Genomic DNA, 57,671 nt, shown 5'->3' on the forward strand with positions numbered 1-57,671 from the left:
GAACACGCAGATAACGCACAACACGCACTCACTCCTTCAGCTTATATCGAGCATCATTTAAGTTTTAACGCACAACCGCTCACTGAAAGTGCAGGTTTTTGGACGTTGCATGTAGACACGTTTGTGATGTCTGTAGCGCTTGGTTTGATTGTGATGGGTTTGATTTGGATGGTAGCGCGTAAAGCGACTGCTGGTGTGCCAACAAAAACACAAGCATTTGTAGAGTTGGTATTTAGCTTTATCGATGATCAAGTTAAAAATATTTTTCACGGTAATCGTCATAGCTTTATCGCACCAACAGCATTGACAGTGTTTTTATGGGTGTTCGCGATGAACTCCATGGACTTTCTACCAGTTGATTGGGTTGCTGGCATTGTTTCATTCTTTGGTGGTGAGCATGCAAAATGGCGTGCAGTGCCTACATCGGATATCAATACAACATTCGCATTAGCTTTGTCTGTTTGGATTTTAATGATTTTCTTCGCAATCAAAGTTAAAGGCTTTGGTGGATGGATTCATGAGCTGTTCTGTGCACCATTCGGTACTAAAATCTGGGTGTGGCCTGCCAATTTTATGTTCAATTTGATTGAATATGTGTCAAAACCACTTTCACATTCTTTACGTTTGTTCGGCAATATGTACGCTGGTGAGGTTATCTTCTTGCTATTGGGTATGTGGGCTGCTACAGGCTTAACAGGTACTATCGCAGGTGCAATTTTAGGTGCTGGTTGGTCTATCTTCCACATTCTGATTGTTGCGTTACAAGCGTTTATTTTCATGATGTTAACGGTTGTTTATCTAGCCATGGCTCATGAAGGCCACTAATTAGGTTTTGTTTGGTATTTTAAGTAGTTCTTATTTTTTGTAGTTGGTTGTAAGTTTAATTTTAGAGAGGGTAATAACATGGATGCATTAGCATTGATTCAAGCCTACACAGGCGTTGGTATTGGTTTAATTATTGGTTTGGGCGCTGCTGGTGCTTGTATCGGTATTGGTATTATGTGTGCAAGTTTCTTGGAAGGCGCAGCGCGTCAACCAGAAATGATCCCAGCTTTACAAGGTAAAGTGTTCTTACTATTAGGTTTGATTGACGCTTCATTCATTATCGGTGTTGGTCTTGCAATGATGTTTGCATTTGCTAACCCATTATTAAGCGTAGTTGCTCAGTAATTAGCAAAATTAAGCTAACTAGTCATTGAACTTCAGTTTAATGACTAGTGCTTTTATGATTAACAAAATGGATCAAAAATGAACATTAACTTTACACTTATCGCACAAGCTATCGCATTTGCTGTGTTGATTTGGTTCACAGTGAAATTCGTTTGGCCGCCGCTTTTAAAAGCGATTGAAACGCGCCAAAAAGAAATTGCTGATGGTTTGGCAGCAGCGCAAGAAGGCCGCAGTGCTTTAGAGGTTGCAGCTAAAAAATCAGAAGTGACATTGGCTGAAGCAAAACAAAAAGCAAGCGAGATTATTGCGCAAGCTGAAAAACGTGGCACACAAATCGTTGAAGAAGCTAAAGGCAATGCTAAGGTTGAAGGTGACCGTATTCTAGCTGGTGCTAAATCTGAGATTGATCAAGAAGTAAACCGTGCTAAAGAAGGTTTACGTGCGCAAGTGTCAGCATTGGCAATTGCCGGCGCTGAAAAGATTTTGCGTAAAGAAATCGACGCAAAAGCACATAGCGAAATGTTGTCTAAACTAGCTGCAGAACTTTAAGGCTAAGGGATAAAGGAAATCACATGGCTGAAATATCAACCATCGCAAGACCTTATGCAGTAGCGGCTTATAAATTAGGTCGTGAGCAAAAGGCACTTGGCAAATGGTCTGAGATGTTGGGTTTTGCCGCTGCCGTTGCAAATGACGCGCAAATTAAAGCCTATATTCAAGACCCTAAAGTTGTGAGCAGTGATTTGCAAACAACTTTCTTGAAGGTGTGTGGCGATCAACTTAATGAAAACGGACAAAATCTTGTCAAAGTTTTGGTTGAGTATGGTCGTTTATCTATTTTGCCAGAAATTTCAAGCGCATTTGAAGCGTTAAAAGCACAAGATGAAGGTACGTTAGATGCTGAGATTATTGCAGCAGCTAAACCGAGTGCGGCAGAGGTTAAAGACCTAGTAAAACGCTTAGAAGCAAAATTTGGTAAGAAGATTGAGGCTAGTGTTTCTGTTGACCCAGAACTCATTGGTGGCATCAAAATTATTGTTGGCGATACCGTGATCGACGCATCCGTCAAAGGTCAGTTACAAAATTTAGCCTATACGCTTACGGCATAAGACGCAGGCAATAGCCTAACTTTAGGCAAAGAAACTATTAGGAGTTTACATGCAGTTATCTACATCAGAAATCAGTGAACTGATTAAAAGCAGATTAGAAAATTTTTCTACCAGTGCTGAAGCGCGTACTCAAGGTACTGTAATTTCAGTAACTGACGGTATTGTTCGTATTCACGGCCTATCAAATGTAATGGCTGGCGAGATGATCGAGTTCCCTGGCAATACATTTGGTTTGGCACTTAACTTAGAGCGTGACTCTGTTGGTGCTGTAGTATTGGGTGATTACGAACACATTACTGAAGGCGACACATGTAAATGTACTGGTCGCATTTTAGAAGTGCCAGTTGGTCCAGAGTTAGTTGGCCGCGTAGTGAACGCATTAGGTCAGCCTATCGATGGTAAAGGTCCAGTTAACGCAAAATTGACTGACAAGATTGAAAAAGTTGCGCCAGGCGTGATTGCACGTAAATCTGTGTCACAACCAGTACAAACTGGCTTGAAATCAGTTGACTCAATGGTACCAGTAGGCCGTGGCCAACGTGAGTTGATCATTGGCGACCGTCAAACAGGTAAAACAGCAGTTGCAGTGGATGCGATCATCAACCAAAAAGGTCAAAACATGACCTGTATCTATGTTGCGATTGGCCAAAAGGCTTCAACTATCGCTAACGTGGTACGTAAGCTTGAAGAAAACGGCGCGATGGCTTACACCATTGTGGTTGCAGCTTCAGCATCTGATTCAGCAGCATTACAATTCTTGGCTCCATACGCTGGTTGTACCATGGGTGAATACTTCCGTGACCGCGGTGAAGATGCGTTAATCGTTTATGATGACTTGACTAAACAAGCGATTGCTTACCGTCAAATTTCATTGCTATTACGTCGTCCACCAGGCCGTGAGGCTTACCCAGGTGACGTATTCTATATCCACTCACGTTTGTTAGAGCGTGCTGCTCGTGTAAACGAAGAGTATGTAGAAAAATTCACTAACGGCGCTGTTAAAGGCAAAACTGGTTCATTGACTGCATTGCCAGTGATTGAAACTGCTGCTGGTGACGTTTCTGCATTCGTTCCAACCAATGTGATTTCTATTACTGACGGTCAGATTTTCTTGGAAACTGACTTGTTCAACGCTGGTATTCGTCCTGCGATCAATGCTGGTATTTCAGTGTCTCGCGTAGGTGGTGCTGCACAAACTAAAATCATCAAGAAATTAGGCGGCGGTGTACGTTTAGCACTAGCGCAATACCGTGAATTGGCTGCGTTCGCGCAGTTCGCATCTGATTTGGATGAGGCAACACGTAAACAATTAGATCGCGGTCGTATGTTTACTGAGTTGATGAAACAAGCGCAATATGCACCTTTAAGCGTATCAAACATGGCAATTACCTTGTTTGCTGCGAACAAAGGTTACTTTGATGATGTAGCAACGAATAAAGTATTAGCATTTGAAGGCAAATTGCACGGCTTTATCGCTTCTAAATACAAAGCACTAGCTGACGCGATTGAATCAAGCAAAGACTTAAGCAGCGATAACGAGAAAGCACTTGATGCAGCAATTCAAGACTTCAAAGCGACAACTGCTTACTAATATCTAACTATTAGGACACTAAAATGGCTGGTAGTAAAGAAATTAGAACCAAGATCAAGAGTGTAGAAAATACACGCAAGATCACCAAGGCGATGGAAATGGTTGCCGCTTCTAAAATGCGCAAAGCGCAAGATAGAATGCGTGCATCACGTCCATACGCTGAGAAAATTCGTAATGTTGCGGCTCACCTTTCGCTAGCACATTCTGAATATAAGCACCCTTTCCTAGTAAAGCGTGACACTGTTAAGAATGTTGGCATTATTGTTGTGAGCTCAGACAAAGGTTTGTGCGGTGGCCTAAATACCAACGTATTGCGTTTAACTGTTAACCAAATGAAAACTTGGGAATCAGAAGGCAAGAAATTGTCCGTGAGTGCGATTGGTAATAAAGGTTATAGCTTTATGAACCGCGTTGGTGCCAATGTTAAGTCGCACATTATCGGTTTAGGTGATGTGCCACATTTAGAGGCGCTTATCGGTACGATTAAGGTAATGCTTGACGCTTATACAGCTGGCGAAATTGATCAGTTGCATATCTGCTACACACGTTTCATCAACACGATGAAACAAGAACCAGTGATTGAGCAATTATTACCTTTAACAGCTGAGCGTTTAGGTACACACCCAACGGAAGAGAAATCTGAAGCGTTGAGTGCTAGCGCTGTTGTTAAGAGTGCGCTTCAAATTGGTGCGGCTAAAGGTCACTGGGATTACATTTACGAGCCTGAAGCTAAACCTGTGATTGACCAGTTGATGGTTCGTTACATTGAGTCACTTGTGTATAACGCAGTGTCTGAAAACATGGCTTCTGAGCAATCATCACGTATGGTAGCGATGAAATCAGCGTCTGATAATGCTAAAAACGTAATCGGTGAATTGAAACTGGTTTATAACAAAGCGCGTCAAGCGGCGATTACCAAAGAGATCTCTGAAATCGTTGGTGGTGCGGCGGCGGTAGCTTAGTGATTTGGCAATACTAGCCTAGCAAGGTTAGTAAGGTTCAAAAGCGATAAGACACGGCTAGTAAAGAATTTTATTAAAGTTATATCTGACTAACATACGTTTAGTAAGGAAAAAAGATGAGTACAGCAAATATTGGTAAAGTAGTGCAATGTATTGGCGCGGTGGTTGACGTTGAGTTCCCACGTGATCAAATGCCAAAAGTATTTGAAGCGTTAATTATTGATGACGCATCAAGCCAAGCGGAAGCTGGTTTGACATTGGAAGTGCAACAACAATTAGGTGACGGCATTGTGCGTACTATTGCCATGGGCTCATCTGATGGCCTTGCACGTGGTACTGCGTTTAAATCAACTGGTGCACAGATTCAAGTGCCAGTAGGTACAGGTACTTTAGGTCGTATTATGGACGTGTTGGGTCGCCCAATCGATGAGGCTGGTCCTATCGAGTGTGATGAGCGCCGTTCTATTCACCAAAAAGCACCTACTTTTGAAGAGTTATCTCCATCAGTTGACTTGCTAGAAACAGGTATCAAGGTGATTGACTTGGTTTGTCCATTCGCTAAGGGTGGTAAAGTGGGTCTGTTCGGTGGTGCTGGTGTAGGTAAAACAGTTAACATGTTGGAACTCATCAACAACATCGCTAAACAACACTCAGGTTTATCAGTGTTTGCAGGTGTGGGTGAGCGTACTCGTGAAGGTAACGACTTCTACCATGAAATGGCTGAAGCTGGCGTTATTAAACTAGACGACATGAAAGAATCAAAAGTGGCGATGGTGTTCGGTCAAATGAATGAACCACCAGGCAACCGTTTACGTGTAGCTTTGTCAGGTTTGACTATGGCTGAGAAGTTCCGTGATGAAGGTCGTGACGTGTTGTTCTTCGTCGATAACATTTACCGTTACACATTGGCTGGCACTGAAGTATCTGCATTGTTAGGCCGTATGCCTTCAGCGGTAGGTTACCAACCTACTCTAGCTGACGAAATGGGCCGTTTACAAGAGCGTATTACTTCAACTAAAACAGGTTCTATTACTTCTATCCAAGCGGTTTACGTACCAGCGGATGACTTGACTGACCCATCACCAGCGACAACGTTCCAACATTTGGACTCAACAGTTGTATTGTCACGTGATATTGCTTCTTTAGGTATCTACCCAGCGGTAGACCCATTAGATTCAACATCACGTCAATTAGACCCATTAGTGGTTGGTGAAGAGCACTACAACGTAGCACGTTCAGTACAACAAACATTACAACGTTACAAAGAGTTGCGTGACATTATCGCGATTTTGGGTATGGATGAATTGTCACCAGAAGATAAATTGGCTGTTGGCCGTGCACGTAAAATCCAACGTTTCTTATCACAACCTTTCCACGTTGCTGAAGTGTTTACTGGCGCGCCAGGTAAATACGTACCACTAAAAGAAACAATCAAAGGCTTTAAAGCGATTGTTGCTGGTGAATACGATCACTTACCAGAGCAAGCTTTCTACATGGTTGGCGGTATTGAAGAAGCAGTTGAGAAAGCGAAGACTCTTAACTAAGTTTTACTTGGTTAATTAGTTAAACGCTTTAAGGAAAAATAATGGTAAATACTGTTCATATTGATGTAGTGAGTGCAGAGGCAAGTATATTCTCAGGAGAAGCTGAGTTTGTAGTTGCACCTGCAAGTGCTGGTGAAGTGGGTATCTATCCTAACCATGCACCAATGATTTCTACCATCAAGCCTGGCGCTTTGCGTATCAAGCAAGCGAATGAAGCTGAAGAAACGTTAATCTTTATCTCAGGTGGCCTGTTAGAAGTGCAACCTGGTGTGGTGACTGTATTGGCTGACACAGCAGTACGCGGACATGACCTAGATGAAGCAAAAGCGATTGCTGCAAAAGAGGCTGCTGAAGAGGCGCTTAGAAACAGAACTTCAGATATTGACTATGCAACAGCACAGGCAGAATTGTCTGAAGCAGTAGCACAGATCCAAACAATTGAGCGTTTACGCAAGAAAACGCATTAATTGCAGTGAAGATGGTGTAAAAAGCAAAAAGGCAACTTAGGTTGCCTTTTTTGTTATACTTTGCAGATAGAAACAGACATTAATAATACATGAACAAATTAAATATCGTGATATTGGCAGCGGGTAAAGGTACCCGTATGCATTCTGATTTACCAAAAGTCTTACATGTGGTTGGTGCAAAGCCAATATTGGCGCATGTAATTAACTGTGCGAAGGCCTTGCAGCCTAATAAGATTATCGTGGTCTATGGCTTTGGTGGTGAGCGTGTAAAAGAAGCCTTTAGCACCGAAGAGATTACCTGGGTAAACCAAGTGGAGCAACATGGCACTGGTCATGCAGTACAGCAAGCTTTACCGCATTTAGATGTTGATGCAGATACCCTTATTTTGTTGGGTGATGTGCCGCTAGTTGATGTTGGAGCTTGTCGGAAGTTGATCGCATTGGCAGAGAACAAACTGGCAATTCTTTCGTTTAATAAAGCAGACCCAACTGGCTATGGTCGTATCGTGCGCGCTGCAAGTGGCCAAGTACATGCCATTGTCGAGCACAAAGATGCAACAGTGGCGCAGCGCGCAATTGTTGAGGTAAATACAGGCATTATGGCAATGCCTAATGCGCATCTTAAAAGCTGGTTATGTAGAATCAACAATAATAATGCACAAGGCGAATACTACTTAACGGATATCGTGGCGCTAGCGGTGCAAGATAACGTAAGTGTGGTAGCTGAAGTTACGGATGATGAATGGTCTGTGACTGGTATTAATGCTAAAACTGATTTGGCACAAATTGAACGCGTGCATCAAACTAGAATTGCACAAGATTTATTACAGCACGGTGTTACTTTAAAGGATGCTACACGTATTGATGTGCGTGGTGATTTACATTGTGGGCGTGATGTAGAGATAGACGTGAATTGCGTGTTTGAGGGCAATGTAACGTTGGGCGACCGTGTGAAAATAGCGGCCAATTGTGTGATTAAAAATGCAGTGATTGCTGCAGGTACGCAGATTGCAGCGTTTACGCATATTGATGACACCAGCATTGGTGAAAATAGTAAGATAGGCCCATTTGCACGCTTGCGCCCAGGCACTACCTTGGCTGCGGATACGCATGTCGGTAACTTTGTAGAGTTGAAAAATGCACAGGTGGATATTGGTAGTAAGATCAATCATCTGAGTTATGTCGGTGATAGTACCGTAGGTAAAGCGGTTAACATTGGTGCAGGTACCATTACCTGTAATTATGATGGTGCTAATAAATTTAGGACGGTGATTGAAGATGGTGCGTTCATTGGCTCAGATTCACAATTGGTAGCGCCTATCACCATCGGTAAAAACGCAACAATTGCGGCAGGCTCAACCATCACTAAAGACGCACCGGCGGATGCCCTCACCTTCTGCCGTGCCAAAGACCAAAAATCTATTGCGGGTTGGAAGCGACCTGTGAAAATTAAAAAATAGCAGATTAATTAATTTGTAGGAGTCTAATTTATTGGACGAATTTAATAAATATTTGCGCAATAAATTGCGCTCCTACAAAAATATGAGAAAGAAATAATATGTGTGGCATTGTAGGCGCAGTTGCAAATAGAAATGTTGTTTCAACCTTAATCGAGGGCTTAAGCCGCTTAGAGTACCGAGGTTATGACTCAGCTGGTGTTGCTGTATTAAACGGTGCAGGCATTGAGCGCGTGCGTGCAGTGGGTCGTGTTTCTGCGATGACAGAAAAAGCGAACGAGTCACAACTCAGTGGCCTCGTTGGTATTGGCCATACCCGCTGGGCTACCCATGGAGGCGTAACTGAAAGCAATGCTCATCCACATGTGTCACCTAGCCAATCTAGTGGCGAAATTGCCGTGGTACATAACGGCATTATTGAGAATCATGATGAACAGCGCGCGCACTTAAAAACCTTGGGTTATGTGTTTGAATCACAAACCGATACTGAGGTCATAGCGCACTTAATTCATCATTATCATCAAAGCCTAGCATTGCTTGCAGCCACCCAAAAAGCTGTGAGCGAGCTTACAGGAGCATTTGCGATTAGCGTGATTTCTAAAAAAGAGCCTGAACATATGGTGACAGCGCGTTTAGGTTGCCCGCTATTGATAGGTTTAGGTGAAGGTGAAAACTTCATTGCCTCCGATGTTTCTGCTGTGCTATCAGTAACACGCAAAGTAATTTATTTAGAGGATGGTGATGTTGCGGATATTCGTCGTGAAGGCGTGACCATTTTTGGGCGTGACGGCGCGCAAGTCACACGTAAAATTCACATGAGTGATGTGTCACTCGCTAGCCTAGAGTTAGGCCCATATTCGCACTTCATGCAAAAAGAGATTCATGAGCAACCACGCGCGTTAACCGATACGATAGAGGCGTTAATTGATGACAATCACTTCTCACCTGCCCTATTTGGCGAAGGTGCAGCAGGCGTGTTTGAGCAAGTGGACAGCATTTTAATATTGGCTGCAGGCACCAGTTATTATGCTGCGCTTACTGCTAAATACTGGCTAGAAAGTATTGCCAAGTTACCAACCAATGTAGAAATTGCCAGTGAATACCGTTATCGTGATTCTGTGCCTAATCCACGTCAATTAATCGTGACGATTTCGCAGTCTGGAGAAACACTAGACACGATGGAGGCGTTAAAGCACGCTAAAGCATTAGGTCAGCATCTCACCCTTGCGATTTGCAACGTGCAAGAGAGCGCAATCCCACGCGCATCAGAGTTGGTGTTCTACACGCGCGCAGGGGCAGAAATTGGCGTGGCTTCCACTAAGGCATTTACCACTCAATTAGTGGCCTTATTTACACTGGCCGCAACACTGGCAAAACAGCGTGGCTTATTAGATAAAGAGACTGAGCAATCGCATTTAAACGCATTGCGCCAATTAGCAGGTAGCGTACAACATGCCCTGAACCTAGAGCCGCAAATTCGCGAGTGGGCAAAATCATTTGCTAATAAGCAACATGCTTTATTCTTAGGGCGCGGCATACATTACCCTATCGCCTTAGAGGGCGCATTGAAGCTTAAAGAGATTTCATACATCCATGCCGAAGCTTACCCTGCGGGCGAGCTTAAACACGGCCCCTTGGCGCTGGTAGATAGCGATATGCCTGTAGTAGTGATTGCACCCAATGATGCTTTGTTAGAAAAAGTGAAATCAAACATGCAGGAAGTAAGAGCACGTGGCGGTGAGTTGTTTGTGTTTGCTGATGCAGACAGCCACTTTACAGAATCTGAAGGTGTACATGTAATACGTACGCCACGTCATGTGGGCGTGCTCTCCCCTATTTTGCATACGATACCAGTGCAGATGTTGGCGTATCATGCGGCTCTATTAAAGGGTACGGATGTGGATAAGCCTAGAAATTTGGCAAAATCAGTGACAGTAGAGTAAGTTTCGCTTGGCATACTAAAAATTGGAATGTGATGAGTTACCACACTAAAACCATCATGCAAAATTCTGAAGGTCGTTTATATGACTTGATTGCTCAGCGGTTATTGCCTGATGCAAATAAAATCGAAATAGATCAGCGTATTTGGGATTTGTTTGGAGAAGAGTGGTGCGTGATGATGACTGATTTGGCAGGCTTTTCTCGCCAAGTTGCGGAGTATGGCATCATTCATTTTCTGCAGACGATTTATGAATCAGAGCGTTTGCTATTGCCAGTAATTGAGCAACATGAAGGTTTTTTGCTTAAAACTGATGGTGACTCTTTGTTGGTGATTTTTCGTAAGCCACAAAAAGCGTTGCAATGTGCACTAGTGATGCAGCAAGTTTTAATTCCCTATAACGAAGCTAAACTTGAGCAAGAAAGAGTTCACTTGTGCATAGGTTTGGGCTTCGGTAAGATTTTACGCGTAGGTAATACCGAAGTGTTTGGTGCAGAGGTGAACGCTGCCTGTAAGCTGGGTGAAGATCTAGCTAAGCAAGGTGAAACGCTGGTGACGGGTGCATTTCAGCAAGCTTGCGCGGAGTTTGTAGGGGCGACTTATCAAAAGTTAGAGCATGCACCAGCTGGTACAAACTCTGCCTACAAAGTCATTTTTTCTAAGTAAATATCTTTAACTAAGAAACTAACAAGTTAGTAAGTGCTTGGTTCTTTCAAAATCACAGGTGTAATGTCTAAAGTGCCGCCGTCATGCCCTACCATGATTTGTCCATCTTGAATGGTGCAGCTGATATTAAAGCCACGCTCAGCAATATTCGCTAGCTCTTTCGTGTCAGGTAAGTTAATCACAGTGAGGTTGTTGATTTTAAGTAAGGCTTTACTGTTGGCCGTCCACCACATATCTGCTACTCGTCCGCCATAAAGCATAACAACCACTTGCTTGGCGCGACCTGCTGCTTTGCGAATATCTTTTTCTGTTGGTAGACCAACATCCATCCATAACTCGATGGCGCCGGTCAGATCCTTTTGCCACAAATCTGGTTCTTCATCATCACTCAAGCCTTTGCCGAATATCAGTGACTCATTAGCATACATCGCAAACCCAATCAGCCTTACCATGACGCGCTCGTCAGTTTCTGACGGGTGTTTTGCAATCGTCAAACTGTGTTGCTGGTAATAATGACGGTCCATATCAGAAACTTGAAGATCGATTTTATAAATTGTGGATTTGATTGCCATTTAAGCGGTGCCTTTTATTGTTGGCACATTATACCTACATTCCCCTTACCTTATTCATTGGCAATCATTGATTAGAGTTGGTGATAGCGAGCAAGCAGGCGGGCTTTCTGTTAAGCTTTCATTTTTAAATTTGCAAGATAACATCATGGCCCAATATGTAATGTCGATGCTCCGCGTGAGCAAGATTGTTCCCCCTAAAAAACAAATTATTAAAGATATCTCTTTGTCTTTTTTCCCCGGTGCGAAGATTGGTTTGCTGGGTTTAAACGGCTCGGGTAAATCAACGGTGCTGCGCATTATGGCGGGCGCTGATAAAGAGTTTGAGGGTGAGGTGCAGTGGCAGCCTAATATTTCAATCGGGTATTTACCGCAAGAGCCGCAGTTAGACGCAAATAAAACCGTGCGTGAAGAAGTTGAAAGTGGCATGGGCGAGGTGATGGAAGCAAAGCAAAAGTTAGAGGAAGTGTACGCAGCGTATGCAGAGCCTGATGCAGACTTTGATAAGCTGGCTGAAGACCAAGCGCGCTATGAGAATATCATTGCTGCGAGCGGTTCTGATGTTGAGCATCAATTGGAAATCGCGGCAGATGCCCTACGCCTACCAGCTTGGGATGCCAAAATTGGCCCGTTATCTGGCGGCGAGAAGCGTCGTGTGGCGTTGTGTAAGTTGTTGCTATCTAAGCCAGATATGTTGCTGCTAGACGAGCCAACCAACCATTTGGATGCAGAGTCTGTAGAGTGGTTAGAGCAGTTCTTAGTGCGCTTCCCAGGTACGGTGGTGGCGGTAACCCATGATCGATATTTCCTCGATAATGCGGCGGAGTGGATTTTAGAGCTAGACCGTGGTCATGGTATTCCATGGAAGGGCAATTACTCAAGCTGGTTAGATCAGAAGCAAGCACGATTGGCGTTAGAGGAGTCACAAGAGTCATCACGCCGTAAAGCGCTGAACACTGAGCTGGAATGGGTGCGTCAGAACCCAAAAGCACGTCAGGCGAAGAGCAAAGCGCGTATTGCACGTTATGAAGAGTTAGCGAGTGCTGAGTACCAAAAACGCAATGAAACACAGGAGATTTTTATCCCTGCTGGCGAACGTTTAGGCGACCAAGTGATTGAGTTTAATGGCGTGAGCAAAGCATTTAAAGACCGTTTACTGATTGATAACTTGAGCTTTAGTATTCCAGCAGGTGCGATTGTTGGGATTATCGGGCCGAACGGTGCAGGTAAATCTACCCTGTTTAAGATGATTACAGGCATGGAGCAACCAGATAGTGGTGAAGTGAACATCGGCCAAACCGTTAAATTGGCTTATGTAGACCAAAGCCGTGATGTGCTGAGCAATGATAAAACCGTGTTTGATGAAATCTCTGGTGGTTCAGACATCTTAACCGTAGGTCGTTATGAAACACCTTCTCGCGCCTACATTGGCCGCTTTAACTTTAAAGGCGGTGATCAGCAAAAAATCGTTGGTCAACTATCTGGCGGTGAGCGCGGGCGTTTACATTTAGCGAAAACACTGATTTCTGGCGGTAACGTATTGCTGCTAGATGAACCGTCAAACGACTTAGATGTAGAAACATTACGTGCGCTGGAAGATGCATTGCTAGAGTTTGCAGGCAGTGTGTTAGTAATCTCGCATGATCGCTGGTTCTTAGACCGTATCGCAACCCATATCTTGGCGGCAGAAGGTGAGTCGCAATGGACGTTCTTTAACGGTAACTATCAGGAGTATGAGGCTGATAAGCGTAAACGCTTGGGTGAGGAAGGTGCTAAACCTAAACGTATCAGATATAAACCGATTGCACGTTAGGCCTTAGCCAAAATGAACGACAGACTTTTGATTGCCTTATTTTTCTATCTTGTTTTGTGGGGTATTAGCGCAATATTTTTCTGGCGTGCATATCGCATCATCAAGAAAAAAGAGCTGCGGCTTATCAAAGATATAACAGGTGTTCGGCTCAAAAACAGTGGAAAAATTGCCAAGCGTTATGCTCTTATGGAGGTTATTTCGGGCGGTTCGCTGGTTGTGCTGGCAATAGCTATACCGATATTTTCAATCCCAATGAAAATTTGGCCTGCGTTTATAATTGTCATTGGCACATCACGGCAGCTAACTCTGCTTAAACTTCAGAAGGAGAGCGATGCCTAGCCAAGTAGGGTGAGCAGCCCAGTAGCGTGGGCAGAGTCTGCCCACGCAGTCTTAAACATCTTGTGCGCAACAAGTTGCCCACCCTACAACTGAGTAATAAGCATGGGGTCAGGTCTTTCATTATCGTAATCAATACGGTATGCCGCATATTGCGAAATTTCATTCGGCAAACTACTTTGCGTAGTCTTCCATGGTTGAGTTATTGAACATCAATCCGAGCTTTATGGGGTGCGTTCTTTGCAAGAAAGTCCCAGAGCACAGGTGGAATTAACCGCATTAGCCTCGCCACCCAGCCCATTTGCCAAGGGATGACTACAAAACGTTTTTTACGCTCAATTGCATTTACAAATTTATGTGCAGCTATATCTGCATCCATTAAAAATGGCATTTTATACGTGTTGATATCGGTCATTGGGGTGCGAATGTACCCAGGTGCAATGGTGGTCACAGCGATATTGTGATGCAACATCTCGACCCGCAAGCTTTCAAGGTAGGCGATGGCTGCTGCTTTTGATGCGCTATAAGCACCTGCTCCTGGTAAGCCGCGTATGCCTGCAACGCTGGCGATGCCAACCAGTTGGGCTGTGTGGCCATGTTGGGCGGCTAGGCTCATGGTATGGATAAATGGTTGAAACGTATTGACTAGCCCCGTGACGTTAATATCCATGACTGCCTGAAATGCGTTTGTGTCTTCTGCATTTTCTGTGAGTGTGCCGCTACTAACCCCTGCACTGCCAATGACGACATTAGGTGCACCATACTGTTGTGTGAAGTCATTTGCGGCCGCCACGAGTGCGGCACTATCGCGTACGTCCAACGGGTAAATGGCGCACTTGATGTTGTAGCTAGCTTCTAAGGTATGCTGTAGCGCATGTAAGTGCTCACTGCGTCTAGCTGCTAAACCAATAATAGTATTTTCATTTTGATAGCGTTTTGCATACTCATATGCAAGTGCTTCGCCTATGCCACTTGATGCGCCTGTGATAAAAACTTTCATGACCATCTTTCAATGATTGGTTTATAGCTGAATAACAATATCAATATTAAATATAAAAAACCCGTTTTACCACTAGGTAGAAACGGGTTTTTGAAGTCCAGCATGTGTTGACAGCATCACCAGTTAAAGAGCTTTTGGTAAAGTGCCTTAAACCAGTGAGTAGACGCTGTTACTTTTTTGCTGGGGTAGCTGCCTTGGCTTTATCAGCACGAACATTAGCAATGATATAGTCAGCCGTTTTTAGTGCTAAATCATTGTTACCAGCCATGGTGCTTGATGTAATGAATTGGCCGTTGATAATTAAGCTAGGTACACCTGTTGCGCCAGATGAGCGGAAGATATTTGCCGCACGGTTTAGGCTGGTGTTGGTCGCAAATGAACCAAACGCTTCTTCAACTTTTTTCTTATCTAGGCCACTTTGTTGTGTCACCCAATCAATCGCTGCTTTTTCATCTGTTGGTTTAAGTGTTTTTTTAGTGTGGATAGCTTCAAACAATGGTGAGTGTAGTTTCTCTAAAACACCGAGTGTTTCCATCGCGTAATAAGCTTTTGCCATCGGCGCCCACGCTTGGTGTGGCAAGCCTGGTACACGTTTAAATACGACGTCAGCGGGTAGTTTTTTTACCCATGCATTCAAAGGTACTTCCATGCTGTGGCAGTGTCCGCAGCCATACCAAAATAGCTCGACTACCTCAATTTTATTAGGGGTGTCAGTATTAATGGCTTGTGCAGTGCGATCAAAGTCTTTGCCCATTTGTGGGGCAGCCATCACGCTAAATGAGGCCAGTAACATTAAAGCGGTTAATAATTTTTTCATTGATGTTGTCCTTGTTAACGATTCTTTAAATTGGTGATTAAACATTCAGCTATTCTATTTAACATTTATTCAGAAACAGGGTCTCTAAATATATTACTTGAAACGTGTCATCTTGAATTTGGCTGACAATTATTTTTAGTGACTATTTTTGTTGCTCATTCTTGAGTCAATTGGCATTGAGTTTGGTTTGCATCAGACTAACCCAACCCATAGACCAGCCAAAAGCCTACTGGGTTTCATTATTAACTGTAATTAAATCTGATTTAAAACCATTGCTAGCTAAATCTGCTTTAGTTTTGTTAATAAGCTCCAGATTTTTCAGTGGACCAACACGAACACGATGCCAAACGCCCTTGTTAGGGATGGTTGCAGTTTGTACCAGAGCCTCAAAGCCTTGTAAGGCTAGTGTGGCTTTCATGTTGTCAGCCTCTTCTTCGGTTTGGAATGCGCCAACTTGAAGAAAATAAGTATTTTGTACGGATGGTTCCGCACTTTGTTCTTTAATTTTAACTTCCTCTGTGCTTACCTGGCGTTCACTTCCTGGCAAAATTGTGTAAAAATCAAAACGTGTTTTATCTTCAGTGGTTTCTGAAGTTTCAGTTTTTGCTTCTTGCGCTTTATCGTTGTCTTTAGCCGCTTGCTCTTTAGCGCTTTCCGCAATTTTCTCTGAGAGCGGTTTTTCAGGAGAGGCTAAATCCGCAAATGGGCTTTCTTCGCCTTTAATCATCATGACCACAGTTAAAGATGCGGCCACGCCTAATAAGAAGCCGACTAATAGGCCCGTGATAAAAGGGTTGCCTTGGCTTTGTTTTGCGGTGCGTTCTGGTCTTGGTTTGTAATCTCTACTCATCTTGTTTCCTTACATTCTCTCTTTGGCGGCAACACCAAGTAAATCAAGCCCATTTTTAAGGACTTGCTGGGTAGCGCTAATTAGGCTTAAGCGAGCGAGTTTCAGTGACTCGTCTTCAATCAAGAATTTATATTCGTTGTAGTAGCTGTGTAAGTCACTAGCTAATTCTTTTAAGTAATTAGCTACTACGTGTGGTGCTAGCTCAGTTGCTGCATTGGCGACGACTTCTGGGTACTCACTTAAGCGTTGCATCAGTGCAGTTTCATGCGCGGTGACTAGTGGGTTTAAATTGGCGTTAGCCAAGCTGCTGATATCGCCACCCCACTGGCTTAGTACGCTGCAAATACGCGCATGTGCATATTGAATGTAATACACTGGGTTGTCGTTGCTTTGGCTACGCGCTAAATCAATATCAAATACCAATTGTGAATCGGCGCGGCGTGCAGCTAAGAAGTAGCGCGTTGCATCGCAACCTACCTCTTCAATTAAATCACGCAAGGTAACATAGCTACCTGCACGTTTTGAAAGTTTAACTTCCTCACCACCGCGCATCACGGTCACCATTTGATGCAATACATAATCTGGCCAGCCTTTTGGGATGCCGATATCTAACGCCTGCAAGCCTGCGCGTACGCGGGTGATGGTGCTGTGATGGTCTGCGCCCTGCTCGTTAATCACGCGTACAAAGCCACGGTTCCACTTGTCGGTGTGGTAAGCAACATCGGGAACAAAGTAAGTGTAGCCACCATCAGTTTTACGCATGACACGGTCTTTGTCATCGCCAAAGTCTGTGGTTTTAAGCCAAAGCGCGTCGTTTTCTTCATAAGTATGGCCGCTTTTAATTAAGGCTTGAACCGTTTGCTCAACCTTGCCTGTCGTATAAAGCGCACTTTCTAGTGAGAATACGTCAAACTTAATTTGAAACGCTTTTAAGTCTAGATCTTGCTCATGGCGCAAATACGCCACGCTAAAAGTGCGAATTGAGTTCAAGTCATTGATATCGCCACTCGCAGTCACTTCAATGTCGTCTGCAACCACGGTATGCTTGGCTAGGAAAGCAGCTGCAATATCATTGATATATTCGCCGCGGTAGCCATTTTCAGGAAAGCTTTCATGCTCTGTTGAGATGCCTTTGCATCTTGCCAACACTGAGATGGTGAGGTTATCAATTTGCGCACCAGCATCGTTATAATAGAACTCACGGGTCACATTCCAGCCGTTTGCATCGAGTAAGCGTGCCAAGCAGTCACCTACCGCTGCGCCACGTCCGTGACCTACATGCAATGGGCCCGTTGGGTTGGCAGATACAAACTCTACTTGTACTTTTTGCTGATTGCCGTTGTTGTTGCGGCCATATTGTTCAGCAGCATTGAAGATATCTTTAATGACGACTTGTTTGGATTGCGGGCTTAAAAAGAAGTTAATAAAACCCGCACCTGCAATTTCAGTTTTAGCGATATATTCACTGACTGGCAACGCCTCAATAATTTGAGTGGCGATTGCACGCGGGTTTTGTTTTAGCGGCTTGGCTAAAACGAGCGCTAGATTTGTGGCAAAATCGCCATGGTCGGCTGATTTTGGGCGCTCTAATATAATTGTTAAATCAGTTATTTCTGGCGCAATACTTTTTGCGGCAGTCGTCAGTAATTGGGTAAGATGTGTTTTCACAATAATTGCATAAAAGCTAAAAACGGTATTTTAACTCATAATAGTGATTAGCACGTTAGTCATCATGTGCTAGTGAATACTTCAAGCTTAATGATTTAAGGAAACGCGGAATAAGTGCCTACGCGAGCAAATTGCTGCGTTGCGCGGTACTCGCAACCTCGTTGTATACCGCAACTATCTCGGCTTCTGCGCTCCGTGCGCCTTTGGTGTTAAGCCGAGCTGCTTCAGCAGCCGTCTTAAAGGACACGCCCCTTGCGGGTGCACTTTATCTCGCTCGGAGACTTATTCCGCGTTTCCTTAAGATAGTTGCCGTATATACGAAAAAAGCGATTATAAATATTGTGTTAAATATGCCAACAGTTGTTAAAAGCAGCATAATAGATGGCATATTACGCTTACTTTTTTAACTTAAAGTACTTTTAAACCTAATAAATTTTCACGCCAATATTCTACTCCATTGTCTAAACCCATCTTAAAAATTGCACTTGATGTACCACTAGCACGCTTATTTGATTATTTAAGCGGGGATCAACACGTAGCAATTGGCCAGCGCGTACTGGTACCGTTTGGGCGCCGTAATCAAATAGGCATTGTGATAGCCAACGCGGACACCAGTGAATTTGCGATAGAGAAACTTAAGCCAATTACGCAGGCATTTGTTGAAGAAACACCGCTTGATGCTGAAATGTTAAGTTTGATTAAGTTTAGCGCGGATTATTATCACTACCCGTTTGGCCAAGCTTTGCTGTCAGCCTTACCTGCACGTTTGCGCCAAGTAGCACCAGCGGTTTCGCGCAAACAATATTTATACCAAATCACTGATTTAGGTAGGCAGGTGGATATTGAATCCATGTCAAAAAGGCAGCGCGTTTTACGACAAGTGCTGGTAGCGTTGCAGGAAAATAATGCACAAACGGAAGCAGAGCTAGATGCGCTGTCATCTAGTGCGCGTAAGGCGGCAAAAGAACTGGTCGCTTTAGGCTATGCTACAAGTGAGCAGGTGTTGGCGGTCAAGCGCGTGCCTGCCATATTAGAAACACCGCAACCTGCGCTGAATGATGAGCAAGCACAGGCGGTGGGAAGTATCACGCAAGACATTAAAGCGTTTAAGGCGTGGTTGTTGCATGGCATCACTGGAAGTGGAAAAACTGAAGTGTATATCCGCTTGATGCAACATATCTTGCAAGCGTCGCAAAATAGCCAAAAGGTACAACATAACCCAGAAGCGAAAAATAATTCGGCTGACTCTGCTACAACAAAATCTGAACCATCCAGTGCCCAGATTCTGGTACTAGTGCCTGAAATTAACCTTACCCCCCAGCTTGAGGCAAGATTCAGGGCGAGACTTCCTCAATATAGCTTAGTAAGCTTGCATAGTAGTTTGAGTGAGGGTGAGCGCTTACATAATTGGCAGCTTGCGCAGGCGGGTGTCGCGCAGATTATTATTGGTACGCGACTTTCAATTTTTACACCTCTGCCACATTTAAAGCTGATTATTATTGATGAGGAGCATGACAGCTCCTACAAGCAACAAGATAGTATGCGTTACCATGCGCGCGATGTAGCCTTGGTGCGCGCAAAACGGCTCAATATTCCTGTTTTGATGGGTTCCGCAACGCCAGCATTAGAAAGCTGGTACAACGCAATGGGCAATAGTGTGCAAGTTTCAAGCACGCTATCTAATAATAGTCAGTCTAATAAATATGGCTTGCTTACATTAAAACAGCGTGCGGTCACTGCAGCACAACTCCCTAAGATTGATTGTATTGATACCACTAAGGTCAACTTGCAGCATGGTTTAACACCGCAGCTGGTGTCAGCCTTGCGTTTACGGCTGGAACGTAAAGAACAGTCGCTATTGTTTATTAATCGTCGTGGCTATTCGCCAGTCTTGTTGTGTTCTGCATGCCACTGGATTGCGCCTTGCACGCGCTGTAGTAGCCGTTTGGTGGTGCATTTAGGGCAAAGAAAATTGCGTTGCCATCATTGTGGACATGAGCAGCGAATACCGAACCAATGCCCAAGTTGTGGCAATGCGGATTTACACCCGACAGGTCATGGTACACAGCGCCTAGAACAGACGTTGTCTACCTTGTTCCCAACCGCGCGTATCGCAAGGGTAGATCGTGACAGCATTAGTCGTAAGCATGCCTTGGTTGAAATTCTAGATCGTGTACATAATCAGGAAATAGATATTTTAGTGGGCACGCAGATGCTGGCTAAAGGACATGATTTTCCTAACTTAACGTTAGTGGGCGTGATTGATACTGATAGCGCCCTACACAGCCCTGACTTTAGGGCAAGTGAGCGCTTGTTCGCACAACTGATGCAAGTTGCGGGGCGTGCGGGCCGTGCTGATAAAGCAGGCCAAGTAATTATTCAGACAGCATTTCCAGATCATGCCTTGTTTAATGCATTACGCACGCAAGATTATGCAAGTTATGCCAATGACTTGTTGTTAGAGCGTGAACAAGTACAGTTTCCACCCTATGTGTTTACTGCGTTGCTACGTGCAGAAGCGCATGATTTTGCATTGGTGCAGAAGTTTTTACAGTTTGCGTTTGAGCAGGCGCGTCAGCTTAGTCAGCATGTTATGACTTATGACCCAGTTCGGCCACAGATGGAACGTTTAAAAGGGATGGAAAGAGCTTATATTTTAATGCATTCAACCCATCGTCCAGCATTACAAAAACTGCTTACGCAGCTAGTTGACCTGTTAAGGTATCAACCCATGGCAACTAAGGTGAGATGGGCCGTTGATGTGAACCCTTTAGAGTTCTGATGCATTATCAGCATCTGTCATGCATGATAAGAAGGCTGTGGAAGATGCGCCAATGATGATGGATAACCATTGCTTCATGCCCATGGAGCGAGCGATGTTTAGATCGCAAGCAATACCTTGGCATTAGACTGTATAACATAAGCGCATCTTCCACAGCCTTCTTATACTTTATCACTAACGTTTTTCAAGACTGACTGTGGCTGAACCTAAAAGCTGTTTTGAGGCAGGCTCTTTAAACTTTGTATTGCGGCAAATGCACTAGTGCTACCGCTGCCTGTTGCTGCATTTAAGCCAATATGCATCGTAATTGCGTTATGAATCTGGTTAAGGTCACCACCGATACGTGCAGCTTGGAACATGCCTTGATTTCTAATTTCTTGTAATATTTGTCCTTGCCCTGGGACCACCACATTGACGCCTATATTGTTGTGGGACAACGAGACCGTTGCAATCGTCCCGTCGTTACCTGTGGCTGATACCAGCCCGGCCTGACCGCTTACTGCATTGGCGATAGAGCCGCCTTGGTTCGTTGATGTAAGCTCCACTTGCATATCGATACCATTATGAATATTGTTAGAAGCTCCGGCGACCTGTATGGTTTGTGAAACACCGCTAATGTTTGCTAATCCCGCTCCTCCACTCACATTATTGGCCCCATTTGATTGTTGAGTCGCAATAGTGTTTTGAGATTGTTCTATGCTGACAGTTGGTACATAGTGTACAGACGGTGTGTTCGATCTAAAGTCTATATTCAGGTTGGCACCAGCAGTAATAACATTGCCTGTTGATGTTTCCCATTGGCTAATCATTTCTACCCCAAAATATAGCACTTGATTATTACTAGCGAACTTACCACGCATATGGCCTAAGTCACTGTCAGAAACCTCTTGCATACCATTAAATACTTCTAAATCTGGTGGCAAAGCTGCACTGGCTACTGGGCTAAAGGCAATGAGGCCAGCTAACATGAATGCTACTTTTTTAGAAGGAGCAGACAGTAAACGAGCATGCTGCACATTTTTCAAATTTAATTGACGTAAATATTGAGCGTGTTGAAGCGAATTGATTGTAGAGATGTTCATTTTTAAAGCCTCCTAAACTCCTCAGCTACATTTATTCTTAATTGCTTTTAATGTTGTACTTAAATGTATTGCAATTGAGCGATTACGAACGCACTACCTTCTTCATTAATTCTTTTTCGTTAGTGCTTATTAACTAAATGTTTACAGCCCCAACATATCTGAGCGCACAAATCCAAAGTCAAACAGTTCTGCATCAGTTAAAGGGTGAAATGAGTCGGTTAGTGTTCTTGCCGTTAACTGTTCTTTTGGTTTGAGTAAGATTGATTCACGATCAAAGTCCTGCCCAATGACAGCAAATACAATCCCATTCCAATTGGCATCAAATTCACTTCTTTTCATGATGCGGTTACCCAAAGCAGGGTCAGCAATATAAGCCCTTTCAGATGTGGATTTTTTAAGTACGACAAAGTGTTTGTAACCTTTGTAATTAAGCAAAACAATGGTCGGAATCGTCACTTTTTCTAAAGTCTCAGGGGTTACACTATAACCACGTCCACGAAAGCCAATACTTTGCGTGTAGTTTTTAATATCTAATAGAGAAAATCCTTTTTGACGCACTAACTCAGGATCACTTACTTTTAATAAGCCTTCGATAACATCTTCTTCAGTTAAATCTCTCTTGTATGCAAAATTTAAAATAGTCGCTAGTGCAGCAGCACCACAGCTAAAATCAGTGTGTTGCGGCACCATGTCAGTAAACTTTAGCTCTCGCATACTCAGCATATTTTTTTGAATAATGCCCAATCCAGGGACAATCCCACCGAATCTTATATCGGTAGCCATTGCTGGTTGTATCAGTGCAGATGAAACGTTGACACTTATATGCGTGATGATAAGCATCGCGAACACACGCAGCGATTTATGAGTAAGTCGATATTGGCAGATATGTAGCATTACAACTCTCTTTTCCTAACATATCGTGATGCAAGTATTTAGTGGTGAAGTATCCACTAGAAAAATCTAGTGGATACTTACTAAGACGGCCTTTTGAGCTGTCAGTGCATGATAGTTGTGCTATCTAAGCACGTTATTCACCACCATTACCGCCACCAGCAGCACCAGCTTGTGTAGCAGAGATTGCTAAGCCGTTATATTGCTGATTGTTGGTGCCTGATGCGATGTTCACACCAATGTTGCCAGAGGCATTCATCAATGCGTTATCACCTAGTGTTGAAGTGTTAGTTGTTGCTAGGTTAGTTGCCACTACTACTGGAATGTAGCCTGTCACAGTGCCAGATAGAGATTGAACACCAGCTTCAAAGAAACCTAGATGGCCGCCCTCCGTACCTGAGTATGTGCCATCATTGTTGAATGCAAGTGCTCCACCATCATCATTAAGGTCACTACCACCTTGAGTTTGTGTATCTAGGTCAAAGTGACCATCAGCTGACCCGCCTGGATGAGCAGTGTGTTGCTGACCAGGAGGAACATTTTGAGCATTACCAGTCCAAATGTCAGGATAAACATCGCCAATTTGATCAGATGTGCCAGTGGTTGTGCCTGACGCAGTTCCAGAATAGCCGCCAAGACCCAATCCAAAGTAACCACCACTTGCGTTAAGTGCTAAGCTAACTGCTACATTTTGCACTTCCTCTTTATGGATAGGGTCGTTTGAGGTCGTGTTATGACCATTGATTTGGGTCACTTGAACCGTAGCTGTCGCCATGCGTGCTACAGCGACAGATGCAGCAAGGTCATTTTTTTGCTGATTATTGTTACCAGCAGAAATATTAACGCCGATATTACCGCTTGCATTAGCAAGCGCATTACCGCCAAGTGTCGCTGCATTGGTTTGACCTAGGTTAGTAACATTGTTGCCAACCACAGCTTGTGTTGCAAACACTTCTGCATCAGATGAGCCAAACACAAAGCTGGCATCAGCGGCAGAAAATGCTGCTGCATTCGCTTGTTGATTGTTATCACCTGCGGTAACGTTGAGGCCAATGTTGCCGCTAGCATTGTTAAGTGCGTTGCCGTTAACCGTTGCGGTGTTGGTGGATTCATTGTTGGTGACATTGTTATCGCCGTTAATTTGTTTGTCATTAACGAGCGCTGTAGAGCTAGCGTCAATATAAATACTGCCGTTCACATCAACCTTACCCTCTATTTCCACATCTTGTTCCAAGCTAATTTCTTTTTTAATTTCGACATCATCATGGCCTCGACCATAATCGTTATCGTTAGCAAATACTGCTGGCGAAGTGAGCAAAGCGGCCACTGCCAACGCGATGGATTTTTTTTCAAAAGACGATTTCATGTTATTCTCCTAATTACGGTTGGTTAAAAACTAGAAATTACGGCTTTGCGCCCAATTGCACTTGGAGCGCAAAGTTGTTGGCCGTACTATTGCCCGACCCTGCCGATTGGTTCACCTGAACTAACCCGTGTGCACCATGAAACGCAGTATCATCTATCGATACTGACTGGTGACGCTTGCTATTTCCTGCGTCAATCGGTACTGCATTTGAAGTTGCGGCAGAGAGTACGCTTTCCGCTACCACCTCTTCAAATCCCATTGCGAATGCTGCGCCATTCGCTTGTGCGTTCCCTACACCACTTGACTGATTGACCGAAATCAAACCTGAGCTATGCGCAAAGGCTTGGCCTCCAATCGTCGCAATTGCGATGTCAGGTAAATTAGCCTGTTGTGAACCTGTTACTTGCATGCCATTCACGATGCCAATTGCAGGACCATTTTGAGTGCCTAGCGCAATGGCTGCCGTATTGGCTTGGGTGTTCGAGTCACCTGCTGTCATGTTGACAGCAAATCGCCCACGTACATGGCTTAGCGCATTGCTATCAATGATGCTCTGTGTCATGTAGCTTGGAATATCAGGCAGGTTATCTTGCGCAATTGCTATCTGGCTATGCAGACCAGATAGCGGAATTAATAATACTGTGACTAATGCTTTTGAGTTCATGATGGTTTCCTCAAGCTCTTTTTCTATTGGCCGCTACTGCGCATAATGGCGCCAGTCATATCATTTAATGCATTGCTAGTGCCACTTACCCCAGCGTTAATTTGGCTTGGCAACCCGCCAACTGCACCACCCACTGCACCGCCAATAGTGCTTGATAGCGTTGACGTCGCTGATTGTGCCGGATGGCTATTATCGCCAAGGCCGTAGCTATTAAGTACAGCCCCAGATAGTTTGTTTGAGTCAGTCATTACGTTTAATGATGATGGGCTGTTGGTGGAGATTGAGGAAAACTCATCATCACCTAACTCGATTGGCTTAACGCCTACGCTCTGACCCACAGCCGTTTTAATCTTGTCATCTGGTGAGGTGTCAACAGTGACTGCGTGGCCAGGTTGTCCATCACGAATGGCTGGACGAACTGGAACTTCACGTTGCAGCACAACAATTCCATCTGCTGCTAATGCTATCGAGAGTGTCGGCACAATCAAGCCTAAAACAATAAGACCTGACACAACAGGCTTACACAAAGGTGAGGCAATGGTTATTTGCTGTAATTTTTGTAAGTGCTTGTTGTGCATGACATGGATCCCTTTACTTTTGAATGACTGTCAACGTAATCACAGGGCTACTACTCATTTCATGGTTTGTGTTGCCTTTGTTACCTTGACTGCCCTCATCCCAAAGAATAATTGCAAATTTTGAGTCACTCTCTAACCTAGTTGTTTCAGCACCTTTGCCATTAATTGATAATAATGCGTCATCGTCTATCGTTGTGTTGTCATCATCTAGCCAATTGAGTGTCTCTGAGTAAGATGCAATATCTACAGGCTCGGCAATTGCTAAACTTGAACTGCAGAGCACGGCAATGACAAATATCCGACCCAAAAACTCAACCAAACGCTGATTGCTATTTAGTGGGCGATACTCGTCTTTACTTAGATCTTTTGATAGCCAGTACATATTTGCAAACTCCTAAACTTGCCGATGTGTTAACAATGCGCATCGAATCGTTGGAATTAGATATAGCAATCGGCATGCCAACATTGTAACTATATGTTTATATTGAACTTTATATGAAATTTAGAAGTCACAGTCGGATTGTGTTTGTATCGAACTTGTGACAGGTCTCGTGTGGTATTTTTTTATCTTATTGAATTTAATGGATAAATTAATTTTCAAAAAGTGTATCAAAATTGCAACAGTGCTCTATTAGAAAAGCAGTGTGTTATTCTGAATGCTGAAAGTGGAAGGCTTAATCAAGCACATTGAATAAAAAGAAGATGAGTAAAAGTGGCAAGTCAATTGCAGATAAATGAAAGATGGTCACCATCAGTACTAGGGACTATCTCTCAGATTTTAGGCATCAAGTCGTACTTTTCCATTAATCGATATAAAGTCGCACGGGATACACCAAGCATGCGGGATGCAAGTGTAAGGTTGTTATTATTTTTATGTAAGGCATTGCGGATGGCTTCCATTTCTGCCGTACTTCTGGCAGATTCAAGTGTTGTTATTTGGCGTTCACCATTACGACGGTCAAGGTCTAAATCTTCTGGGGTGATTAGACGCCTTTCACACATCACCATCGCGCGCCTCACCCTGCTGATAAGCTCTCGTACATTACCTGGCCACGCGTAGTGGTTCATTAGCTGCAATGCAGATGGCGAAAATCCTTTGACGTTGCGCCTTTTTTCGTTAAAGAACTTATCAAAAAAGTATTTGGCAAGCACTTCGATATCACCTTCCCTATCACGTAGCGCCGGCGTTTTAATTTTCAGTACATTGAGTCGATAATAAAGGTCCTCACGGAACTTTCCGTTTTTCACAGCGGCTTCTAAATCAATATGCGTAGCAGCGAGTACCCGCACATCAACATGAGTTTTCTCTGTACTGCCTAAGCGCTCAATGGTTTTTTCTTGCAAAAAACGCAAAAGATTTACTTGCAACTCTAGTGGTAAATCACCAATTTCATCTAGAAAGATAGTGCCACCTGCCGCCGCCTCAATGCGCCCGATTTTGCGTTGGCTGGCACCAGTAAACGCACCTTTTTCATGGCCAAATAGCTCTGATTGAATCAATCCGCTAGGTAATGAGCCACAATTAACAGCAACAAAAGGTTTGTGATGCCGGGTGGAGCGCTCATGTAGCGCCAGCGCGGCAAGTTCTTTACCTGTGCCACTTTCACCAGTAATCAACACGGGCGCGTCTACGCTGGCAACTTTACGTATATTTTTAAATAAATCCAACATCTGTGGGCTGGCACCAACCATTTCATCTTCACTGGGTTGCAATTGACCAGTGGCTGGGTTGTCGCGCTTCATGGATGCCATGCCTTCAGCATGCCCAAGTGTCACCAGTAGCTTGTCAGCCTCAGGGGGGAGCGTATGAAAATCATAAAAAGATTCGCTAATAATTTGTTTGATATGGTGATTATTCATTGCCTTTTTGGGGATGAGCGCAACCCACTCTACCTGATCTACATTTCTGAAAAAATTTTCAATAGGCACTGGCAAGCGCCCATTTGAATCATCAAACTGGGCAATAGCTACGCGCGGGGAATACTTGAGTAGTGCATTTTGAGCGCTCGGCACGTCTTCTACTAACTGTACATTCCAGCCAGCGCTATTGATTTCACCCACCAGTATTGGCATAGGTGGTGTACATGAGGCATTAAAATAAAGAAGGTTCCGGTATTCAATATTATGATTATGCATGCTTGGATTCCCGTTTTGCTTCTTAAAGGCAGCGCCACGGTTTAATCAATATCAGACATATTTAATGGTGATAATGAAGCATAGGCTACCTCTAGCGAAATTTCACAACAGAACCGAATGATATATGGATTATCTTGCTTTGAAACTAAGGGCAACACCTTAGTCTGTTAGGGTTATTCTATAAGCTGTTGTTTTGACTGGCTTTAGTTGCTCAGTAACTGCTGACACTAAAGCTAGCAGTTACTGAGTGCCATATCGTCAGGCTACCTTAGAAGTTGTATGGAAACTTCATGCCTACTGTCACATCAGGTGCATCAGGTGTTACGCCCACACCAACATTCGCTACCATTGAAAGGTGGTCTGTCATTGCGTAAGTCACACCAAAATTAAGCGAACCTGCACTTGAGTCGCTACCAACGACACTAGTCCAACTCTGCCCATCAGCTTTAATTCTAGATTTTTGTGTAAAGCGGTGTGCATAAGACATGCTCATACTCATGCGTTCGTTCAGTGCAAAAGCTAAACCGCCACCTAATTGATAGGCGTCTCCTAAGTCAATTTCGCCGGAAGTTCTGGTGTTTGGTTGGCCGCTAATATCGTCAAATTTTCGGGTGAAGTTATGAGCATAACTAACATTGGCAAACAGAATGGCAGGATCTATGGTTTTAACGAAAGTTAGGCCAGAAGATAGTGTCCATACGCCATTGCCGGTAGGAAGATCGTCAGGAACAACCAAGTTGGAGTTGCCGGGGTCTGTTCTAAGCTTAATGCCGTAAGGGTCTTTGCCAGTTGGCGCTTTTACACGCACGTTCCATACTACATCAGGCGTTGTAGGTGTTTCTGGGAATATACGATAATAAGCACCAGCACTTACATCACCTAAGCCAGCATTGCTAATATCTCGCTCACTTAGTGTTGACGCACTGCCACCCGCCGCACCCCCAGACTCATAAGTTGAGGCGCGATAGAGAAAAGGTAAATTGAGGTCAAATTGAAGGCGATCTGTCACCCCATAGCGACCAGTGAGGTCAAATTGAGTGATGTCTGATTGAATGCGGTCAAGATTGATGTTGCCAAGAAAAATAGCATCTAGTGCCAAGAAACCTTCTAGTGTCAGTTGACGGCGATCGGTATGACTGTAGCTAACGCCAGCCTCTAGTGTGAACGTTTTATTGAATAAAGCATTTTGTTCACGATAAACTGCTTCAGCACTACGTGAGGCAGGTGCTTCTTTTATGACTGGTTCATTGGCATCTGAGGCGGATGCTCGTTCATTACTTGTGCCTGAACTAGTGTCAGTGTCGGCGACCACCATTTTTTTATTAACAGCATGCATCGGTCTTGCTTGGCCTTGTCCACTGGATTCAAGTTGCTGTAGCCTTTGTGCCAAAGCTTGTAATGCAGCGCTTTGTGCTTCATAACGATTATTGAGTTCACCTAGCTCTTTGCGTAATTGTTCTACATCTTTCGTGTCAACAATAGCTTCTCCTGACCAAGCATGTGTTGATAAACAGGCACTTATTGCTAATGTAATAGCGCTTAATTTATATACCCTCATGTTCATTATCAATCTCCTGAAAATAAATCATCATCGTTTTTTAGATTGGCGCATCAGAAACAACGATTGCTAAAAAACATAATCAATTGCACTTTTGTTAGCACCATATAAACCACATACACAACAATGTTATATATGCATTATGCGCCAAAATTAAGCTTCATAGTCAATAGTTTATTTTATGGGAACATTAAAATGTTGCTGTTCGTGTTGAACCTAATATTGTATTCAATAGAAAGAGTTAGCTATTTTAAAAAAATACTTATGCACTAAATTGCCATAACTTGCTTACTAGGTTTAGTGCATACAGGTTTGGTGGTAAAATAAGCAGGCTGCTAATTACAGCTAGTATCTCATTTAAGTATTTATTTATGCGGGTGTAGTTCAATGGTAGAACGCTAGCTTCCCAAGCTCGATACGCGGGTTCGATTCCCGTCACCCGCTCCAACTTTAGCGATTAGCGATAATATTATGGCAAACCAAGCACCCCCGTCAGTTTTAACATTCGCAGGTACAGACCCAAGTAGTGGTGCTGGGCTACAGGCAGATATACTTACCTTCGCGAGTATCGGCTGTCATCCACTGTCAGTGGTGACTGCAATTACTGCGCAAGATACCGTCGGTGTTGATGGTGTCTTAGCCATGGACCCTGATTGGGTTAATGATCAGGCGCGCGCAATTTTAGAGGATGTACAAGTTTCAGCATTTAAGTTGGGCTTATTAGGTTCGGTCGAAAATATCGCGGTGATTGCGGAAATTATGGCAGATTATCCAGATATTCCTTTGTTAATTGACCCTATTTTAACTTCTGGCCGCGGTGATGATTTAAGCAATGATGAAATGATGGAGGCAATGGTCGAGCTGCTGTTTCCACAAGCTACATTAATTACGCCTAATAGTTTAGAAGCGCGTAGGTTTGCATTTGCTGATGAAACTGAAGAGGTCGGATTAACCTCTTTAGATGAGAGCGCTGCACGATTATTGGCAATGGGTAGTGAGTATGTGTTGATTACGGGTACGCATGAACGTACCACTGAAGTGACCAATACACTCTATGGCGAAGACAAGCTGATTAAGGCCTATAAATGGGAGCGTTTGGCTGGCAGTTACCATGGTTCAGGTTGTACGCTTACCAGTGCAATTGCCGCCTGTATGGCACATGGCCTCAGCATTGAAGATGCGGTGCTAGAAGCACAAGAATACACATGGCAAACTCTTAAGAATGGTTTCAGGCCAGGCATGGGTCAGTACATCCCTGACCGTATGTTTTGGGCGCGAGATGAAGAAGACCCAGTCATCAATAGTGGCGATGGCAGTGTTAAAACGCACTAGACTCCAATAAGTATGTCGGCAATTAAAGGGCTTTATGCAATTACGCCAGATGAGCAGGATACGGATATTCTGCTTGCTAAGGTGGAGGCTGCCTTGCAAGGTGGTATTGGTATTTTGCAGTATCGCAACAAGCTAGCAGACCATAAGCTTAAAACGCAACAAGCCCGTGCTTTGTTGCCTTTGTGTCGCCACTATCAAGTACCATTTATTATTAATGATTCCATCAAGCTTTGTATGACGTTGGATGCTGATGGTGTGCATTTAGGTGCTGATGATGGTAATTTGGCCGAAGCTAGGGCTAGATTAGGAAATGGTAAAATTTTAGGTGCATCTTGTTATAACCGTTTTGATTTGGCACTTTCTGCTCAACAGTTAGGTGCAGATTATGTGGCGTTTGGTGCGTGCTTTGCTTCGAGTACTAAGCCCAATGCGCCAGTAGCAGGGCTGCATTTATTCACCCATGCGAAAGCGGAGCTTCATGTTCCTGCCGTGGCCATCGGTGGTATTACCTTAGAAAATGCACCGTTAGCAATAGCTGCAGGTGCAAGTTCAGTGGCAGTCATCAATGCAATTTTTAATGCGGATGACGTAAAATTAATTTCTCAACAATTTACAAAGCTATTTCAATCATGACATCAGCCAATCAAACCCTTTTTGAAAAATCACAACAACTAATTCCTGGGGGTGTCAACTCGCCAGTACGCGCCTTCCGTAGTGTGGGTGGTACGCCAATTTTCTTTAAAAAAGGCTTGGGTTCTAAGTTATGGGATGTCGATGGTAAAGAGTACATTGATTACATTAACTCTTGGGGCCCTATGATTGTGGGGCACGCGCATCCTGATGTCATAGGAGCTGTGCAAGCGGTTGCTGCAAATAGCCTGTCTTTTGGCGCGCCTACGGGCTTAGAGTTAGAGATGGCTGCGTTGATTAATAAGCTGGTGCCGAGCATGGAGCAAGTGCGCTTGGTGAGCAGTGGTACAGAGGCAACCATGAGTGCGATTCGTGTGGCGCGTGGTTTTACGGGTCGCAATAAGCTTGTGAAGTTTGAGGGTTGTTACCACGGACATTCAGATGCCTTATTGGTAAAAGCAGGCTCTGGTTTACTCACATTTGGCGAGCCTAGCTCAGCTGGTGTGCCTGCAGAGGTTGCTGCTCACACTTTAACGCTTGAATATAACAACACACAGCAGTTAAAAGAGTTGTTCGCAAAAGCGGGTGATGAAATCGCTTGTGTCATTATTGAGCCTGTTGTCGGTAATATGAATCTAGTCGTGCCGCATATGGAGTTCTTGCAAACCTTGCGTGAGCTTTGCACGCAACATGGCGCAGTACTGATTTTTGATGAAGTCATGACTGGTTTCCGTGTGCATTTAGGTGGTGCACAGGCCTTATATGGTATCAAGCCAGATATGACGACCTTGGGTAAGGTGATTGGTGGCGGTTTGCCAGTAGGTGCATTTGGTGGACGTAAAGATATTATGCAATGCTTGGCGCCTTTGGGTGCGGTGTATCAGGCGGGTACATTGTCAGGTAATCCAGTTGCAGTGACGGCTGGCTTAGAAACGCTAAAGTTGATTCAAGCGCCAGATTTTCATGCAAAACTCACGGCAAAAACTAAAAAGCTGATTGATGGTTTGGTTGCTGCGGCAAAAGAGACGGGTGTTGTATTTAGTGCACAAAGTGTTGGCGGCATGTTTGGTTTGTACTTCAGTGAGCAGTGTCCTAGTAGCTTTGCAGAGGTGATGCAGACCAATAAAGAAAATTTCAATCAATTCTTCCATAGCATGTTGGATGCCGGTATTTATTTGGGGCCATCCGCCTTTGAAGCGGGCTTCGTGTCAGCAGCGCATACGGATGATGATATTGCCTTTACATTAGAGGCGGCTAAAAAAGCATTTTTGGCAATTGCTAATCGGTAGTAATTGTTATTGATAAGCGCAAAGTTTGCTTTGTGTTATCGGGTTACTTTCATGGCTTTTTCATAAAAAATATTTATCTTTCGGCTCTATCTTATTGAACTCATAGGTATTTAGCGGTAAACTTGAAGGTTCCGCTAAATGTTTTGTGATTAGATAATATGGCAACAGATTTAAGTAAGCAAATTGGTTCTGAAAACGCACTGGCTGCACACGATGATGTGGCTTCAGTTAATCCTGATCTGTATTCAGGACGACCAGCAAAACAAGGTTTATACAGACCTTCTAACGAGCGCGACGCTTGTGGTGTTGGTTTTGTCGCACACATTAAAGGCAAAAAAAGTCACGAGATCGTGCAAAAAGGCTTGGAGCTATTAACCAACCTAACGCACCGTGGCGCGACTGGCTATGACCCTAAATTGGGTGATGGTGCGGGTTTGCTCATGCAAATGCCGGATGCCTTTATGCGCAAAGAGGCTGCGAAGCTCGGTATTGAGTTGCCTGCGGCTGGCCAATATGCGGTAGGTAATGTGTTTTTACCGCAAACTGCAAAAAATCGCGAAGCCTGTGAAGCGTTGTTTACAACAATCGTTGCTGAAGAAAATCAAACGTTGCTAGGCTGGCGTGATGTGCCAGTAGATAACAGCAATATTGCCCAAGCCGCACGTGATGTAGAACCAACCATGCGTCAAGTGTTTATCTCAAGCACAGTTGCAGACCAAAACGTATTTGAGCGTAAATTATTTGTGATTCGTAAACGCATTGAACATGCGGTGCGTGCACTTGAGTTGCAAGATAATGCAGCGTTCTACATGCCTTCATTGTCATCACGCACTATCGTTTACAAAGGCATGTTGCTAGCTAACGAAGTGGGTATTTACTATACAGACCTTAACGATGAAAGCATCGTTTCCGCACTGGCTTTAGTGCATCAACGTTTCTCGACCAATACTTTCCCTGCTTGGGATCTAGCGCACCCATTCCGCATGATTGCGCACAACGGTGAAATCAATACCGTACAAGGTAACGTGAACTGGATGGCAGCACGTCATGAGGCGATGCGCTCAACCGTGATTGGTGAAGATTTAGAAAAATTATGGCCATTAATCGCTGAAGGTCAATCAGACTCCGCTTGTTTTGATAACTGTCTAGAATTGTTGGTGGCGGGCGGCTATAGTTTGCCGCATGCCATGATGATGCTGATTCCAGAAGCTTGGTCTGGCAATCCGTTAATGGATGAAGAGCGCCGTGCATTCTACGAATATCATGCAGCGTTGATGGAGCCATGGGATGGCCCAGCCGCCGTTGCCTTTACGGATGGCCGTATGGTGGGTGCAACATTAGACCGTAATGGTTTACGCCCAGCCCGTTACTTAGTGACTGATGATGACATCGTGATGATGGCATCTGAAATGGGTGTGTTGACATTCCCGCAAGAGAAAATCGTTAAGAAATGGCGCTTACAACCAGGCAAAATGTTGTTAATCGACATGGAGCAAGGCCGCATCATTGATGATGCTGAGGTGAAGAACCAGCTTGCCACAGCAAAACCATATAAACAGTGGATTGAAAAATCACGTTACTTCTTGAGCGACATGCCAAAAGTGGATGGCCATCTAGAGTTAGCTGCTGATCTGCTGGATACGCAGCAAGCATTTGGTTACACGCAAGAAGATATCAAATTTATCTTGCAGCCAATGATACAAAATGGTGAAGAAGGTTCAGGCTCTATGGGTAACGACGCTGCATTGCCAGTGTTGTCAGCAAAACCTAAAGTTTTATACAACTACTTCAAACAGTTGTTTGCACAAGTGACTAACCCGCCAATCGACCCAATTCGCGAAGAGTTAGTGATGTCGCTAATTACATTTATCGGCCCTAAACCTAACTTGTTAGGTGTGGATGAAACAACTCCTCCAATGCGTTTAGAGGCGAGCCAACCTGTATTGATGTTGGACGAACTGGAGCAATTGAAGGCGATTGCTACATTGACGCAGAACCAATATAAATCATTGGTGCTAGATATTACTTATCCTGCTGTGCAGGGTAAGGATGGTATGGCAGCAGCAGTCGCTAGCATTACCAAAGCGGCATCAGATGCCGTTCAAAATGGTTTCAACATTCTGATTTTGTCTGATCGCAATGTAAGCGCAGATCGCGTAGCAATTCCCGCCCTATTAGCTTGTTCTGCAACGCACGAGCACTTGGTAAAAGCCGGCTTGAGAACCAGCACTGGTTTGGTGGTTGATACTGGTTCTGCACGTGAAGTACATCACTTTGCGTTATTAGCAGGTTACGGTGCAGAGGCTGTTTGTCCATGGCTTACCTTTGAGACCATTAAAGACATGGCGTTAGATAGCTACACTGCCAATAAGAACTTTGTAAAAGCAATCAGTAAAGGTTTGTATAAAGTCATGTCTAAAATGGGCATCTCTACTTACCAATCTTACTGTGGCGCACAGATCTTTGAAGCGATTGGTTTAAATACTGCGTTTGTTGAGCAGTACTTTACTGGCACAGTGACCAATATTGAAGGTATTGGTTTAGATCAAGTGTCTGAAGAAGCGGTGCGTTTGCATACAGCAGCTTTTGGTACAGATCCAGTGCTAGCAAACAACCTAGACGCTGGTGGTGAGTACGCTTTCCGTGTGCGTGGTGAAGAGCATACTTGGACGCCTGAATCAGTGTCTAAACTGCAAAATGCAACACGTACTGGCAAATATGATACATACAAAGAGTACGCTAAGTTAATTAATGACCAGTCACGTCGTCATATGACGTTGCGCGGTTTGTTTGAGATTAAACCAGCAGGTGCTGCGATTCCTTTAGACACAGTAGAATCTGCTAAAGAAATCGTTAAACGGTTTGCTACTGGTGCGATGTCATTGGGTTCTATCTCAACTGAAGCGCATGCAACCTTGGCAATTGCGATGAACCGTATTGGCGGTAAATCGAATACTGGTGAAGGTGGTGAAGACGCAAAACGCTTTATTCCTGTGGCCAATGCTTCAACAATGGCAGACGTACTTGGTAGCAAGTTGATTGAGAGTAACATCAATCTAAAAGCGGGCGATTCAATGCGCTCTAGCATTAAACAAGTGGCATCTGGCCGCTTTGGTGTGACGGCTGAATACTTGGCGAATGCTGACCAAATCCAAATTAAAATGGCGCAAGGTGCAAAACCTGGTGAAGGCGGTCAGTTACCTGGTCATAAAGTGTCAGAGTACATTGCTAAGTTGCGTTTTTCAGTACCAGGCGTGGGCTTAATTTCACCTCCTCCGCACCATGACATTTATTCAATTGAAGACTTGGCGCAGCTGATTCATGATTTGAAAAATGCCAACCCTAAAGCTTCAATTTCAGTGAAATTGGTTTCTGAAACTGGTGTAGGTACGGTGGCAGCAGGCGTGGCAAAAGCTAAGTCAGACCATATAGTGATTGCTGGTCATGATGGTGGTACTGGTGCATCGCCAATTTCATCCATTAAACATGCGGGCGCGCCTTGGGAGCTAGGTCTATCTGAGACACAACAAACCTTGGTATTGAACCAATTGCGTGGCCGTGTGGTGGTGCAAGTTGACGGCCAAATGAAGACTGGTCGTGACGTAGTGATTGGTGCCTTATTAGGTGCAGATGAGTTTGGTTTCGCGACAGCGCCACTCGTGGTTGAGGGCTGTATCATGATGCGTAAGTGTCATTTGAACACTTGCCCAGTAGGAGTTGCAACGCAAGATCCAGAATTGCGCAAACGCTTCACAGGTCAGCCAGAGCATGTGGTGAACTACTTCTTCTTTGTGGCTGAAGAAGTGCGTGAATTAATGGCTTCTATGGGTATTGCTAAGTTTGATGACTTGATCGGCCGCCCAGATTTATTAGACATGCAAGCTGGTATTGATCACTGGAAAATTAGTGGCCTAGATTTCAGCAAAGTATTCCATCAGCCAGATATGCCAGCTAGCGTTTCACGTAAAAACAATGACGTGCAAGACCACGGCTTGATTAATGCCTTGGATAATCAACTGGTCGCACTTGCAAAACCGGCGCTAGAAAACGGTGAAAAAGTAGTGTTGGATATTCCGATCACGAATACTAACCGTACGGTAGGTACTATGCTGTCAAATCAGGTAGCTACGCGTTATGGTAATGCTGGTTTGCCGCACGACACGATTCGCGTGAACTTCACTGGAACCTCTGGTCAAAGCTTTGCGGCATTCCTTGCCAAAGGGATTACCTTTGACCTGACAGGTGAAGGTAATGACTATGTAGGTAAAGGTCTGTGCGGCGGTCGAATCGTGATTAAGCCACCTAAAGCATTCCGTGGTATTTCACACGAGAACATTATTGTGGGTAACACGGTGATGTTCGGTGCAACAACGGGTGAAAGTTATTTCAGCGGCGTGGCAGGTGAGCGTTTCTGTGTGCGTAACTCAGGCGCCACTGCAGTGGTTGAAGGCGTTGGTAACCACGGTTGTGAATACATGACAGGCGGTACCGTAGTGGTGTTAGGTGTGACTGGTCAAAACTTTGCGGCTGGTATGAGTGGCGGCGTAGCTTATGTGTACGATGAAGATGGCTTATTTGCAAAACGTTGCAACATGGGCATGGTGTCTTTAGAGAAAGTTGAACATGTCGACAACGTAGCAGCCGATGCTGTGCACCATTTGAATCAGCCTGATGAAGTGACATTGCTTGCTTTAATCAACAAGCACGTTGAATACACTGACAGTGAGCGCGCTAAAGCGCTACTTGCTGATTGGGATAATGCGCGCGCCAAGTTTGTTAAAGTAATGCCAAATGAATATAAACGCGCCTTAATCGAGCTTGCTGAAGATAAAGCGTTGGTAGCGGCTTAGAGTCGCTTTTAATATGAAACAAGTAAAGAGACTCTTTTGGGAAAAGGCTTTATAGTATGGGTAAAGTAACGGGATTTATGGAATTTGAACGTCTGTCCGAGGCAAATTTGCCAGTTCAGGATCGCGTTAAGAATTACAAAGAGTTTGTGCTGCATTTAACAGATGACCAAGCCAAGCAGCAAGGTGCTCGTTGTATGGATTGTGGTATTCCGTTTTGTACAACGGGCTGTCCAATCAACAACATCATTCCAGATTGGAATGATTTGGTCTATCACCAAGACTGGCGCAGTGCGATTGATGTATTGCATTCAACCAATAACTTTCCAGAATTCACTGGTCGTATCTGCCCTGCTCCATGTGAGGCAGCCTGTACGCTTAATATCAATGCGGATGCAGTTGGTATTAAATCAATCGAGCACGCAATCATTGATAAAGCTTGGGAAAACGACTGGGTTCAACCGCAAGTAAATCCAAATAAAACAGGCAAAAAAGTGGCTGTAGTTGGTTCTGGCCCTGCTGGTTTAGCCGCTGCACAACAATTGGCGCGTGCTGGTCACAGTGTTGTCGTATTGGAAAAAAACAGCCGTATCGGTGGTTTGTTACGTTACGGTATTCCTGACTTCAAAATGGAAAAATCGCACATTGACCGTCGTATGGCGCAAATGGAAGTGGAAGGCGTTGAGTTCCGCGTTAATCAGCACGTTGGTGAGAACGTAAATGCTGACGATTTGGTGGCTGAGTTTGATGCTGTGGTGTTAGCAGCAGGTGCAGAGCAACCTCGTGATTTACCAGTGACTGGCCGTGAGTTGGATGGCGTACATTTTGCGATGGACTTTTTGACACCGCAAAACAAAGTAGTGGCTGGTGATAGCGTTCCTGACCAAATTAAAGCTACAGGCAAGCACGTGATTGTGATTGGTGGTGGTGATACAGGTTCTGACTGTGTGGGTACATCAAACCGTCATGGCGCATTAAGTATTACACAGTTTGAGTTGATGCCACAACCACCTGAAAAAGAGAATAAAGAACTAGTTTGGCCTAACTGGCCACTAAAACTTCGTACTTCAAGCTCACATGAAGAAGGCGCAAACCGTGATTGGTCAATTACGACTAAAGAATTGATTGGCGAAAACGGTAAAGTGGTGGCACTGAAAGGTGCACGTGTTGAGTGGGTTGACGGAAAGATGTCTGAAATCGCTGGTTCTGAATTTACGATTCCAGCTGACTTAGTGTTCTTGGCGATGGGCTTTGTGTCACCAATTCAGAAGTTGCTTGAAGCGTTTGGTGTAGAAAAAGACAATCGTGGTAATGCCAAAGCTGCGACTGAAGGCGACGCAAGCTACAAAACTAACAAAGATAAAGTGTTTGCTGCTGGTGATGTGCGTCGCGGTCAGTCTTTAGTGGTTTGGGCAATTCGTGAAGGTCGTCAGGCTGCACGTGCAGTAGATGAATTTTTAATGGGCTCATCAGTATTGCCACGTTAAGTTAAATTTAAAGTATGACAATGTAAAAATAAAGGATGCAAAGTAAAACAACTTTGTGTCCTTTTTTATTTAGGTAATCAAATGAATCAATTAAAAAACGACACATTCTTAAAAGCGCTGATGCGCCAACCAACGGACTACACCCCAGTGTGGATGATGCGCCAGGCTGGCCGCTATTTACCTGAATATCGTGAGAGCCGTAAGACTGCTGGGAGTTTTTTGCAGCTTTGTAAAAATGCACAATTTGCGACAGATGTGACGCTACAACCTTTGGATCGCTATCCACTGTTAGATGCCGCGATTCTGTTCTCAGACATTCTCACGGTGCCAGATGCCATGGGCTTAGGTTTGTACTTTGAAGAAGGCGAAGGCCCAAAGTTTGAGCGTACCTTACAGCAAGAAGCCGATATTCAGAAACTAGTCGTGCCAGATATGGCGAAGCTGCAATATGTGTTTGATGCAGTGAGTAGCATCCGCAAAGCATTGGATGGCCGTGTACCTTTGATTGGCTTCTCAGGCAGCCCTTGGACGCTCGCTACTTATATGGTGGAAGGCAAAGGCGGTACAGACTTTTTAACCACTAAGAAAATGGCGTATGCACGCCCTGATTTATTGCATCATATTTTAGAGACAACCGCGCAGACTGTGATTCAATATCTGAATGCACAGATTATGGCAGGTGCGCAGGCTGTAATGATATTTGACTCATGGGGCGGCGCACTTTCGCACAATGCCTATACTGAGTTTTCACTCAATTACATGCAAAAAATTGTGAATGGCTTAATTAAAACCAATGATGGTCGTAAAGTGCCAAGTATTGTATTCACTAAAGGCGGCGGTTTATGGTTAGAAGCACAGGCTGAGATCGGCGCAGATGCATTAGGCTTGGATTGGACAGTGGATATTGGTAGTGCACGTCAACGTGTGGGTGATAAAGTGGCGCTGCAAGGCAATTTAGATCCGGCTATTTTACTATCAACACCAGAAGCGATTGAGAAAGAAGTGATTAGCGTACTTGCAAGCTACGGCAAAGGCCATGGCCACGTCTTTAATTTGGGTCATGGCATCACACAATGGACGCCACCAGAAAATGCGGCAGCAATGCTCGCTGCTATTAGAGCGCATAGCCAGCAATACCATGTGTAATTTGCTATTTTATCCACAATTAGCTGGATAACGACATTAAAAAAGCCTGATCACATTGATCAGGCTTTTTTGTACGTATACGCTAATGAATAGCGAATAGGTATGGATTATTGATGTAACGTACGGCTAAACAAATTCAATGCCAGTTGGTAACCAATCATTGCAGTTTGCGCGTCATAACGTTCACCTTCATCACGCATAAATGCATGCTGGGCATTAAACTCGTGCCATGTGAATGTGATATTGGTATCACCTAGCTTTTTATACACATCAGCACGTCCAGCTGCAGGAATGTGCGGATCTTGCTTGCCCCAGATCATCAATAGCTCGCCTGTAATGTCGCTAAGGCGCTCCATGCTGTGTTGTCCTGGTTTGTTAGGAATCACTTGTGTGTGCAAGTCTGTTGCGTAGAAGCATGCTGTACCTTTGATTTCAGGTTGTAATGCTGCGCGGAAAGCTAAATGTCCACCAATGCAGAAGCCCATTGCACCGATGTTGCCGTTATACCACGCTTGTTGTTTCACAAAAGCGATCATGGCGGCGTTGTCAGTGTCATAGCCTTCAACATCTTTTGCTGATTTATCGGCATTACCTTTATCGCGGCCGGCATCGTCATAACCTAATACAGTACCAATTGGGTTTAACTCATGGAACACTTCAGGCACGAGTACAGCATAGCCGTGGCTGGCAATAATTTTAGCAGCACGTTCAATAGGGCCGGTTTGCTGAAAAATCTCTGAGTAGAATAAAACAGTAGGATATTTTCCATCGCCTGTTGGGCGGTGAATATATGTGCGCATAACACCAGTAGGTGTGTTAATGTCAGCAATGTGGCTTTGAATGTTCATGATAGCTCTCTGAATAGACTTCCAAATAAAAAACTCGAGATATTGTACAACGACACACATGTTTTTTGTGGGATATGTGTGCTTTCTAAGCATGTAAATCAAGCATTTGGCACTATAAATCTTATTAGTTAAATATTAGAGATAACTAAATTAAGGTTTGCTAAGAGTAGTACAATTTTCGTAAAATATTGTTTTGAATCTATTTGTGTAAACAATCACATATTGTTTATCCAATATCAGGTGAATTGGTATCTGCTGAGTTAGTCAGATGGTCATGATTTCCTGATCTAATCACATGGTATTTAGTCATATGGTGCAATTTCTATGCAACTTATAATAAATGGTAAATCGCGCAGTTTTGAGCTTGCGCAGATGAGTGCTGCGCAGTTAGTCGAGCAGTTAGAACTAGTCGGAAAACGCTTGGCGATAGAACTTAATGGCGAAATCGTACCGCGTAGCCAATTCGCAGACACTCCATTGTCAAATGGTGACAAATTAGAGATCGTTGGCGCAGTCGGCGGCGGTTAGCCCGCACATCGAATATATTCACGATTAATGAATGATGAAGGATAAAAAAGTTGTCAGATTTATTGAAAATAGCAAATAAGACCTATCAATCACGCTTGTTGGTGGGTACTGGTAAATATAAAGACTTTGCTGAGACACGCGCGGCGATTGATGCCAGTGGTGCAGAAATTATCACCGTGGCAATTCGCAGAACTAATATTGGCCAAACCGCAGGCGAACCTTCACTGCTCGACTTTTTACCGCCAGAAGAGTTTACTTATTTGCCAAATACCGCCGGCTGTTATTCTGCGGATGAGGCTGTGCGCACATTACGCTTAGCACGCGAATTATTAGATGGTCATCAATTAGTGAAGTTAGAGGTGTTAGGTGACCCTAATACTTTATACCCTAATATGACTGAAACACTTGCCGCCGCTAAAACCTTGGTCAAAGATGGTTTTGACGTGATGGTGTATTGCTCTGATGATCCGATTATCGCAAAACAGTTAGAAGAAATTGGCTGTTGCGCAGTGATGCCACTAGCCTCATTAATTGGTTCTGGGATGGGCATATTAAATCCGTGGAATCTTCAAATCATCATAGAAAATGCAAAAATCCCAGTATTGGTAGACGCAGGCGTCGGCACTGCTTCTGATGCTGCGATTGCGATGGAACTTGGGTGCCAAGGCGTATTGATGAACACGGCGATTGCTGCTGCAAAAAACCCTGTATTAATGGCAGGTGCAATGAAGAAAGCAGTAGAGGCAGGTCGTGAAGCCTATCTGGCTGGACGTATGCCTAAAAAGCTATATTCTGCGAGCCCTAGCTCACCAACAACGGGCTTGATTTCGAAGTAAGCGTTGAAGTAAAACGAAGATTCATCATTCGCCATATTTTGCACGTTGGTGTTATTGCATGTCATTTAATGCATTTAAAAGCTGATTTGTACCATATGAAGCTACTCAGTCATGTGTTCTGATTTCAACATATACGATAGATGATAAGTCTTAAATTTTTGAACTTACACTTAAGCATAGAAGCAGTTAGGCATAGAACACGATCATGAGTAGCGTCAAACATTATGAATGTACCGTAAAAGTTGAGGTCACTTTTATCGCGGAGCAGTCCGATATCGAGCATAATCAATATGCTTTTGCTTATCATGTGACAATCACTAATACAGGAAATGTGTCGGCCCAATTGATTAGCCGTCATTGGGTAGTGACTGAAGCTAACGGCGAGACAAAAGAGATTAGAGGGTTGGGTGTGGTTGGTGCACAACCTTTGCTTAAGCCCACTGAGCGTTATGAGTATACGAGCGGCACATTGATTAATACGCCTATGGGTGAGATGCATGGCACGTATCAAATGGTGGCAGAAGACGGCACACAGTTTGATGCGGTGATTGCTCCTTTTTCACTCGCAATGCCCAGAATATTGCATTAAGTTAAGCGTTTTATCCCTTTATCAACCTGTATTCAAGACCCCATACACAAGACTAGTTGTCACAATGAGAAAAATTGCACATCATACTTTGCTCGTATTGCTCACACTGTTGATGATGGCATGCGCAAATAAGAGTATTAAGCCGGTAGCCGTTCCTGCGCCACCGCAGGCAAAATGCGACTGTCCAGCTGTAGGGGCACCAGTGCAAGTGCCAGCCAGTAGCAAGCCAGTTGAGGTAACGGCTGATCAACAAAAGCAGCTGGCCAAATTGCCTGATTACGGCTTATTGCAAATGGTAGACTGGAACGACATTGATGGACTGCAAGTTGATAATTTGAGCTTGGCTTGGCCAGCATGGATGCAAAGTTGTTCGACATTGATTAATAAGCCAGTGTGGAAAAGTGCTTGCACTGCCGCACAAAAATTAAATAATGAGACTGCAAGCAAGCCGCAAACACAGGCGGTACTTAATTACTTTCAAGAGTACTTCTCAGTGTATAAAACGAGTAATGTTGATGGTTCTGAACAAGGGCTGATTACAGGTTACTACCAACCTTTACTAAAAGGCAGCCGCACCAAGTCAGCTAAGTATCCTAATCCACTTTATGCTACACCTGATGACTTAATTACCGTGGAGTTGGACAGTTTATTCCCAGAGCTGAAATATAAGCGTGTGCGTGGTCGCTTAGTGGGTAATAAATTGGTGCCCTATTACAACCGAGCAGAAATTGAAACTGAAGCTTCGCCAGTGAAAGGTCGTGAGTTTGTATATATTGATGACATTATTGACGTCTTTTTCTTACAGATTCAAGGCTCAGGCTTGGTGCAGTTAGATACTGGTGAGCAAATGCACGTAGGTTATGCTGATCAGAATGGACATACCTATAATTCAATCGGCCGTTTGCTGATAGAGCGTGGCGAATTGACACTGGCACAAGCCTCCATGCAAGGGATTAAGAACTGGGCACGTAATAACTTAGATAAGCTACGCGAGTTGCTTAACCAAAATCCAAGCTATGTGTTCTTTAGGGAGCTTCCTGCTGGCTTACCTGGGCCATTAGGCGCATTAGGCGTGCCAATTTTGGCCGAGCGCAGTGTCGCGGTTGATCCTAAGTTTGTGCCATTAGGCGCCCCTGTGTTTTTATCAACGACAGAGCCAAATACAAGTAAACCTTTAAAACGTTTAATGATGGCTCAGGATACAGGCGGTGCAATTAAGGGTGGTGTTCGTGCAGACTTCTTTTGGGGGGCTGGCGCCAGTGCAGGAGCAAAAGCTGGTGCGATGAAGCAAACTGGCAAGATTTGGGTGTTTTTACCAAAAGAGTTTGTGATTAAGCCTTAAAAATAAATACTTAATCTAGGATCATCGCCATTGTTTGATGGCAAATAAAAAGGGTGCCTATAGCACCCTTTTTATTTATACGTAAGATATTACTTGTTCATTACGTACATTGTAACTTCAAAACCGAAACGCATTTCAGTAGCAGCTGGTGTTGTCCACATAGTAATTCTCCTTTTATATAAATTCGTACCGCATTTGCTCAATTACATTTGCATTACGTGGATAGGATATTACGGCGCCTTAGGTTTTGTAGCATGACTTAGTTCATGAATGCAGGCTAATGAAAATCATTAGAACTGTACTTGTTTGATGCCCGCGGTTTACTTTTTAAATTTCTGTATTAACTTTTTAATGCCTTTACGACCAAACTTTCTTTTAAATGCCACTTTAAAGTCATATAAGTAAAATGAAAATTTAATACCTGGACTTAGCTTTCTGCCAATGTTGGCTAAGTATAGGCCCATGAAGCGTTCGCGGCCTGCCCAGTGAAGTTTATTACACATTCTAGCTAAGTCTGACACACGTTGATTCATCGGTGTTGGATGCGTATAAAAACGTGCCCGAGCCGTATCAATCAGAGAGAATGATAATTGATTGTTATCTTGTAATTGCACTAAGACATTGCCGCCTGATAGGTCTCTGAAAAAAGCGCCAGTCTGATGCATGCGATGTAAGTATTGCGCAAGCTGTTGGTATACGTCAGCGGCGCGGATGGTGCTGTTTTTTCCAGAAAAATGAAACTCTTTATTCCCTTTTGCAAAGTGCACAAACATTTCGCCTACGGAGCAGTCTGCTTTGACGTAGTCGCAAATATAGAAATTCTGTTTAAGTGTCTTATCACCTTGTTGCTCGAAAAAAGCAACGGGATGCGCGGTGTTAATACCGCGTCTTAACAGCTCAACTGCTCCATTCCAGCTGCGTTTGGCTTTGCTAGGCTTGAATCTATCTAACAGTGCCTTATGCGGATACATTTTAACTGGTTGCTTGACGGTGACTTGCGTTTGCACGTTGCGTGGGTCTGGTAGCGCCCATATTGCATTACGAGCATGGCGCAAGGCGCTGGCTTTTTGTGGGCTAATCAGTTTGCTGGGGTGTAACTGCTCACCAATCAGCAAAGCCTCTTCGGCATTATGTGCCAATATCATGCCAAACCAATTATCTTGGCAGAATGGGTAATATTGCAGTGCTTGAATATGCGCGTGTATGGCTAAGTCTTTAGCCAGTGTGGCGGTGTCTTTAATAATCACTGTCTGATTTTTTGGCCAGCGGATATAAATGGGTGACTCGCATACGATATGAATTTTAGCGTTCAATAAATGACCGTCACGGTGGATTATTTCGGCGGTATTGATATCTGAGGTGTCGTAAATGTCGTGCAGTAAGGCTACTTTTCCGTTAATCGTCCATAGTGCATGGATGTCATATGTATTAGTCTGAAAGTGATGAATTTCTAGCCCATTTGCACTTGATATTGCCTTGATATATTCAGCGCCTTGAATCATTGTTGCTACGGTTTTGATGGCATTAAAGCTGGCATGACGCCAGAAGTTGCTCTGCTTGCCATCTACGCTGGCATAGTGCGTAACACGCTCTAATGCCGGGTATTCTGCATCTGTTAGCCCGTCATCGATTAAGCCTTCACGCTGACAGATAAATGCACCCCAAAAGGCTTGATCTAAGGCACCAGAAGCTGCGTTGAGCAGCATGTAGCGCGCCGCATAGTCGGCTTGTTTTTGTTCGCCATCAGGCAGTAAGCGTTGAATACGATAGATTGCCCAAAATGCCACTGGAGAAATAAAACGTTGGATGCCAAAGTCCTGACCAACTTTTCTCAGTAAGCGTGCTTTTTTAATCAGATTAAACTTTAACGCGGTTGCCCAACGGTATTTCAATATGCGGTGATCGAAGCGCTCTGGTTCTGACACGCGCTCAGAAAATAGATTGTTGCTATGGGTATCTGGTAACTGTTGCTTGGCTTTAAGCAGGCTTAAGATGCCGATGTTATATATCGGCTCAAAGTCCGTTACATTCGGGCCAGCCAGTTCGATACCATGTTGTTTGATGGTGGTGTAAGCAATATTCCAAGCGGCGAGAAAGCCATCAACGGTGTAACCTGCCCAACGTTTTCTATTGATGGTATTACCAATTTCCACACGTGCGACATGGCGTCCAAAACGATTGAGCACGTTATTTAAGAAGCTTTGCCAAGCTTCCTGTTCTGTCTTACTTTCCATATTTCTTGCACGGCTAAATGGCTGTATCAGGTGCAAAGTGACATGAAACCCATCATTAATTAAGCGTTGCAGGAAACGTGCGTTAAAGCTTTCTAAATCGCCGTAGGTAAAGTCCAAGCGTACTTGGTTAATCCCTAACGCGTGTAACTCTGCAATGACATAATCATCCATCACTGGGTCAGCTGCAGATGCAACACAAACACCGATAAAGTTAGCTGGAACCGTATGACGCTCTGCTGGTAGGTGAGCATTTTTTAGTCTAAATTTACCACTTAGGATGTAGGCAAGCCCTTTTCTAATGATAGGCCATGTGAGCATGCTACGTTGTTTAATTGGGTTGTTCATTCAGGTTTACGGTAAATGGAAACGCTGTTCGTTGTATAAAAGATCAGGCAGCAATACGTTTGCTAAGGCGCGCTCTTCAAGCAGTTTTGCATTGGCTGGCGGTGGCACTTCGGCTAGTTTTTTGGTTTTAGCGTCATATAAGCCGTGTGCTGGCGATTTACCAGAGCGTAATACCACCACTTGCTTGCCTAGTTCACTCTCTTCCATCCAGCCATAATTCTCATTGTATTGCATCATGGCACGGCCTGGGCTATCAGGGGCAATACTGGATAAATCGCGCCCCGTCATGGGGTGCTGGCCGTGAATGCCCATCAATGAAAGCATTGTTACTGGTAAATCTAGTTGGCTGGCAAGCCCAGTATAGCGCTGTGGTTTGATATCTGCGCCTAGAATCAGAGCGGGAATATGAAAGCGTTCTATCGGCACTAAATCAGCACCACGTACGCGAATATCATGGTCGGCAACGATTAGGAAAACAGTATCTTGCCAATAGGCACTTTTTTGTGCTTTTTTGAAAAACTCGCCGATGGCGTAGTCTGCATATTTCACTGCATTATTATCCGTGCTTTTGGGTTGCTCGTACAACTCAATGCGGCCATCAGGAAACTCGAACGGTGAATGGTTCGATGACGAGAATGCTAGCGTGAAAAATGGTTTACCCGCTTGGTGGTGTGCTAATAGTTGCTCATGGGTCTTGTTGAGTAAGTCCTCATCTGACACGCCCCAGCTACTTGTAAATACAGGATTTTTATAATCTTTTTGGTCAACAATATAATTAAACCCGTTACCCATGAAAAAGCTACGCATATTGTCAAAATGAGACTCTCCGCCATAGATAAACTCAGTGTGATAGCCTTGTTTTTCTAATAATGCAGCGATGCTGAAAAAGTTCTTTTGTGATTTTGATAGCTTAACCGTACTGTCGGCAGGTGTTGGCTGGAAGCCAGTGACCACAGCCTCAATACCACGCACAGAACGAGTGCCAGTTGCGTATAACTGCTCAAACCAGATGCCTTGTTCTTTTAGTTTCTCTAAGTTGGGTGTGACAGGAACACCGCCTAAAGACTCTACAAAGGTAGCGCCTAAACTTTCTTGCAAAATAATCACCAGATTGAGCGGCTTTTTACCTTGATTGCTTGGATTAAGCGTGGTGAGTGTGGGAAGGTCTGTTTCTTTGGCACCAGTGATTTTAAAAATGTCTTCACGTGGCATTTTGCCGTAAATGTCGCTAGACTTGGTTTCTTTGATAAGATTGTAAGTGGCATATACCACCGAGTAGCCAGAATTGAGCACTAGACTATTCACCATGCTGTCAGCCGTAATGGCAAACAGTGCAGGATTGGCAGGGCGATGGCCTAAGGTGGATCGGATACCAAACGCAGTTAATATAAAGATGAGTGGCCATACTAACCATAACTTTTTGTTAGACCAGTTGGGTTGCATGCCTAACCAAGGGCGCATAAACCCATGAACCAGCCAGCCAGCCAATGCCACCGCTGCTAATGCGGAGAAGATTTCAACCTTGAAGCCGCGCCATAACATACTGAATACTTCGTTTGGGTATTTGAGGTATTCGACAAAGATTCGATTAGGGCGTACGTCATATTCTCCAATAAAACCTGGTGTTGCTGCTTCTAGAAATACTAAAAGTATGAGTGCAACAAACACCCAAACATAAGTCAATTTCTGCCAAAACTTAAATAGGCGCTGCGTAGCTAGAATGGGTGCGAGTAACAATGGCACCAATGCAATCAGACATAGTTGAATGACGTCTACACGTACGCCTTGCAGCAAAATCTCAGTAAGTTTACCTGTACTAGCAACACGCTCGAATTTCCATAGCACTAAGCCTAAACGTGTGGCAGAAAGTATGACCAAGCCAAGTATTAACATCGCGATGAAAGGCGCAAACGGACCTAGTTTGGAGGAAAGCTTCCAGATAGAGAGATGCAGTTTTCTGATTAAAGACATGTACGTGTTAGTGATGAAAAATAGTTTTGCTATTATAAGGTTAAAGATATTTTTATGCCTGTTGTTTAGGTGTGTTTATGGCTTAGGTTTTAACCAAGCAATAAAGGACCGCAAATAAATAGGCTGCCGAATACATAAATAAATCATGATGATGACATTAAGCAGAGCTGTGACTAAAAATAGCTGCGGAATGTTCAATCCCATATTGAAAACTTGCACGGAAAATAGTGCTGAAATGACCATAAACAATGCGTTGAGAATATTATTGGCGGCAATCACGCGAGATTGATGACTTTTTTCAGAGCGTGTTTGGATAAATGCATACAATGGCACGATATATAAACCGCCAAACACACCAATCAAGGCAATATCGGCAAGCAAGCGCCAGTAAGTGAAAATTAAATGTCCTTCAGCATCGTAGTGCATACCGATGAATGTAGCGTAATCGAGCAAAGCTTTATTGTTTAAGCTTTCATAGATGCTGGTACTAGCAAAATATAAGTCGGCACCGAACAGTGTTAAGCCAGTAGCACCGAAAAGCACTAAGCCAAGCTCTACTTTTCCTTTGGATAGTTTCTCGCACATGAGCGAGCCGATGCCTATGCCCAATGAGAAAATAGAGAGTAATAAAATGAATAGGCTTTCATCACCATGTAATATGTTTTTTGCAAAGCTAGGGAATTGTGCGAGCAGTGTGGCGCCATAAAACCAAAACCAGGAGATGGCAATGATCGTTAGCCAAATAGCCTGATGTTGCCAGATAAACTTGATATTTCTGTAGGTTTCGGTGATTGGGTTCCAGTTAATCTTGAGTTTAGGTGCAACTGCAGGGGAGTTTGGTACGCCACAACTAGTCCAGTAGCCTAGCACTGCAATCACTAGCACTGTGCTGCTAGTGAGTAGTGCGTGCTCACTTTGCATCGCAAGCCACGCACCAAGCACTTGTCCGAGTAAAATCGCAACAAAACTTCCCATTTCCACCATGCCATTGCCGCCGACGATTTCACTCTCTTTCAGGTGTTGTGGCAAATAAGCATATTTAACAGGCCCAAACAGTGTGGAGTGCATGCCCATCATGAATAGCGCTGCTGCTAACAGCCAGATGTTGTGTAGAAAAAAACCAGCACTGGCAAACAGCATAATGCCAATTTCAAACACTTTTACTAAGCGGATGATTTGGGATTTCTCGTATTTATCTGCCAGCTGCCCTGCAGTGGCCGAGAACAAGAAAAATGGCAGAATAAATAGACCCGGTAGTAGGGTGGCAAGCGTACTGCCGTCTATTGATGTTAGCCTCGCGGTGTGAAATGCCACCAAGGTGATGAGTGCGGTTTTAAAGACATTATCATTAAATGCGCCTAGGAACTGAGTAAAGAAAAATGGACGAAAACGCTTTTCTTGCATTAATTGAAACTGGTTGCTCATGGGCTTGGCCTTTTGTTATTGGATTTATTTTGAATCTTTATTGGTTATAGAGAATATGTTGCCTAGCTATGCATTTGTCGTGGCATTATCAAAAAATGCTCTGGTTTCAAAAACTTTGCGACCAAAACTAGCGCCATTAAATTGGATGAGTCGCTTTACTGAAAAATCAAACATCAATGGGTTGTAATCGCGTAAGGTTTGTAAGAATAATAAGTATGACTCTTCCAATAACCCTGAGCGAAATAATTGTTTGGTGGAAACTAATGGCAGTATGCCTGGTAATGGATAGTCTGAGCCGTTGATTAAGCGGGCATGCCAATCTTGGCGTTGCAGTAGCGGTCTAATCACCCAAGCATGGTTAATTAAAGTAATGGCTGATATCTCACCGAATGCTAGCTTTGTATAGGCAGGCGTATCCATGATTCTTGTAAACAGCTCAAAACTTTTGATAGTTTTCCCGTGGTTATCCAAGTCCTCGTCATGGCCATCACTGGCGCAGTGTGCAAGGACCACACGCACCCCAGCATCCAGTGCGCGACGCATGTGCAGTGGGTTGCCAAAAGATTGGTTACCGCCCTGTACTGCACTTTCACGACCAGTATGGCTGATAATCGGCATGTTAAGTTCTGCTAGCTTTTGGTAAAACTTGTCACACTTAGGTGAGCTTGGATCTATACCCATACCAGAAGGCAACCATTTAATTGCACGCGCGCCGTTAGCTTTTGCGCTTTCTAATGCATCAATCGCATCTGGCCGATAAGGATGGATGGATCCCACCCATTCAAAGTGTTGCGGATATTGTTTGGCAATGCTCGCAGCATAGCTGTCAGGAATGTGAAAGATAGAATGTGTTTTTTCTGGCTGGCCTTGTGCGTTATGCGTCCAGTCAAATGCAAATAACATGGTTTTGTAGCCAACAGGCATGTCAGCGGACAAATCTACCATGCGGGCGATGAAGGTTTCATCTTCGCGGCCGCTAGTAATGCAGCCGCCATTCATGTAGAAATCTTTTTGAATTTTCAAGATGGGGTGTGACCAGTTATCCATATCCGGGTTGTACCACACACCGCCGCCGTTATCTCCTGCGCCGATAATATGGGCATGGGTATCCCATACCTGCGCGGCATCTATATCCCCCCATATTGTCTGCATAAGTGGATGCTGCTTTAATTCATCCGGTAAATGGCTGAAACATGGGTTGGTAAAGCCTGACTCCGGCCAATATCTCGCCCCACCAATCGTAAGGCCGCTGGCACCAATGGCTGATAGCCCAAGTAAAAATAGACGGCGGTCCATGGTTAATTCTTATGAAATTTTCGGGAAATTTTTCGCACGCCTAGTAGCGTTAATATCAACATGACTAACCATGCCATTAAGCCATAGTAGGCGGGGCGAACTGGCTCAGCGGGTGTGTTTTTGTCTTTTAAAGTGTCCGGAAAATGACGTGCGCCTACCGGGATAATTTTCCATTGCGACATATCCGCTGGGGTACGTGCAATATACTCATCCAAAGATGCAACGGGCGCTTGCCCCATTGCTCTAGAAGAAGGAAATTGCGGAATATGCACATAAATAATCGCTTCCAGGTCTTCTGCCAGCTGTTTCTCAAATGCAGTATTCGCCTGATTCTTAGCAATTCGACTCAATAGATCATTACCTATCGTTTCAAAGGCTACAAAAGGATATAAGTTGGTTTGCTCTGCGCTCAGGTAATCGTATGCTTTGAGGCCACTTTCCAGGCTCATATCGCTCAACGATTTATAGGGAAGTGCTACAAAGGCTTTTGGTAAATTGGTTGCACCAAGCTTGGGTATACTCCAATCGAGTGATCGAAGCGTTTCTAAATTGATGCCTGCACAATTAACCCCAGCGTGACGGTATAAGAAATCTTGCCTGTAAAAATGCTGCATCACGCGATTGATTGCACTTTGGTAGGTGGCTGCACTGCGGTCATTTTTCAGTACCGCCACTAGCATATAGGATGGACGGTACCAAGACTGACCGCTGTTTAAGTCACCCTGATAGCTATCCATCGGTAAACTAGCGGCAATAATGCCTTTTTCGCTCACGGAGCCTAGGTTGTAGAAGTTATTGACCAGCCAATCATGCCACTCACCCTGTGCACCGAAACGGCCGGTTGCCACTGCGAAGTGACCACCATGGGCTTCATCATCGTCACCCTGGGCCCCATTAAGTACAAAGCTCAATACAGGCTTATTTTGCAAGCTTGTTAGATTAGGATTTTTATACAAAATACGCGCAGAAAAAGGTGCTGATGCGCCACCATTTTGGTCACGTATTAAACTGGCAATCGTTTCCTGATCAGCAAGTGGTTTGTAGGGGATTTGATTTAAATCTAGGTTGTAATCTAATGGCCAAATACTGCGTGCAGTAAAATGCGTTTTATCTGCCGTGCCTCGCATGACTAGATTGCGACCAGCGAAATTCTGTTCACTAGCTTCGTTATAGTAAGACTGATTACTTTCGATTTTTGGTGTAATTGCTAGCTGGGTTTTGCTATTGTCACTTTCTAGCCGTTTTCCATCTTGACTGAGTTTTCCCACTGCAACATGTGGTGAGCCTAACCATACCAATGGTGGCATTGCGTTAGTTGCCGATGGTTGGCTTGTAACCCATTGTTTGACGTCCTCTTGAGCGCTTAAGCTGGGATCAAAACTATGGGCATTGCTAAGTGGTATGGCAATGGTTTCCTGTTCGAAATACCACGATGCTTGCGGCGTGATAGCGCAATTCTTACAAGCACCTTGGTTAAGTCGGAATTGATCGGCACGATAGAGACCTAGCAAATTATTTTCGTTTAATGCATGAACAAACTGAGGATCTGCCACACTTGTTAAACTATAAATAGACGTGATAATCGATACGCCAATAGCGAATATTTTAGTTCTTGAATTATTATTTTTCATTTTCTGCCATCTGTTTCAAAGTCACATAGTCAGTTTTACCAGTGCCTAATAATGGCAGTGCATTCACACATATGATTTTGCGCGCAATCGCAAGCTCAGGGCTACCTAGGGTTTTGGCGCTAGCGCTGAGTTGCTCACGGTTAAGTGTGCTGTCAGTGGTGTAGAGGATGATATTCTCCCCGCGCTGTGCGTCTGGGCTAGTTGTGGCTGCATGTTGATGTTGCGGTGAGGCGTTGTTGGCGATGGACTCTACTGTTTCCAAAGAAACCATTTCGCCCGCGACTTTGGCAAAACGTTTGACGCGGCCTTTGATAAACACAAAGCCGTCTTCATCAATTTCAACAATGTCGCCAGTGTTATACCACTGGTCTTGTGGTGCTTGTATCACGCCTGGGTTGTCAAACAGGTAATAGCCACGCATGACGTTGGGCCCACGCACTGAAAGCAAGTCACCGTGCTCAATGCCGGGGATGCTTTCTAGTTTAGATTCGAGGCTAGGCATCAGTGCGCCTACTGAGCCCAGTTTATTGGCCATCGGCGTATTAACGGCAAGCACAGGGGCGCACTCGGTGGCACCATAGCCTTCTAGGATACGGATGCCAAATTTATCTACCCAAGTTTTACGAACTTCTTCGTTAAGCTTTTCTGCGCCGGCCACGACATAACGTAGTTTGTAAAAGTCATAAGGGTTGGCGAATTTTGCATAGTTGGCTAAGAAGGTACTGGTGCCAAATAGCACTGTGCAACCGCGGTCGTATATGACTTCAGGAATCACACGGTAATGTAAAGGTGATGGGTACACAAATAATTTACTCCCAGCGACTAAAGGCATGATGGCACCACAAGTAAAGCCGAAGGCGTGAAATAGCGGCAGCACCATCATGAATTTGTCCTGCATGGAAAAATCAATCACGGATTTAATCTGTGCGATATTCGCCAAGATGCTGGTGTGCGTATGCACCACGCCTTTGGGCTTGCCTTCAGAGCCTGAGGTAAACAGCACCACGGCAGGGTCATTCGATTTGCATTTGTCTACAGCTAACTTTGGTAGCCATAGTGCAAACCCCATCAGCCATAACTTATCCAGCCAGTTAAATTGTTTGGAGAGGTCTTCTAGATAAATGATTTTAATGTTTTTTAAACCAGCGATGACTTCTTCCAACTTGGCGGTTTTAATAAACTCACGAGAGCTGATAATGGTTTTCACGGCTGCTGCGGTGCAGGCATTCTGTATGCCAGCACTACCTGCGGTGTAATTTAGCATGGCGGGCACTCTGGTAAAGGCGCTCAGACCGAATATCAGGCAAATGGTATTGGTGACATTTGGCATGAGCACGCCGATGTTTTCATGCTTGCTGCTGACTTTGCTGGCAAGTCGGCCTAATGCCAAACTCTTTTTCAATAAGTCGCCATAACTTTCTTCTACCTGACGCATGTCTTCCACCAGCATAGTGCCTCGCCCATGGGTGGCAACGGCATCTAACAATGCACTAAACAAGGTGCTGATAGGTGCGGAGCTAAACAGCATATTCTGCATTTCACGGCGCATGGCATCACCTGCTAGGCGGCGGCGTGCTTAGGCAGTAGGTGCTTGTGGCATGCCAATGTGGCGTATAGGCAAGATACTGATGGTGACCTTGGGAAATAGTCTTCTTGGGTGGCTGCCGCGCAGGCGGCTAAAGTAAGAGCGGGCGGCACCGTCTATGCGTACCGGTAAAATCATGGCATCTGTTTTAGCTGCAACAAAACCCGGGCCGTCATATACCTTCATCAGTGAGCCAGTGAGCGTAATGCGCCCTTCGGGGAAAATCACCACAGGTTTGCCAGCCTCTAGCAGCTTGATCACCTTTTTCATGGCAAGTGGTGAGGTAGGGTCTACCGCCAGATATGGAGTCAGGCGTAATATTTGTCTAAAAAACCAATGGTTCAGTACGGTGGTATGCACAACAAATGTGGCGCGAATCGGCAAAAATAGGCCTAGCAGCAAACCATCTAAAAAGGATTCGTGGTTAGCAATAATTAACAACTTACCTTGCTTGGGTAGGTTGGCTATCCCCATGACATCCACCCTGAAAATTACCCGGCAAATCAATTGTAATAGTGTTCCGATCATTTTTTCTCCAGTAGTTAATCAGGTTTCGTTTTGGATGTAATTGAGTACTTGTTGCAAAGCATTAGCAATCAGCGGGCTATTAATCCAGAAAAAGACTTCTTTTCCTATTTTCTCTGACGACAACACGCCAGCGCGGTGTAATACTTTTAGATGATGCGTCACTGCGGTGCGACTGAGTGTGGTGGTGGAAACAATTTGCAGAATGTTTAATTTTTCACCTTTTTCAAAGGCAAGCAGAATCAGCTGCCGATGTTCATCACCTAGTGCGATGAAAATATCTGCAGTATTTTTAAAACTACTTGGAATTTCTGTGACTCGTTTCATAACTATATGATTAGTTATTTAGTTATGTAAGTCAAGAAAATTTTGTTTGATATTTTATGGAAAGCACAAATGAATAGCAGAGTCTGTGAAGTACAGACTCACTAATGTATAACAGATTAGGTTGATAAGCAGTTTATATTAAGTATGTGTCACTGTATTCTTTGGCGCATGTCGAGCAGCAGTCTTTATAGCGCAACACAGTTTTTGTTTGCCTAACTGTATCTAGTGAGCAGACAGAATATGTATTATTTACAACATATTAGTGAGATGTGATTGAGTCATTGTGAAAGTAATTTTTTTCATATAGTATGTGTCAAGATGATTAAGTCAAAGTTTGCTTACATCAATTTCATGCAAAATCAGGTAATTTAAATTTCAGCATTATAAAAACAACCTAATGAACTATAGCTTAAATTCAGTTGCATCTCGAATCAGACTGTTATCGTTAACAGCGCTGATTGCTGTGCTTGGATTTGTCTTTTTTACTCAATTCTCAGATAGCTCAGTTTATAACGATGACACACCTCGTTTACGTATTGCAGAAATGCAAGAGTTTACGGGCGATACGGAGCCACCTTCGCAAGATGAGCCGCCACACGACGGTTTACTCACGAGTGTGGCGTTTATTTTTGCCAATACAGTTGTGCTTTGCATTGTTATTTTCAGCAAGGTATTTCCTCGCCTTACCTTTCTTTACCACGTACGTCCCCGCTCTCCCCCGTTGCGTTAGTCGGTTTAACATGATGTAGCTTTAGTAGGCTGGCTACGCAATAACGCATATTTATTTTCTGGATATTATTTTCGATGAGCACTGCGCCATGCAGTAGTGACTCGACCATGTCATCTATAGTATTCAATGAGTTAAGCGCAAAACCTCCAAGCGTCATCTGTTTTACTGACCGATTTTTCTAGCAAAATCGCTCGTATCATCCTGCTCGTTGCATCCATTAGCAGATTTAATCTCGATGTTATTTCAGCGATTTAGCCTGCTACTGAAGCTCTGCATCAGCATAGTCGAGCTTCATATTCTTAAATTTTATAAATTAGAAATTATATGATCAATAAATTATTTGTTGTTTTGGGCCTAGTCGCGCTTTTGGGTAGCGGCTGCCATCACTCAGAAGAATCGAAAGAAGAAGCGCTAAAACTTGAGGTGACACACCCGTTTCGTAAACATACTTCGATTACCAGAGAGCATGTCAGTCAGATTCATGCATTTAGGCATATTGAATTAAGAGCCTTTGAACGTGGGTACTTACAAGACATTTTTGTGGATGAAGGGCAGATGGTGACCAAGGGTCAGCGCATGTTCAAAATCATGCCGAATTTGTATCAAGTCGATTTGCAGAAATCTAAAGCTGAAGCAGAGATGGTGCGTATTGAATACCAAAACACTAAAGCCTTGAGTGATAAAAATATTGTTTCACCCAATGAGTTGTCACTGGCAAAAGCAAAGCTCGACAAGGCTGAGGCTGAGGTCAAACTTGCACAAACCCACCTAAATTTTACCGATATCAACGCGCCTTTCAGCGGCATTATGGACCATTTTAATGTGAGAAACGGTAGCTTAGTAGATGAGGGTGATTTGTTAACAACGCTTTCTGACATCAGCAAGATGTGGGTGTATTTCAATGTGCCTGAGTCTGAATACTTAGACTACAAGACCAGTAAGAATGATCAATCTCCAGTCAAGGTGAAGTTAAAAATGGCGAATGGGGAAGTATTTGACCAAGCGGGTGTGATTGAAACCATAGAAGCGGATTTTGATAATAAAACTGGCAATATTGAATTCAGAGCGGTTTTCCCAAACCCGAATCAACTGCTTAGGCATGGTGAGACTGGGAATATTTTAATCGATATCCCTTATAAAAATGCCTTAATCATTCCGCAGAAAGCTACTTTCGAAATACTCGACAAGACTTATGTGTACGTTGTGAACAAAGACAATAAGTTGGAGCAAAGGCTGATTACGATTGCTGCTGAGTTGCCACATGTGTTTATTGTGAAGAGCGGCTTAAAAGAAGATGACAAAGTCCTGTTGGAGGGTTTACGCAAAGTACATAACGGTCAAAAAATTGAAATTGATTTTAAGCAGCCAGAGCAAGTGCTTTCTCAATTAGAACTTCATGCTGAATAGTGAAAGAAGAGATTGAAAAATGCTTAATATTTTTATAAAAAGACCAGTGATGGCCATCGTGCTGTCGCTGATGATTGTGTTCTTGGGATTTTTATCCATTAGAACACTGCCAACTTCTCAGTTTCCTGATATTGCACCACCGCGGGTGATTGTTTCTTTAGCATTTCCTGGTGCTAGTGCGGATGTGCTGGTGCAATCCTCTCTTATCACCATTGAACGTGCGATTAATGGTGTGCCAGGCATGAAATATATTATTTCAGATGCGACCAGTGCGGGTGAAGCCACAATACAAGTGATTTTTGCGCT

Annotated in this window: 48 protein-coding genes, 1 tRNA gene and 1 pseudogene (2 of these 50 only partly in view); 28 read left to right on the top strand and 22 right to left on the bottom strand. The window is 44.0% G+C overall.

What is annotated here, in order from left to right; translation table 11 throughout:
* The 11 genes from atpB to A391_RS0101195 form a co-directional block, all read left to right on the top strand.
* Positions 1–825, top strand: partial view of a F0F1 ATP synthase subunit A gene (gene atpB, locus A391_RS0101145; protein WP_019896778.1) — the 3' portion only. Its footprint begins 9 nt before the window's first position; 825 of the gene's 834 nt are visible here — the last part of the coding sequence; the start codon falls outside the window, past its left edge; the stop codon is at positions 823–825.
* A gap of 78 nt (positions 826–903) precedes the next feature.
* Positions 904–1,170 carry a F0F1 ATP synthase subunit C gene (gene atpE / locus A391_RS0101150; protein ID WP_015833271.1) on the top strand — a complete coding sequence of 89 codons (267 nt, stop codon included), beginning with the start codon at positions 904–906 and terminating at the stop codon, positions 1,168–1,170.
* A gap of 78 nt (positions 1,171–1,248) precedes the next feature.
* Positions 1,249–1,719, top strand: coding sequence for a F0F1 ATP synthase subunit B (locus A391_RS0101155; protein WP_019896779.1), 471 nt, complete (start codon positions 1,249–1,251; stop codon positions 1,717–1,719).
* Positions 1,720–1,742: 23 nt separating this feature from the next.
* Positions 1,743–2,279 carry a F0F1 ATP synthase subunit delta gene (locus A391_RS0101160; RefSeq protein WP_019896780.1) on the top strand — a complete coding sequence of 179 codons (537 nt, stop codon included), beginning with the start codon at positions 1,743–1,745 and terminating at the stop codon, positions 2,277–2,279.
* A gap of 49 nt (positions 2,280–2,328) precedes the next feature.
* Positions 2,329–3,870 (top strand): F0F1 ATP synthase subunit alpha, encoded by a 1,542-nt coding sequence (gene atpA, locus A391_RS0101165; protein WP_019896781.1) that lies wholly within the window; start codon positions 2,329–2,331, stop codon positions 3,868–3,870.
* 23 nt (positions 3,871–3,893) lie between these two features.
* A complete protein-coding gene (gene atpG, locus A391_RS0101170) occupies positions 3,894–4,832 on the top strand; it encodes a F0F1 ATP synthase subunit gamma (RefSeq protein WP_019896782.1) in 939 nt (312 codons plus the stop codon).
* A 116-nt stretch (positions 4,833–4,948) separates the two neighbouring features.
* Positions 4,949–6,376 carry a F0F1 ATP synthase subunit beta gene (gene atpD / locus A391_RS0101175; protein ID WP_019896783.1) on the top strand — a complete coding sequence of 476 codons (1,428 nt, stop codon included), beginning with the start codon at positions 4,949–4,951 and terminating at the stop codon, positions 6,374–6,376.
* 41 nt (positions 6,377–6,417) lie between these two features.
* Positions 6,418–6,843, top strand: a complete 426-nt coding sequence (locus tag A391_RS0101180) for a F0F1 ATP synthase subunit epsilon (protein ID WP_019896784.1) — start codon at positions 6,418–6,420, stop codon at positions 6,841–6,843.
* A gap of 89 nt (positions 6,844–6,932) precedes the next feature.
* Positions 6,933–8,303 (top strand): bifunctional UDP-N-acetylglucosamine diphosphorylase/glucosamine-1-phosphate N-acetyltransferase GlmU, encoded by a 1,371-nt coding sequence (glmU, locus tag A391_RS0101185; RefSeq protein WP_019896786.1) that lies wholly within the window; start codon positions 6,933–6,935, stop codon positions 8,301–8,303.
* Between the two features lie 98 nt (positions 8,304–8,401).
* Positions 8,402–10,243 carry a glutamine--fructose-6-phosphate transaminase (isomerizing) gene (glmS, locus tag A391_RS0101190; protein WP_019896788.1) on the top strand — a complete coding sequence of 614 codons (1,842 nt, stop codon included), beginning with the start codon at positions 8,402–8,404 and terminating at the stop codon, positions 10,241–10,243.
* A 32-nt stretch (positions 10,244–10,275) separates the two neighbouring features.
* Complete coding sequence (locus tag A391_RS0101195; protein ID WP_019896790.1) at positions 10,276–10,905, top strand: adenylate/guanylate cyclase domain-containing protein; 630 nt, start codon at positions 10,276–10,278, stop codon at positions 10,903–10,905.
* A 26-nt stretch (positions 10,906–10,931) separates the two neighbouring features.
* Here the strand turns inward: A391_RS0101195 and A391_RS0101200 are convergent, their stop codons facing one another.
* Complete coding sequence (locus A391_RS0101200) at positions 10,932–11,477, bottom strand: YaeQ family protein (protein WP_019896792.1); 546 nt, start codon at positions 11,475–11,477, stop codon at positions 10,932–10,934.
* Positions 11,478–11,622: 145 nt separating this feature from the next.
* Between A391_RS0101200 and ettA the strand changes: the two genes are divergently transcribed.
* Together ettA and A391_RS0101210 are read left to right on the top strand one after the other, a co-directional pair.
* Entirely contained in the window at positions 11,623–13,287 is a 1,665-nt protein-coding gene (gene ettA / locus A391_RS0101205) for an energy-dependent translational throttle protein EttA (RefSeq protein WP_029143915.1), read from the top strand.
* Positions 13,288–13,299: 12 nt separating this feature from the next.
* Positions 13,300–13,626 (top strand): hypothetical protein, encoded by a 327-nt coding sequence (locus A391_RS0101210; protein WP_019896795.1) that lies wholly within the window; start codon positions 13,300–13,302, stop codon positions 13,624–13,626.
* Between the two features lie 199 nt (positions 13,627–13,825).
* On the opposite strand, the gene A391_RS0101215 is transcribed toward A391_RS0101210, so the two are convergent.
* The 4 genes from A391_RS0101215 to argS form a co-directional block, all read right to left on the bottom strand.
* Positions 13,826–14,629: an SDR family oxidoreductase gene (locus A391_RS0101215; RefSeq protein ID WP_019896796.1), complete on the bottom strand. Its 804-nt coding sequence runs from the start codon at positions 14,627–14,629 to the stop codon at positions 13,826–13,828.
* A 163-nt stretch (positions 14,630–14,792) separates the two neighbouring features.
* The gene (locus A391_RS0101220; RefSeq protein ID WP_019896797.1) at positions 14,793–15,440 is read right to left on the bottom strand and encodes a thiol:disulfide interchange protein DsbA/DsbL; all 648 of its coding nucleotides are present in this window, start codon (positions 15,438–15,440) and stop codon (positions 14,793–14,795) included.
* Positions 15,441–15,666: 226 nt separating this feature from the next.
* Entirely contained in the window at positions 15,667–16,290 is a 624-nt protein-coding gene (locus A391_RS0101225; protein ID WP_019896798.1) for an SPOR domain-containing protein, read from the bottom strand.
* A 9-nt stretch (positions 16,291–16,299) separates the two neighbouring features.
* Positions 16,300–17,958: an arginine--tRNA ligase gene (argS, locus tag A391_RS0101230; RefSeq protein ID WP_019896799.1), complete on the bottom strand. Its 1,659-nt coding sequence runs from the start codon at positions 17,956–17,958 to the stop codon at positions 16,300–16,302.
* Positions 17,959–18,415: 457 nt separating this feature from the next.
* Between argS and priA the strand changes: the two genes are divergently transcribed.
* The gene (gene priA, locus A391_RS0101235; RefSeq protein ID WP_019896800.1) at positions 18,416–20,740 is read left to right on the top strand and encodes a replication restart helicase PriA; all 2,325 of its coding nucleotides are present in this window, start codon (positions 18,416–18,418) and stop codon (positions 20,738–20,740) included.
* A 206-nt stretch (positions 20,741–20,946) separates the two neighbouring features.
* Here priA and A391_RS0101240 read toward each other — a convergent pair whose 3' ends face one another.
* The 8 genes from A391_RS0101240 to A391_RS0101275 all read right to left on the bottom strand — a co-directional run bounded on the left by A391_RS0101240 (position 20,947) and on the right by A391_RS0101275 (position 29,021).
* A complete protein-coding gene (locus A391_RS0101240; protein WP_019896803.1) occupies positions 20,947–21,822 on the bottom strand; it encodes a hypothetical protein in 876 nt (291 codons plus the stop codon).
* 141 nt (positions 21,823–21,963) lie between these two features.
* Positions 21,964–22,716 (bottom strand): C39 family peptidase, encoded by a 753-nt coding sequence (locus A391_RS0101245; RefSeq protein WP_019896804.1) that lies wholly within the window; start codon positions 22,714–22,716, stop codon positions 21,964–21,966.
* Positions 22,717–22,849: 133 nt separating this feature from the next.
* Positions 22,850–24,079, bottom strand: a complete 1,230-nt coding sequence (locus tag A391_RS0101250; RefSeq protein ID WP_019896805.1) for a hypothetical protein — start codon at positions 24,077–24,079, stop codon at positions 22,850–22,852.
* Positions 24,080–24,116: 37 nt separating this feature from the next.
* On the bottom strand, positions 24,117–24,743 hold the full coding sequence (locus A391_RS0101255) for a hypothetical protein (protein WP_019896806.1): 627 nt from the start codon (positions 24,741–24,743) through the stop codon (positions 24,117–24,119).
* A 23-nt stretch (positions 24,744–24,766) separates the two neighbouring features.
* Complete coding sequence (locus A391_RS0101260) at positions 24,767–25,321, bottom strand: hypothetical protein (RefSeq protein ID WP_019896808.1); 555 nt, start codon at positions 25,319–25,321, stop codon at positions 24,767–24,769.
* 13 nt (positions 25,322–25,334) lie between these two features.
* Complete coding sequence (locus A391_RS0101265; RefSeq protein WP_019896809.1) at positions 25,335–25,703, bottom strand: hypothetical protein; 369 nt, start codon at positions 25,701–25,703, stop codon at positions 25,335–25,337.
* Positions 25,704–26,092: 389 nt separating this feature from the next.
* Complete coding sequence (locus tag A391_RS0101270) at positions 26,093–27,457, bottom strand: sigma-54 dependent transcriptional regulator (RefSeq protein WP_019896810.1); 1,365 nt, start codon at positions 27,455–27,457, stop codon at positions 26,093–26,095.
* Positions 27,458–27,725: 268 nt separating this feature from the next.
* Positions 27,726–29,021 carry a transporter gene (locus tag A391_RS0101275; RefSeq protein ID WP_019896811.1) on the bottom strand — a complete coding sequence of 432 codons (1,296 nt, stop codon included), beginning with the start codon at positions 29,019–29,021 and terminating at the stop codon, positions 27,726–27,728.
* Positions 29,022–29,388: 367 nt separating this feature from the next.
* Between A391_RS0101275 and A391_RS0101280 the strand changes: the two genes are divergently transcribed.
* From A391_RS0101280 to hemE, 7 genes are all read left to right on the top strand, one after another.
* Positions 29,389–29,462: transfer RNA gene (locus A391_RS0101280), tRNA-Gly, on the top strand.
* A gap of 24 nt (positions 29,463–29,486) precedes the next feature.
* A complete protein-coding gene (gene thiD, locus A391_RS0101285; RefSeq protein ID WP_029143917.1) occupies positions 29,487–30,347 on the top strand; it encodes a bifunctional hydroxymethylpyrimidine kinase/phosphomethylpyrimidine kinase in 861 nt (286 codons plus the stop codon).
* Positions 30,348–30,359: 12 nt separating this feature from the next.
* Positions 30,360–30,980, top strand: coding sequence for a thiamine phosphate synthase (gene thiE, locus A391_RS0101290; protein WP_019896812.1), 621 nt, complete (start codon positions 30,360–30,362; stop codon positions 30,978–30,980).
* Positions 30,977–32,266: a glutamate-1-semialdehyde 2,1-aminomutase gene (gene hemL / locus A391_RS0101295; protein WP_019896814.1), complete on the top strand. Its 1,290-nt coding sequence runs from the start codon at positions 30,977–30,979 to the stop codon at positions 32,264–32,266. The genes thiE and hemL overlap by 4 nt, the downstream gene beginning before the upstream one ends.
* A gap of 158 nt (positions 32,267–32,424) precedes the next feature.
* Positions 32,425–37,116 carry a glutamate synthase-related protein gene (locus A391_RS0101300; protein ID WP_019896815.1) on the top strand — a complete coding sequence of 1,564 codons (4,692 nt, stop codon included), beginning with the start codon at positions 32,425–32,427 and terminating at the stop codon, positions 37,114–37,116.
* Positions 37,117–37,172: 56 nt separating this feature from the next.
* Entirely contained in the window at positions 37,173–38,600 is a 1,428-nt protein-coding gene (locus tag A391_RS0101305; RefSeq protein ID WP_019896816.1) for a glutamate synthase subunit beta, read from the top strand.
* An 81-nt stretch (positions 38,601–38,681) separates the two neighbouring features.
* Positions 38,682–39,746, top strand: a complete 1,065-nt coding sequence (gene hemE / locus A391_RS0101310) for a uroporphyrinogen decarboxylase (protein WP_019896817.1) — start codon at positions 38,682–38,684, stop codon at positions 39,744–39,746.
* A gap of 107 nt (positions 39,747–39,853) precedes the next feature.
* On the opposite strand, the gene A391_RS0101315 is transcribed toward hemE, so the two are convergent.
* Positions 39,854–40,594 carry a dienelactone hydrolase family protein gene (locus A391_RS0101315; protein WP_019896818.1) on the bottom strand — a complete coding sequence of 247 codons (741 nt, stop codon included), beginning with the start codon at positions 40,592–40,594 and terminating at the stop codon, positions 39,854–39,856.
* Between the two features lie 324 nt (positions 40,595–40,918).
* Between A391_RS0101315 and thiS the strand changes: the two genes are divergently transcribed.
* The 4 genes from thiS (at position 40,919) to A391_RS0101335 (ending at position 43,889) form a co-directional block, all read left to right on the top strand.
* A complete protein-coding gene (thiS, locus tag A391_RS0101320; RefSeq protein WP_019896821.1) occupies positions 40,919–41,122 on the top strand; it encodes a sulfur carrier protein ThiS in 204 nt (67 codons plus the stop codon).
* A 50-nt stretch (positions 41,123–41,172) separates the two neighbouring features.
* Positions 41,173–41,958: a thiazole synthase gene (locus A391_RS0101325; RefSeq protein ID WP_019896822.1), complete on the top strand. Its 786-nt coding sequence runs from the start codon at positions 41,173–41,175 to the stop codon at positions 41,956–41,958.
* 205 nt (positions 41,959–42,163) lie between these two features.
* Entirely contained in the window at positions 42,164–42,547 is a 384-nt protein-coding gene (gene apaG, locus A391_RS0101330; RefSeq protein WP_019896823.1) for a Co2+/Mg2+ efflux protein ApaG, read from the top strand.
* 64 nt (positions 42,548–42,611) lie between these two features.
* On the top strand, positions 42,612–43,889 hold the full coding sequence (locus A391_RS0101335) for a murein transglycosylase A (RefSeq protein WP_019896824.1): 1,278 nt from the start codon (positions 42,612–42,614) through the stop codon (positions 43,887–43,889).
* A gap of 89 nt (positions 43,890–43,978) precedes the next feature.
* Here A391_RS0101335 and pqqA read toward each other — a convergent pair whose 3' ends face one another.
* The 8 genes and pseudogenes from pqqA to A391_RS0101370 all read right to left on the bottom strand — a co-directional run bounded on the left by pqqA (position 43,979) and on the right by A391_RS0101370 (position 55,228).
* Entirely contained in the window at positions 43,979–44,050 is a 72-nt protein-coding gene (gene pqqA / locus A391_RS14660) for a pyrroloquinoline quinone precursor peptide PqqA (RefSeq protein WP_012777389.1), read from the bottom strand.
* A gap of 159 nt (positions 44,051–44,209) precedes the next feature.
* Entirely contained in the window at positions 44,210–46,468 is a 2,259-nt protein-coding gene (locus A391_RS0101340; protein WP_019896826.1) for a lipopolysaccharide kinase InaA family protein, read from the bottom strand.
* 6 nt (positions 46,469–46,474) lie between these two features.
* Positions 46,475–48,439: an LTA synthase family protein gene (locus A391_RS0101345; protein ID WP_019896827.1), complete on the bottom strand. Its 1,965-nt coding sequence runs from the start codon at positions 48,437–48,439 to the stop codon at positions 46,475–46,477.
* 75 nt (positions 48,440–48,514) lie between these two features.
* Positions 48,515–49,864, bottom strand: a complete 1,350-nt coding sequence (locus A391_RS0101350; RefSeq protein WP_019896828.1) for an MFS transporter — start codon at positions 49,862–49,864, stop codon at positions 48,515–48,517.
* Between the two features lie 66 nt (positions 49,865–49,930).
* The gene (locus A391_RS0101355) at positions 49,931–51,160 is read right to left on the bottom strand and encodes an amidohydrolase family protein (RefSeq protein ID WP_019896829.1); all 1,230 of its coding nucleotides are present in this window, start codon (positions 51,158–51,160) and stop codon (positions 49,931–49,933) included.
* Positions 51,161–51,162: 2 nt separating this feature from the next.
* Positions 51,163–52,791 carry a hypothetical protein gene (locus tag A391_RS0101360; RefSeq protein ID WP_019896831.1) on the bottom strand — a complete coding sequence of 543 codons (1,629 nt, stop codon included), beginning with the start codon at positions 52,789–52,791 and terminating at the stop codon, positions 51,163–51,165.
* Positions 52,781–54,904, bottom strand: a pseudogene (gene aas, locus A391_RS13580) (bifunctional acyl-ACP--phospholipid O-acyltransferase/long-chain-fatty-acid--ACP ligase). Before aas ends, A391_RS0101360 begins: the two are co-directional and overlap by 11 nt.
* An 18-nt stretch (positions 54,905–54,922) precedes the next feature.
* Positions 54,923–55,228, bottom strand: a complete 306-nt coding sequence (locus A391_RS0101370; protein ID WP_019896832.1) for an ArsR/SmtB family transcription factor — start codon at positions 55,226–55,228, stop codon at positions 54,923–54,925.
* A 397-nt stretch (positions 55,229–55,625) separates the two neighbouring features.
* On the opposite strand from A391_RS0101370, the gene A391_RS0101375 reads away from it, so the two are divergent.
* The 3 genes from A391_RS0101375 to A391_RS0101385 form a co-directional block, all read left to right on the top strand.
* Positions 55,626–55,958 carry a hypothetical protein gene (locus A391_RS0101375; protein ID WP_019896833.1) on the top strand — a complete coding sequence of 111 codons (333 nt, stop codon included), beginning with the start codon at positions 55,626–55,628 and terminating at the stop codon, positions 55,956–55,958.
* Positions 55,959–56,282: 324 nt separating this feature from the next.
* Positions 56,283–57,365 carry an efflux RND transporter periplasmic adaptor subunit gene (locus A391_RS0101380; RefSeq protein ID WP_019896834.1) on the top strand — a complete coding sequence of 361 codons (1,083 nt, stop codon included), beginning with the start codon at positions 56,283–56,285 and terminating at the stop codon, positions 57,363–57,365.
* Between the two features lie 19 nt (positions 57,366–57,384).
* Positions 57,385–57,671: the start of an efflux RND transporter permease subunit gene (locus A391_RS0101385; protein WP_019896835.1), read on the top strand. It continues 2,893 nt past the right edge of the window; only the first 287 of its 3,180 coding nucleotides appear in the window; it begins with the start codon at positions 57,385–57,387; the stop codon falls past the right edge of the window.

Origin of the sequence: Methylotenera mobilis 13, from assembly GCF_000384255.1 — a bacterium.
In the GTDB taxonomy this organism is placed as follows: Bacteria; Pseudomonadota; Gammaproteobacteria; order Burkholderiales; family Methylophilaceae; genus Methylotenera; species Methylotenera mobilis_B.

What these genes read in the sequence shown, in the direction of transcription:
- A391_RS0101260 (WP_019896808.1), bottom strand. Translation starts at nt 25,321, where the DNA reads ATGCACAACAAGCACTTACAAAAATTACAGCAAATAACCATTGCCTCA.
- A391_RS0101180 (WP_019896784.1), top strand. Translation starts at nt 6,418, where the DNA reads ATGGTAAATACTGTTCATATTGATGTAGTGAGTGCAGAGGCAAGTATA.
- A391_RS0101200 (WP_019896792.1), bottom strand. Translation starts at nt 11,477, where the DNA reads ATGGCAATCAAATCCACAATTTATAAAATCGATCTTCAAGTTTCTGAT.
- atpE (WP_015833271.1), top strand. Translation starts at nt 904, where the DNA reads ATGGATGCATTAGCATTGATTCAAGCCTACACAGGCGTTGGTATTGGT.
- A391_RS0101345 (WP_019896827.1), bottom strand. Translation starts at nt 48,439, where the DNA reads ATGTCTTTAATCAGAAAACTGCATCTCTCTATCTGGAAGCTTTCCTCC.
- thiS (WP_019896821.1), top strand. Translation starts at nt 40,919, where the DNA reads ATGCAACTTATAATAAATGGTAAATCGCGCAGTTTTGAGCTTGCGCAG.
- A391_RS0101270 (WP_019896810.1), bottom strand. Translation starts at nt 27,457, where the DNA reads ATGCATAATCATAATATTGAATACCGGAACCTTCTTTATTTTAATGCC.
- A391_RS0101245 (WP_019896804.1), bottom strand. Translation starts at nt 22,716, where the DNA reads ATGCTACATATCTGCCAATATCGACTTACTCATAAATCGCTGCGTGTG.
- A391_RS0101255 (WP_019896806.1), bottom strand. Translation starts at nt 24,743, where the DNA reads ATGAACTCAAAAGCATTAGTCACAGTATTATTAATTCCGCTATCTGGT.
- glmS (WP_019896788.1), top strand. Translation starts at nt 8,402, where the DNA reads ATGTGTGGCATTGTAGGCGCAGTTGCAAATAGAAATGTTGTTTCAACC.
- ettA (WP_029143915.1), top strand. Translation starts at nt 11,623, where the DNA reads ATGGCCCAATATGTAATGTCGATGCTCCGCGTGAGCAAGATTGTTCCC.
- thiD (WP_029143917.1), top strand. Translation starts at nt 29,487, where the DNA reads ATGGCAAACCAAGCACCCCCGTCAGTTTTAACATTCGCAGGTACAGAC.
- atpA (WP_019896781.1), top strand. Translation starts at nt 2,329, where the DNA reads ATGCAGTTATCTACATCAGAAATCAGTGAACTGATTAAAAGCAGATTA.
- A391_RS0101250 (WP_019896805.1), bottom strand. Translation starts at nt 24,079, where the DNA reads ATGAAATCGTCTTTTGAAAAAAAATCCATCGCGTTGGCAGTGGCCGCT.
- A391_RS0101380 (WP_019896834.1), top strand. Translation starts at nt 56,283, where the DNA reads ATGATCAATAAATTATTTGTTGTTTTGGGCCTAGTCGCGCTTTTGGGT.
- A391_RS0101335 (WP_019896824.1), top strand. Translation starts at nt 42,612, where the DNA reads ATGAGAAAAATTGCACATCATACTTTGCTCGTATTGCTCACACTGTTG.
- A391_RS0101210 (WP_019896795.1), top strand. Translation starts at nt 13,300, where the DNA reads ATGAACGACAGACTTTTGATTGCCTTATTTTTCTATCTTGTTTTGTGG.
- A391_RS0101220 (WP_019896797.1), bottom strand. Translation starts at nt 15,440, where the DNA reads ATGAAAAAATTATTAACCGCTTTAATGTTACTGGCCTCATTTAGCGTG.
- A391_RS0101370 (WP_019896832.1), bottom strand. Translation starts at nt 55,228, where the DNA reads ATGAAACGAGTCACAGAAATTCCAAGTAGTTTTAAAAATACTGCAGAT.
- A391_RS0101315 (WP_019896818.1), bottom strand. Translation starts at nt 40,594, where the DNA reads ATGAACATTCAAAGCCACATTGCTGACATTAACACACCTACTGGTGTT.
- apaG (WP_019896823.1), top strand. Translation starts at nt 42,164, where the DNA reads ATGAGTAGCGTCAAACATTATGAATGTACCGTAAAAGTTGAGGTCACT.
- A391_RS0101225 (WP_019896798.1), bottom strand. Translation starts at nt 16,290, where the DNA reads ATGAGTAGAGATTACAAACCAAGACCAGAACGCACCGCAAAACAAAGC.
- hemE (WP_019896817.1), top strand. Translation starts at nt 38,682, where the DNA reads ATGAATCAATTAAAAAACGACACATTCTTAAAAGCGCTGATGCGCCAA.
- A391_RS0101155 (WP_019896779.1), top strand. Translation starts at nt 1,249, where the DNA reads ATGAACATTAACTTTACACTTATCGCACAAGCTATCGCATTTGCTGTG.
- A391_RS0101195 (WP_019896790.1), top strand. Translation starts at nt 10,276, where the DNA reads ATGAGTTACCACACTAAAACCATCATGCAAAATTCTGAAGGTCGTTTA.
- A391_RS0101215 (WP_019896796.1), bottom strand. Translation starts at nt 14,629, where the DNA reads ATGGTCATGAAAGTTTTTATCACAGGCGCATCAAGTGGCATAGGCGAA.
- A391_RS0101350 (WP_019896828.1), bottom strand. Translation starts at nt 49,864, where the DNA reads ATGAGCAACCAGTTTCAATTAATGCAAGAAAAGCGTTTTCGTCCATTT.
- A391_RS0101240 (WP_019896803.1), bottom strand. Translation starts at nt 21,822, where the DNA reads ATGAACATCTCTACAATCAATTCGCTTCAACACGCTCAATATTTACGT.
- atpG (WP_019896782.1), top strand. Translation starts at nt 3,894, where the DNA reads ATGGCTGGTAGTAAAGAAATTAGAACCAAGATCAAGAGTGTAGAAAAT.
- A391_RS0101275 (WP_019896811.1), bottom strand. Translation starts at nt 29,021, where the DNA reads ATGAACATGAGGGTATATAAATTAAGCGCTATTACATTAGCAATAAGT.
- A391_RS0101355 (WP_019896829.1), bottom strand. Translation starts at nt 51,160, where the DNA reads ATGGACCGCCGTCTATTTTTACTTGGGCTATCAGCCATTGGTGCCAGC.
- thiE (WP_019896812.1), top strand. Translation starts at nt 30,360, where the DNA reads ATGTCGGCAATTAAAGGGCTTTATGCAATTACGCCAGATGAGCAGGAT.
- A391_RS0101160 (WP_019896780.1), top strand. Translation starts at nt 1,743, where the DNA reads ATGGCTGAAATATCAACCATCGCAAGACCTTATGCAGTAGCGGCTTAT.
- A391_RS0101375 (WP_019896833.1), top strand. Translation starts at nt 55,626, where the DNA reads ATGAACTATAGCTTAAATTCAGTTGCATCTCGAATCAGACTGTTATCG.
- A391_RS0101340 (WP_019896826.1), bottom strand. Translation starts at nt 46,468, where the DNA reads ATGAACAACCCAATTAAACAACGTAGCATGCTCACATGGCCTATCATT.
- A391_RS0101360 (WP_019896831.1), bottom strand. Translation starts at nt 52,791, where the DNA reads ATGAAAAATAATAATTCAAGAACTAAAATATTCGCTATTGGCGTATCG.
- A391_RS0101300 (WP_019896815.1), top strand. Translation starts at nt 32,425, where the DNA reads ATGGCAACAGATTTAAGTAAGCAAATTGGTTCTGAAAACGCACTGGCT.
- atpD (WP_019896783.1), top strand. Translation starts at nt 4,949, where the DNA reads ATGAGTACAGCAAATATTGGTAAAGTAGTGCAATGTATTGGCGCGGTG.
- A391_RS0101305 (WP_019896816.1), top strand. Translation starts at nt 37,173, where the DNA reads ATGGGTAAAGTAACGGGATTTATGGAATTTGAACGTCTGTCCGAGGCA.
- glmU (WP_019896786.1), top strand. Translation starts at nt 6,933, where the DNA reads ATGAACAAATTAAATATCGTGATATTGGCAGCGGGTAAAGGTACCCGT.
- A391_RS0101265 (WP_019896809.1), bottom strand. Translation starts at nt 25,703, where the DNA reads ATGTACTGGCTATCAAAAGATCTAAGTAAAGACGAGTATCGCCCACTA.
- hemL (WP_019896814.1), top strand. Translation starts at nt 30,977, where the DNA reads ATGACATCAGCCAATCAAACCCTTTTTGAAAAATCACAACAACTAATT.